General features: G+C 65.5%; 53 protein-coding genes and 2 pseudogenes (1 of these 55 cut by a window edge). 16 read left to right on the top strand and 39 right to left on the bottom strand.

Annotated features, from left to right (window positions below; translation table 11 throughout):
• Positions 1-84: 84 nt before the first annotated feature.
• Entirely contained in the window at positions 85-2037 is a 1953-nt protein-coding gene (locus tag AOA12_RS21750; RefSeq protein WP_054683004.1) for a heavy metal translocating P-type ATPase, read from the bottom strand.
• Positions 2038-2067: 30 nt separating this feature from the next.
• Here AOA12_RS21750 and AOA12_RS24130 point away from each other — a divergent pair, with 30 nt between their 5' ends.
• Positions 2068-2310 (top strand): hypothetical protein, encoded by a 243-nt coding sequence (locus AOA12_RS24130; protein WP_054683002.1) that lies wholly within the window; start codon positions 2068-2070, stop codon positions 2308-2310.
• 217 nt (positions 2311-2527) lie between these two features.
• On the opposite strand, the gene AOA12_RS21740 is transcribed toward AOA12_RS24130, so the two are convergent.
• From AOA12_RS21740 to AOA12_RS21725, 4 genes are all read right to left on the bottom strand, one after another.
• A complete protein-coding gene (locus tag AOA12_RS21740) occupies positions 2528-3433 on the bottom strand; it encodes an NADP-dependent oxidoreductase (protein ID WP_054683000.1) in 906 nt (301 codons plus the stop codon).
• Positions 3434-3509: 76 nt separating this feature from the next.
• Positions 3510-3935: a cupin domain-containing protein gene (locus AOA12_RS21735; RefSeq protein ID WP_054682998.1), complete on the bottom strand. Its 426-nt coding sequence runs from the start codon at positions 3933-3935 to the stop codon at positions 3510-3512.
• A 105-nt stretch (positions 3936-4040) separates the two neighbouring features.
• Positions 4041-6044, bottom strand: a complete 2004-nt coding sequence (locus AOA12_RS21730; protein WP_054682996.1) for a heavy metal translocating P-type ATPase — start codon at positions 6042-6044, stop codon at positions 4041-4043.
• 94 nt (positions 6045-6138) lie between these two features.
• Positions 6139-6384, bottom strand: coding sequence for a heavy-metal-associated domain-containing protein (locus tag AOA12_RS21725; RefSeq protein WP_054682994.1), 246 nt, complete (start codon positions 6382-6384; stop codon positions 6139-6141).
• Between the two features lie 182 nt (positions 6385-6566).
• Here AOA12_RS21725 and AOA12_RS21720 point away from each other — a divergent pair, with 182 nt between their 5' ends.
• Positions 6567-7250, top strand: coding sequence for a Crp/Fnr family transcriptional regulator (locus AOA12_RS21720; RefSeq protein WP_054682993.1), 684 nt, complete (start codon positions 6567-6569; stop codon positions 7248-7250).
• A gap of 84 nt (positions 7251-7334) precedes the next feature.
• Here AOA12_RS21720 and AOA12_RS24125 read toward each other — a convergent pair whose 3' ends face one another.
• Both AOA12_RS24125 and AOA12_RS24120 read right to left on the bottom strand, forming a co-directional pair.
• Positions 7335-8138 (bottom strand): ZIP family metal transporter, encoded by an 804-nt coding sequence (locus AOA12_RS24125; RefSeq protein WP_335337377.1) that lies wholly within the window; start codon positions 8136-8138, stop codon positions 7335-7337.
• Positions 8033-8563 (bottom strand): annotated as a pseudogene (locus AOA12_RS24120) (DDE-type integrase/transposase/recombinase); the annotation flags it as partial. The pseudogene AOA12_RS24120 and the gene AOA12_RS24125, both read right to left, overlap by 106 nt.
• Before the next feature lie 95 nt (positions 8564-8658).
• Between AOA12_RS24120 and AOA12_RS21700 the strand changes: the two are divergent.
• Positions 8659-9740: pseudogene (locus tag AOA12_RS21700) on the top strand (IS3 family transposase); the annotation flags it as partial.
• On the opposite strand, the gene AOA12_RS22850 reads toward AOA12_RS21700, so the two are convergent.
• The 12 genes from AOA12_RS22850 to AOA12_RS21640 form a co-directional block, all read right to left on the bottom strand.
• Positions 9737-10030 carry a hypothetical protein gene (locus AOA12_RS22850; RefSeq protein ID WP_231637072.1) on the bottom strand — a complete coding sequence of 98 codons (294 nt, stop codon included), beginning with the start codon at positions 10028-10030 and terminating at the stop codon, positions 9737-9739. The pseudogene AOA12_RS21700 and the gene AOA12_RS22850 overlap by 4 nt on opposite strands.
• Complete coding sequence (locus AOA12_RS21695) at positions 10030-12048, bottom strand: AAA family ATPase (RefSeq protein WP_054682989.1); 2019 nt, start codon at positions 12046-12048, stop codon at positions 10030-10032. The genes AOA12_RS22850 and AOA12_RS21695 overlap by 1 nt, the downstream gene beginning before the upstream one ends.
• A 68-nt stretch (positions 12049-12116) precedes the next feature.
• Positions 12117-15506, bottom strand: coding sequence for a DUF499 domain-containing protein (locus tag AOA12_RS21690; RefSeq protein ID WP_054682987.1), 3390 nt, complete (start codon positions 15504-15506; stop codon positions 12117-12119).
• 5 nt (positions 15507-15511) lie between these two features.
• Positions 15512-15991 carry a hypothetical protein gene (locus AOA12_RS23400; RefSeq protein WP_197280912.1) on the bottom strand — a complete coding sequence of 160 codons (480 nt, stop codon included), beginning with the start codon at positions 15989-15991 and terminating at the stop codon, positions 15512-15514.
• A 73-nt stretch (positions 15992-16064) separates the two neighbouring features.
• Positions 16065-17212 (bottom strand): IS3 family transposase gene (locus AOA12_RS21680; RefSeq protein WP_143003726.1). Its coding sequence is split into 2 segments (ribosomal slippage): positions 16065-16942 and positions 16942-17212, totalling 1149 coding nucleotides; the frame shifts between segments, so codons are not numbered across the junction.
• 75 nt (positions 17213-17287) lie between these two features.
• A complete protein-coding gene (locus tag AOA12_RS22845; protein ID WP_082406203.1) occupies positions 17288-19552 on the bottom strand; it encodes a DUF1156 domain-containing protein in 2265 nt (754 codons plus the stop codon).
• Between the two features lie 41 nt (positions 19553-19593).
• Positions 19594-23247 (bottom strand): helicase-related protein, encoded by a 3654-nt coding sequence (locus tag AOA12_RS21665; RefSeq protein WP_082406201.1) that lies wholly within the window; start codon positions 23245-23247, stop codon positions 19594-19596.
• A 14-nt stretch (positions 23248-23261) separates the two neighbouring features.
• Positions 23262-23444 carry a helix-turn-helix domain-containing protein gene (locus tag AOA12_RS21660; protein ID WP_054682976.1) on the bottom strand — a complete coding sequence of 61 codons (183 nt, stop codon included), beginning with the start codon at positions 23442-23444 and terminating at the stop codon, positions 23262-23264.
• 48 nt (positions 23445-23492) lie between these two features.
• Positions 23493-24302, bottom strand: a complete 810-nt coding sequence (locus AOA12_RS21655) for a hypothetical protein (protein WP_054682974.1) — start codon at positions 24300-24302, stop codon at positions 23493-23495.
• Positions 24295-24702, bottom strand: coding sequence for a hypothetical protein (locus AOA12_RS21650; RefSeq protein WP_054682972.1), 408 nt, complete (start codon positions 24700-24702; stop codon positions 24295-24297). The genes AOA12_RS21655 and AOA12_RS21650 overlap by 8 nt, the downstream gene beginning before the upstream one ends.
• Before the next feature lie 31 nt (positions 24703-24733).
• Positions 24734-25129: a hypothetical protein gene (locus AOA12_RS21645; protein WP_054682970.1), complete on the bottom strand. Its 396-nt coding sequence runs from the start codon at positions 25127-25129 to the stop codon at positions 24734-24736.
• A 73-nt stretch (positions 25130-25202) separates the two neighbouring features.
• Entirely contained in the window at positions 25203-25484 is a 282-nt protein-coding gene (locus AOA12_RS21640) for a helix-turn-helix domain-containing protein (RefSeq protein ID WP_054682968.1), read from the bottom strand.
• 210 nt (positions 25485-25694) lie between these two features.
• Here AOA12_RS21640 and AOA12_RS21635 point away from each other — a divergent pair, with 210 nt between their 5' ends.
• A complete protein-coding gene (locus tag AOA12_RS21635; RefSeq protein ID WP_054682966.1) occupies positions 25695-26336 on the top strand; it encodes an NYN domain-containing protein in 642 nt (213 codons plus the stop codon).
• An 8-nt stretch (positions 26337-26344) separates the two neighbouring features.
• Here AOA12_RS21635 and AOA12_RS21630 read toward each other — a convergent pair whose 3' ends face one another.
• The 4 genes from AOA12_RS21630 to AOA12_RS21615 are packed head-to-tail and all read right to left on the bottom strand — an operon-like array spanning position 26345 to position 32076.
• Entirely contained in the window at positions 26345-26761 is a 417-nt protein-coding gene (locus tag AOA12_RS21630) for a hypothetical protein (protein ID WP_054682963.1), read from the bottom strand.
• Complete coding sequence (locus AOA12_RS21625; protein ID WP_054682961.1) at positions 26754-28862, bottom strand: hypothetical protein; 2109 nt, start codon at positions 28860-28862, stop codon at positions 26754-26756. The genes AOA12_RS21630 and AOA12_RS21625 overlap by 8 nt, the downstream gene beginning before the upstream one ends.
• Positions 28859-30667 carry a hypothetical protein gene (locus AOA12_RS21620; RefSeq protein ID WP_054682959.1) on the bottom strand — a complete coding sequence of 603 codons (1809 nt, stop codon included), beginning with the start codon at positions 30665-30667 and terminating at the stop codon, positions 28859-28861. Before AOA12_RS21620 ends, AOA12_RS21625 begins: the two co-directional genes overlap by 4 nt.
• On the bottom strand, positions 30664-32076 hold the full coding sequence (locus AOA12_RS21615; protein WP_054682956.1) for a tyrosine-type recombinase/integrase: 1413 nt from the start codon (positions 32074-32076) through the stop codon (positions 30664-30666). Before AOA12_RS21615 ends, AOA12_RS21620 begins: the two co-directional genes overlap by 4 nt.
• A 99-nt stretch (positions 32077-32175) precedes the next feature.
• On the opposite strand from AOA12_RS21615, the gene AOA12_RS21610 reads away from it, so the two are divergent.
• Complete coding sequence (locus tag AOA12_RS21610) at positions 32176-33840, top strand: Eco57I restriction-modification methylase domain-containing protein (protein ID WP_054687436.1); 1665 nt, start codon at positions 32176-32178, stop codon at positions 33838-33840.
• Between the two features lie 458 nt (positions 33841-34298).
• On the opposite strand, the gene AOA12_RS21605 is transcribed toward AOA12_RS21610, so the two are convergent.
• The 4 genes from AOA12_RS21605 to AOA12_RS21590 are packed head-to-tail and all read right to left on the bottom strand — an operon-like array spanning position 34299 to position 36422.
• Positions 34299-34676 carry a VOC family protein gene (locus tag AOA12_RS21605; protein WP_054687434.1) on the bottom strand — a complete coding sequence of 126 codons (378 nt, stop codon included), beginning with the start codon at positions 34674-34676 and terminating at the stop codon, positions 34299-34301.
• Positions 34673-35077: a DUF1801 domain-containing protein gene (locus AOA12_RS21600; protein ID WP_054687431.1), complete on the bottom strand. Its 405-nt coding sequence runs from the start codon at positions 35075-35077 to the stop codon at positions 34673-34675. Before AOA12_RS21600 ends, AOA12_RS21605 begins: the two co-directional genes overlap by 4 nt.
• Positions 35077-35532, bottom strand: a complete 456-nt coding sequence (locus AOA12_RS21595) for an SRPBCC family protein (protein WP_054687429.1) — start codon at positions 35530-35532, stop codon at positions 35077-35079. The genes AOA12_RS21600 and AOA12_RS21595 overlap by 1 nt, the downstream gene beginning before the upstream one ends.
• The gene (locus AOA12_RS21590) at positions 35529-36422 is read right to left on the bottom strand and encodes an AraC family transcriptional regulator (protein ID WP_054687427.1); all 894 of its coding nucleotides are present in this window, start codon (positions 36420-36422) and stop codon (positions 35529-35531) included. The genes AOA12_RS21595 and AOA12_RS21590 overlap by 4 nt, the downstream gene beginning before the upstream one ends.
• Positions 36423-36764: 342 nt before the next feature.
• On the opposite strand from AOA12_RS21590, the gene AOA12_RS21585 reads away from it, so the two are divergent.
• The 5 genes from AOA12_RS21585 to istB are packed head-to-tail and all read left to right on the top strand — an operon-like array spanning position 36765 to position 39795.
• Complete coding sequence (locus AOA12_RS21585) at positions 36765-37322, top strand: hypothetical protein (RefSeq protein ID WP_054687425.1); 558 nt, start codon at positions 36765-36767, stop codon at positions 37320-37322.
• Positions 37319-37543: a hypothetical protein gene (locus AOA12_RS21580; protein WP_054687423.1), complete on the top strand. Its 225-nt coding sequence runs from the start codon at positions 37319-37321 to the stop codon at positions 37541-37543. Before AOA12_RS21585 ends, AOA12_RS21580 begins: the two co-directional genes overlap by 4 nt.
• 7 nt (positions 37544-37550) lie before the next feature.
• On the top strand, positions 37551-37760 hold the full coding sequence (locus AOA12_RS23395) for a hypothetical protein (protein WP_156366701.1): 210 nt from the start codon (positions 37551-37553) through the stop codon (positions 37758-37760).
• 35 nt (positions 37761-37795) lie between these two features.
• Positions 37796-38998, top strand: a complete 1203-nt coding sequence (gene istA / locus AOA12_RS21575) for an IS21 family transposase (protein WP_082405821.1) — start codon at positions 37796-37798, stop codon at positions 38996-38998.
• Positions 38998-39795 carry an IS21-like element helper ATPase IstB gene (istB, locus tag AOA12_RS21570; RefSeq protein ID WP_054678490.1) on the top strand — a complete coding sequence of 266 codons (798 nt, stop codon included), beginning with the start codon at positions 38998-39000 and terminating at the stop codon, positions 39793-39795. The genes istA and istB overlap by 1 nt, the downstream gene beginning before the upstream one ends.
• Before the next feature lie 157 nt (positions 39796-39952).
• On the opposite strand, the gene nrdH is transcribed toward istB, so the two are convergent.
• From nrdH to AOA12_RS21510, 12 genes are all read right to left on the bottom strand, one after another.
• A complete protein-coding gene (gene nrdH / locus AOA12_RS21565) occupies positions 39953-40186 on the bottom strand; it encodes a glutaredoxin-like protein NrdH (protein ID WP_054687421.1) in 234 nt (77 codons plus the stop codon).
• Between the two features lie 43 nt (positions 40187-40229).
• A complete protein-coding gene (locus AOA12_RS21560; protein WP_054687419.1) occupies positions 40230-40511 on the bottom strand; it encodes a hypothetical protein in 282 nt (93 codons plus the stop codon).
• The gene (locus AOA12_RS21555) at positions 40508-40699 is read right to left on the bottom strand and encodes a hypothetical protein (protein WP_054687417.1); all 192 of its coding nucleotides are present in this window, start codon (positions 40697-40699) and stop codon (positions 40508-40510) included. Before AOA12_RS21555 ends, AOA12_RS21560 begins: the two co-directional genes overlap by 4 nt.
• Before the next feature lie 15 nt (positions 40700-40714).
• Positions 40715-42829, bottom strand: a complete 2115-nt coding sequence (locus tag AOA12_RS21550) for an FtsK/SpoIIIE domain-containing protein (protein WP_082406564.1) — start codon at positions 42827-42829, stop codon at positions 40715-40717.
• A gap of 416 nt (positions 42830-43245) precedes the next feature.
• Positions 43246-43827, bottom strand: coding sequence for a hypothetical protein (locus AOA12_RS21545; RefSeq protein ID WP_156366700.1), 582 nt, complete (start codon positions 43825-43827; stop codon positions 43246-43248).
• 98 nt (positions 43828-43925) lie between these two features.
• Positions 43926-45290, bottom strand: a complete 1365-nt coding sequence (locus AOA12_RS21540) for a M23 family metallopeptidase (protein WP_156366699.1) — start codon at positions 45288-45290, stop codon at positions 43926-43928.
• A complete protein-coding gene (locus AOA12_RS21535) occupies positions 45290-47266 on the bottom strand; it encodes a hypothetical protein (protein ID WP_054687411.1) in 1977 nt (658 codons plus the stop codon). The genes AOA12_RS21540 and AOA12_RS21535 overlap by 1 nt, the downstream gene beginning before the upstream one ends.
• Positions 47263-49782 carry an ATP-binding protein gene (locus AOA12_RS21530; RefSeq protein WP_054687410.1) on the bottom strand — a complete coding sequence of 840 codons (2520 nt, stop codon included), beginning with the start codon at positions 49780-49782 and terminating at the stop codon, positions 47263-47265. The genes AOA12_RS21535 and AOA12_RS21530 overlap by 4 nt, the downstream gene beginning before the upstream one ends.
• An 11-nt stretch (positions 49783-49793) precedes the next feature.
• A complete protein-coding gene (locus tag AOA12_RS21525; protein WP_156366698.1) occupies positions 49794-50282 on the bottom strand; it encodes a hypothetical protein in 489 nt (162 codons plus the stop codon).
• 69 nt (positions 50283-50351) lie between these two features.
• Positions 50352-50624, bottom strand: a complete 273-nt coding sequence (locus tag AOA12_RS21520) for a hypothetical protein (RefSeq protein ID WP_054687406.1) — start codon at positions 50622-50624, stop codon at positions 50352-50354.
• Between the two features lie 30 nt (positions 50625-50654).
• Complete coding sequence (locus AOA12_RS21515; protein ID WP_054687404.1) at positions 50655-51632, bottom strand: conjugal transfer protein; 978 nt, start codon at positions 51630-51632, stop codon at positions 50655-50657.
• On the bottom strand, positions 51632-51862 hold the full coding sequence (locus AOA12_RS21510; RefSeq protein WP_054687402.1) for a hypothetical protein: 231 nt from the start codon (positions 51860-51862) through the stop codon (positions 51632-51634). Before AOA12_RS21510 ends, AOA12_RS21515 begins: the two co-directional genes overlap by 1 nt.
• Positions 51863-52157: 295 nt before the next feature.
• Between AOA12_RS21510 and AOA12_RS21505 the strand changes: the two genes are divergently transcribed.
• From AOA12_RS21505 to AOA12_RS21480, 6 genes are all read left to right on the top strand, one after another.
• On the top strand, positions 52158-52928 hold the full coding sequence (locus AOA12_RS21505) for a hypothetical protein (RefSeq protein ID WP_054687399.1): 771 nt from the start codon (positions 52158-52160) through the stop codon (positions 52926-52928).
• Positions 52929-53671: 743 nt separating this feature from the next.
• Entirely contained in the window at positions 53672-54334 is a 663-nt protein-coding gene (locus tag AOA12_RS21500; RefSeq protein ID WP_054687398.1) for a ParA family protein, read from the top strand.
• Positions 54334-54969 carry a hypothetical protein gene (locus tag AOA12_RS21495; RefSeq protein ID WP_054687396.1) on the top strand — a complete coding sequence of 212 codons (636 nt, stop codon included), beginning with the start codon at positions 54334-54336 and terminating at the stop codon, positions 54967-54969. Before AOA12_RS21500 ends, AOA12_RS21495 begins: the two co-directional genes overlap by 1 nt.
• A gap of 3 nt (positions 54970-54972) precedes the next feature.
• The gene (locus tag AOA12_RS21490) at positions 54973-55656 is read left to right on the top strand and encodes an SAF domain-containing protein (RefSeq protein ID WP_054687393.1); all 684 of its coding nucleotides are present in this window, start codon (positions 54973-54975) and stop codon (positions 55654-55656) included.
• 6 nt (positions 55657-55662) lie between these two features.
• Entirely contained in the window at positions 55663-56457 is a 795-nt protein-coding gene (locus tag AOA12_RS21485) for a hypothetical protein (RefSeq protein ID WP_054687391.1), read from the top strand.
• A gap of 2 nt (positions 56458-56459) precedes the next feature.
• On the top strand, positions 56460-57671 hold the 5' portion of the coding sequence (locus AOA12_RS21480) for a CpaF family protein (protein ID WP_082406563.1). 402 nt of this gene lie beyond the right edge of the window; only the first 1212 of its 1614 coding nucleotides appear in the window; its start codon is at positions 56460-56462; its stop codon lies beyond the right edge, outside the window.

The following is a 57671-nucleotide window of genomic DNA, read 5'->3' as shown; positions in this document are numbered from 1 at the left end:
CCAAGCGGTGTTTTGGTCTCGGTGGCCATCCTGTCTGCTCCTGTTTCGTGGCTTGGCGAATCTGATGTCGGTCCGGTCGGGTATTCACCCGGACGTATCGCGGTCGAGGAACCTGGAGGTGCTGTGGGCTGGAGTCAGATCTAGCCGACGCAGCAACTGGGCGTTGAGCGCGACCACCACGGTCGAGGCGGACATGAGGATCGCGCCAACGCTCATCGGCAGTACGAATCCGATCGGTGCGAGCACTCCGGCGGCCAGCGGTACGGAGATGAGGTTGTAGCCGGCGGCCCACCAGAGGTTCTGCTTCATCTTCCGGTACGAGGCCCGAGAGAGGTCGATGACCGACAGCACCGAGCGCGGGTCCGAGCTGGCCAGGATGACACCGGCGGAGGCGATGGCCACGTCGGTGCCTGCGCCGATGGCGATGCCGACATCGGCTTGGGCCAGTGCCGGGGCATCGTTGACTCCATCGCCGACCATGGCCACCTTGCGGCCCTCGCCCTGAAGTTCGGCGACCATGGCGGCCTTGTCCTCCGGCCGGACCCCGGCGAAGACTCGGTCGATGCCCAGCTCGGCGGCGACGGTGTCGGCCACGGCCTGGGCGTCGCCGGTGATCATCACGACCTGCGCACCGGCAGCGTGGAGCGCATCGATGGCGTCGCGGGACTCGGACCGGACCTCATCGGCCAACCGCAGCGCGCCGATCACCTGGCTGTCGGCAAGGATGTGCAGGATGATCGCGCCCTCGGTGCGCCACTCATCGGCGACGGCGAGTTCGTCGAGGCCATGCTGGTCCAGGAGGTGGGGGCCGCCGACCTCGACTACGGTGCCGTCCACCCTGGCCCTCACACCCACAGCGGGCGAGGAGGAGAAGTCGGTCGCCTCGGCCACGGCCAGCTCACGGGCGCGCGCCGCCCCGACCACGGCCCTTGCCAGCGGGTGCTCGCTGTCGCTCTCGGCTGCTGCGGCCAGAGCCAGCACCTCGTCTTCGGTGTGCCCTTCGATCGGTTCGATCCCGGTGACGTTGGGCTCGCCCTTGGTCAGGGTTCCGGTCTTGTCGAACAGGACGGTGTCCACCGTTCGCATCGACTCCAGCGCGAGGCGGTCCTTGACCAGCACTCCGCCGCGGGCGGCGCGTTCGGTGGCGATCGAGACCACCAGCGGGATCGCCAACCCCAGTGCGTGCGGGCAGGCGATCACCAGCACGGTGATCGTCCGTACCACCGCCGTATCCGGCATCCCTAGGAAGCTCCAGATGACGGCGGTGATCGCGGCCGCACCGAGTGCGAACCAGAACAACCAGGCCGCCGCCGTGTCGGCGATGCGCTGAGCGCGCGAGGATGATGTCTGCGCGTCGGTCACCAGCTTCTGGATACCGGCCAGGGCGGTGTCCTCGCCGATCGCGGTGACCTCGATGCGCAAGCCTGAATCGGTGGCCACCGTGCCGGCGACCACCTGCTCGCCGGTCTCGCGTCGGACGGACTTGGATTCGCCGGTGACCATGGATTCGTCCATGCTCGCCGAGCCGTCGGTGATTCTGCCGTCGGCGGGCACGGAGGCGCCGGGGCGCACGATGACGATGTCACCGACCGCGAGGTCGGCCGGAGCGACTGTGACCACGTCGTCGCCGTCGATCTTCTCGGCCTCGTCGGGCAGCAGGGCAGCCAAGGAATCGAGTGCGGAGGTGGTCTGCGCCAGGGAACGCATCTCGATCCAGTGGCCCAGCAGCATGATGACCACCAGCAAGGCCAGTTCCCACCAGAAGTTCAACTCGTGATCCAGAATTCGCAGACTCGCGCCCCAGGAGGCGATGAACGCCACGGTGATCGCCAGGCCGATGAGAAGCATCATGCCGGGTTGGCGGGCGCGGAGCTCGGAAACCGCGCCGGTCAAGAACGGCCGGCCGCCCCAGACATACATCACGGTGCCCAGAATTGGGGAGACCCACCACACCCATCCGGCATCGGGGAGCTGGTAGCCCAGGAGGTCGGCGAACATGTCGTTGAAGCCCACCACTGGCACCGCCAGAACCAGCATGATCCAGAACAGCCGCCTGAACTGCCCGACGTGGTCGCCGTGGCCTGCATGACCGCCGTGGTCCTCGTGCCCGGCGTGGTGCTGGCCGGCCTGACCGTGATCGCCATGGTGGCCGGCGTGCTCGTCACGGTGTGCTGGGTCATGATCTGGACTGCCGTAATGGAAAGGCGCGTGATGATGGTCGTGACCGCCGCCATCGGAGTGCTTGTCGCCGTGATCCGTGGCGCCCGAGTGCGTGTCGGGATGGTCTCCGTGCTGCTCAGGTGTGGGTGATTCTGGCGTTCGGTGATGATCGGGTCGCGTCATCATGCTCCTTTCTTTACCCGGTGTGGGTATGCGGCGGGCGGGCTTAAGGACACCCGGCTCGTCAGCCAATGGAAGCGGCCCAGTGCCGGTGGTCGTTCCCATGGTGGTTATCTGTTGTCATGTGTTCGTCTTCGGATTTGCCGGTTAATCACCCACGCCCCCGGTGGTGTCGGTGGAGCCAGCCTTAGGGCACCACGATGATCTTTCCAGCGGCGTGTCCGGTCTCCACTGCGGCAATCGCCTGATCTGCTTGATCAAGGGCGAACTGAGCGTCCACGTGGGGATCGACCAGTCCGTATTGGATGACCTCGGTGATCTTGGCCATGGCCTCATCCGTGCGTGCCAGGGCCAGGCCGCCCAGCTCGGCGGCGGTGTCTGGGTCCGCTGCGGAGATGATCCGGGTTCGGTCGGGCACCAGGTCCGCAACAGCACGCAGCGCATCGCCACCGACGAGATCAACAATCAGGTCGGGGCCGTCGGCACTCACCTGCCGCACCCGATCGGCCACCCCTGGACCGGATTCGATGAAGGTGGCACCAGTTGACTCGACGAGTTCCCGCTTGGTTGCGCTGGCCACGCCGATGACCGTGAACTCGTGCACGCGACCAATCTGGGTCGCCATCAGTCCCACTCCGCCGCCGGCGCCGAGCAGTAGCAGGGTCTGGCCAGGTTTGAGTTCAATCTGGTGGGTGGCGTCGTAGGCCGTGGCTGCGGCCACCGGGATGGTGGCCGCGTCGGCGAAGGAGATCTCCTCGGGCTTGGCCACAGTCGTGGAGGCGCGCAGCAGTGTGTGCTCGGCCATTCCACCCTGCCCGGGCGCCACCAGGCCGAGCACCTCGTCGCCCACGGCGAAGTCCTCGACCCCGTCGCCGACCTCAGTGACTACGCCGGCGGCTTCACGGCCCATCGGCGCCGGCAGGCTCCAGTGACGGCCCAGCTGGCCTTCCCGGATCTTCCAGTCCGCCGGATTTACACCGGCGGCTCGGACTTCGATGGCCAGTTCCCCGGGCCCGGGCGTTGGAACAGGCCCCTCGATCAGTTGCTGGGTCTCGGGTCCGCCGTAGCCGGTGAAGACATAAACCTTGGACATGAATCGAATCTCCTTCTGATCTGGACTGGGTGGCGCGTCGTCGACGTCCCGGGTGGGTCTTTCGTGGCGGTGGCGGTCAGGACCGGGGCGGTTCGTCCTCACCGGCGGCTTCGGCGGCGTCAGCCTCTTCCCGGGTGGCGAATACGGCGCCGGTAGCGTGCTCGGGTGGGCTGTAGATGGTGTACAGCACCAGCGGCTCGTCGCCGGTGTTGCGGAAGTTGTGCTGGGCACCGGCGGGTACCGCGCACTGGTCACCGGCATCGATGGGGTGGGTGTGGCCATTGAGGTCGGCTTCGCCGGTTCCGGAGACGAAGGTCAGGATCTGATCGGTGTGTTCGTGGACCTCGTCTCCGATCTCGCCACCGGGCGGAATGGTCATCACCACGATCTGGGTGTGTTCTCCGGTCCACAGCACCTTCCGGAAGTCAGGATTGTCCCTGGCCACGTCCTCGATGGTGAAATGCTCGACGTTGTCGCCAAGGGTGAAGTTCTTTTCGCTCATGGTCGGTCTCCTCTGTTTCGTGTGTTGATTTTGGTGTTCGCGTCGTTGTTTTGAGTCTTGGAGGTGCCCGGTGTCCGGGGTGGGTCCATTGCCCCGGGATGGGCGTCAGGCGGCCACCTGCTCCGCAGCTGTCCCGATGGTGCGTTCACTCTTTGGCATCGTCGTGGAGTCTCGGGTGTTTCGCAGCAGCCGCATCGCGTTGGCGATCACCACGAGCACGGAGGCTTCGTGGACGAGCATGCCGATCGACATGGTCACTCCGCCGGCGAAGACTCCGGCCAGTAGCAGCACCACGGTGATCAGGGCGATCGCGATGTTCTGCTTCATCACGTTCACGGTTCGCTTGGCCAGGCCGATGGCCTCGGGCAGCTTGAGCAGGTTGTCGCCCATCAGGGCGATGTCCGCGGTCTCCACGGCCACGGCCGAGCCTGCCGCACCCATCGCCACGCCGATGTTCGCGGTGGCGAGAGCCGGAGCGTCATTGACGCCGTCACCGACCATCGCGATCGTGTGGCCCTGGCGCTGTAGCTCGGTGACAGCGTCCAGCTTGTCCTCAGGGAGCAGGGAGGCGTGGATCTCGTCGATCCCGGTGGCTTTGCCGACGGCCTCGGCCACCAGTCGGGTGTCACCGGTGAGCATGACGACCTTCTCGACGCCGGCCCGGTGCAGTCGCGCGACCATCTCCGGTGCGTCCTGGCGGATCTGGTCCGCGACGGCGACGACGCCGATCACCCTCCCGTCAACAGCGACGATCATAGGTGTTTTCCCGGCGGCGGCCAGGTCCTGGGCGGCCTGCGCAGCCTCGGCGATGCCCGAGGCAATGCCGTACTGCTCCAGTAGCGGCGGGTTGCCGATCAGCACCTGGCGGCCATTGACGTTCGCCACGATGCCCTTGCCGGGGACCGGGGTGACGGCGCCGGGGATGCCCTGCGGGGCAACGCCCTCCTCGCGGGCGGTCTCCAGGATGGGGCGGGCCAGTGGGTGTTCGGAGCCGGCCTCAGCTGCCGCGGCCCAGCGCAACACCTCCGTACGGTCGAGCGTGGAATCCAGGATGATGACGTCGGTCAGCTGCGGTTTGCCCTCGGTGAGGGTGCCGGTCTTGTCCACGGCGACCGCCGTGATCTTCGCGGAGGTCTCCAGGAACTCGCCGCCCTTGATGAGGATGCCGTTGCGCGCGGCGCGGCCGATGCCCGCCACGATGGCGACCGGGATGGAGATCACCAGGGCGCCCGGGCAGCCGATGACCAACAGGGTCAGGGCCAGCACCACGTCTCCGCTGATAAGTCCGGCCACCAGGGCCAGGACCATGACGGCGGGGGTGTACCACGTGGAGAACCGGTCGATGAAGGCCTGGGTCTTGGCCTTGGCGTCCTGAGCCTCTTCCACACGGTGGATGATGCGGGCCAAGGTGGTATCTGCGCCGATGCCAGTGGCCAGGACCTGTAGGAAGCCGCCGCGGGAGACGGTGCCGGCGAAGACCTGCCCGCCTTTAGTTTTCTCCACCGGGATGGACTCGCCGGTGATGGAGGCCTCGTCGATGGCACCGGTGCCGGAGACGACCTGGCCGTCCACGGGGACCTTCGCACCGTTCTTGACCAGGACGATCTCGCCCATTCTCACTTGCCCGGCAGGGATCTCCTGTTGCTCGCCATCGCGCACAACGATCGCGGAATCCGGGGCGACGGCGACGAGTTCGGCCAGTGCCGAGCGGGTCTTGTTCAGGGTCGCAGCTTCCAGCGCGTGGCCGATCGCGAACAGGAACGTGACCGCCGCGGCCTCCCAGAAGTTGCCGATGATGACCGCACCGATAGCCGCAACCGACACGAGCAGGTCGATGCCGACGACCTTGGCGATCAGCGCGCGCACCGCCTTCACCACGATCCCGTAGCCGGCAACCACGGCCGCGGCGATCATGAAGACATCCCCGAGGGTGAAAGCCGCGCTGGCGTGGGTGGCGTGGGCCCCGGCGTCGAGCCACCACTGGGGGCTGACGGTGAGGTTGGCGACACCCCCGGCCAGCCACTGGATGGCGAAGGAGATGATGATGAGCACGCCGGACACGACGGGGACTGACCAGTTCCCATAGACCCATTTTTGGAGCCTGTTCACTTTCGGGTACGACCTTTCTGGGTCTCGTGCCAGCAGACCGGCAGAGTGGAATGTCGGAAGGATGTCCGCAGGCGGCCCGCGGGGGCCGTTGGCCTCAGAAGGCAGACGGTGCGGCCCTGTAGCCGGCTTTGGCGATAGCGGCGACGAGGTCATCCACGGAGATGCGCTCGGCGTCATGGTCGACCTCGATGCGGGCGGAGGCGAAGTGGACCTTCACGTTCTCGACACCCTTGAGTCGCCCGACCTGCTTCTCGATCTTCGCCACGCACGACGGGCAGGAGAATCCCTCCGCTCTCAGGACGGTGTGAGTGGTGGTGGGGGTGGAGGTGGAGGTGGCCATTGTGGACCCCTTTCGTGATGTGTTCCTTATTGGTACCTTCACGATAGGTTTGCGGCGCCCGGAACTCCTTGACATAGATCATGTTCGGTGCGCGCCTGCTACCGAGGCGTCGCTGCCGCTGCCGCTGCCGCTGCCGCTGTCCGGTCCCGCGGCGCCGATGCCGACTCCGGTAGACTTGCCACATGCCTGTGGATGATTTGTGCGTCAGCCGCGTGCCGATCTTCCAAGGACTCACCCGCGAGGAGCAGTTGCGGGTCGCGGAGTTCGTCCGCCCGGTGCATGTTGCCAAGGGAGAGACGGTCTATTCGCCAGGACAGTCGGTGTCGCGTCTGTTGGTGATGCACAGCGGACAGCTCAAGGTCAGCCATGCGGCGGCCAATGGCCAGGAACAAATCCTGCGCACGGTGACCGACGGTGATGTCGTGGGCGAACGGGCCTTCCTGACCGGCCACCTGCCCAATGACCTCGTCGTCGCGCTGGAAGACAGCCGGATGTGCGTCTTCGACCACACCGACCTCTCGGCCCTGCTGCGCGACTACCCTGATGTCGGTCTGCGGATGCTGCGGACTCTGTCCGACAGGCTCGCCTCCGTCGAGCGATTGCTGGCCGCCATCACCTCCAGCGATGTCAGTGCCCGCATCGCGGCCTACTTGCTGGATCTGCCCGGCAGCATCCGAGATGGCGTGCCCACAGTGTGGCTGCCGTTGGCGAAGTACGAAATCGCCTCCTATCTGGGCACCACGCCAGAAACTCTGAGCCGACGCCTTGCCGCGCTCTCCGCCTCCGGTGTCATCGAACTCCACGGGCGTCGTGATGTCACGATTCTCGACATTGATGGGCTCGAACGCGTAGCCACACCTCGATAGACCGGTATCGCCATGGCTTGGCTAAAGGTGGCGTGCGACCGGGCCCGTATGCGGCTTGCCCCGTCCTCGGGTGCGTAAGCATGGTCACATCAGCATCATGAGGATGAGAAATAGCAGGAAGCCGCCGGCTGCCATCGCGATGGTGCCGGTGCTCTCTTTGATTTCGTAGGCTTCGACCAACAGCTCTGCGACGGCGGTGAAAAGCAGGGCGGCGGCACCAAAGCCGAGGCCTGCGATCAGCACGGGGGCTGAGACACCGGCGAAGACGACAGCGCCGAGCACCGCGCCGATAGGCATCATGACCGCAACGAAGGCGCCGACACCGATCGCGGTGCCGAGGGAGCCGCCGCCCGCGCGCGCGGATCCCGCTGTGGAGGCGGCGACGAACAGAAGCTCGATCGACAGCGCGATCGCGATCAAGAGGGCTGCCGCCCCGCCGGCGGACAAGGCGATGCCGATGATGGCGCCGTCGATCAAGACAACGACCGCGAGGGCGACGACGAGGCGAGCAGCCCGTCGAGTTCTTGAAGGCTGTCGGGCATACGGGGCAGCCACCCGTCGGCGACCCATGCGTTCCGCGGCGAGGTCCCTAACTCGCTGTGGGTCCGGTCGTTGTAGGTGCCGATGAATTCGCCGATCGCACGATCGAGCCCTGCGAGGTCGAGGACAGGCGTTGGTGTCCGGCTGCCGGGTCCGAGGTGGCCGGGTAGCGTGGCCAGGAGTTCGGTGTTGATGGTGCCGAAGAACCTCTCGATCTTTCCTCGCCCTTGGGGTCGACCGACGGTCGAGTGGATGATCCGGGTGTGCAGGGCGAGAGCGGTCCGCTCGAGGTGGTGGCTGATGAAGTCGGAGCCGTGATCGACGTGCAGGATGTCGGGGATGCCGCACATCGCCCACGCTGGGTCTGTCTTTCGCCAGATCGCCTGCCGAAGAGCGAGGGCAGTGTTGATGGCTGAGGGGGCGCCGGTGAAGACCATGTATCCGCAGATGGCGCGGGAGTAGTCGTCCATCACCGTGGTCAGCCAGGGGCGGTCGGGTTTTCCGTCGGCGCCGACGATGAGGATGTCGAGTTCGGTGTGATCGGATTGCCAGGTTTGGTTGGGCTGTCCCGCGCGGCGGCGGAAGACGAGCTCGTGCTTGTCCCGATACGAGACCGGCCCTTCAAGTGCCAGGGTGACAAGGGCAGGATCGAGTGCTTGGACAATTTGCCGTACGGTCGCATAGGTCGGTGACGGCAGCTCGTGCGCTTGCGCATCCGCGATGGCAAGACGATGCAGCGTGGCGACACTGGGCCGTGGCCGAGTGAGCGCCAACCGCTCGACGAAAGCGACCGTCTCGGCCGAGGTTCGGCGGACACCCTTGTCTGTGCGCGCATGAGGGTCGAGGGCTGCGACGCCGCCTACTCGGTATGCTCGCCGACGGCGCCGACATCGCGGCGGTGTGCCGGGACCTCGGAGTCTCCGAGCAGACGTATTACCGGTGGCGGAACCAGTACGGCGGGCTCAAGGCCGACGACGCGAAACGGCTCAAGGAGCTCGAGAAGCAGAACGCAACCTTGAAGCGGCTGCTCGCGGAGGCGGAGCTGGAGAAGGCGGCGCTCAAGGAGCTGGCTGAGGGAAACTTCTAAGCCCGGACAGACGCCGCGCCGCCGTCGCTCACCTCAAGCGCAAGCTGCAGGTGAGCGAACGGATGGCGTGCCGTCTGGTCGGGCTCTCACGCTCCGCCTACCGGCGCCCGCGCAAGGGCGACACCGTCGCGGACCCGGACCGGGCGCTCAGGGACTGGCTGCGCGCCTGGGCGAAGAGCCACCCCCGCTACGGGTACCGACGCGCGTACCACGACGCCCGCGCCGAGGGCTGGGCCGTGAACCACAAGAAGATCCAACGCCTCTGGCGCGACGAAGGGCTCCGGGTCCCGCAACGCCGTCGCCGCAAACGCGTCGGGTCCTCCACCGTCGGCCCGCCTACAGCAGACGCACCGAACGTGGTGTGGGCCGTCGACTTCCAGTTCGACGCGGACGAGCAGGGCCGCCCGATCAAGATCTGCTCGATCGTCGACGAGCACACCCGTGAGTGCATCGGCGGGCTCACCGAACGGTCGATCACCGCCGACCGCCTCACCGCCCACCTCGAGGACCTCGTCGCCGTGCGCGGCGCCCCGGCTGTGCTCAGATCGGACAACGGACCGGAGTTCATCAGCGAAGCGATGGCCGACTGGGCCGGCACCCGCACCGGGCTGTCCTACATCCCGCCCGGCTCTCCGTGGCGCAACGGGTACGTCGAGTCGTTCAACAGCCGGATCCGCGACGAGTGCCTCAACATCAACAGCTTCTACTCACTCCTGCACGCCCAGGTCGTGATCGGCGACTGGAAGAACGAGTACAACCATCACCGCCGGCACTCCTCGCTCGGCTATATCGCCCCCGCCGACTACGCTCGGGAGTGCACCCATCGAATGGAAACCGACGACTCACAGATCGCCTGGACCTAACGAAGGGGGCGGCCCAGCACGACACCGAGTCCGAACGGAACGATGTGCGCCACCTGCAACGGATTCTCGGCCGATCCGTCTTCGCCGCAGACAGAGCACGAATTGGAGGCGGCGATCACCTTTCGAACGTAGCGAACTGGCCGTCGGCGCAGGTACGTCTGATGCTCCGCATCTGTGAGAAAGACTCGTCCATCGAAGCCGACGTTTCCACGCCTACCCATGGGCACCGCCGCAGGATCGAGTGCGCCATCGGTCGCATCATCTTCGGAACCGTCCGCACTGTCGGACATTAGGCGAGCGCCTTGTTGACCGCCGTTGACAGCGAACGCCACGCCTCACGCTCCGAATCATCGAGCGCTGCCGTCCCGTTCGCGCTCAACCACTTTGCGAAGGCGCGAGACAGCTTCCACTTGGACGCTCCAGGATGCTCGGCGACGAGAACCTCCATGAGAGGTCGAGTGGGCTGGCTCTGCACGGTCTCGACGCTGTCCCACCCGAGCTCGTCTCGAGCAATCTGAGCAAGTGTCTGACGCAGGAGATCCTCGATTTCGGCATGTTGCACGACGCTGATGTGATCACCAGTTCGGAGGATCCTCTTCGTGCTCAGAAGTTGCCACAGCGCCTCCTGTTCGGCGGCCAGATCGCCGGCAGAATCCGAGTCCAGAAGAGCCGCCACTTTGAGGCTCTGGCTGGTGAGAATCGTGCTGTAGTAGACGACCTTGCTTGCACTTCCGGCGGGAACAATTGCGATGTCGCCATCCAGCGCTGGTCCGCCGTCCGAGGAGAAGGCGGCGTTCAGTGCCTCGATGATGAGGAGGTCGGTGATGCCCTCAACCACCAGGTTCCGCTGGTGAGTGAACATGCTCTGCGCGAGGTCGTACCCGAGCGCCGCCTGGAGCGGGTAGATCGACTTTGGATCGTCGACGGCCAGGCGAGTATGGACTTTCGTCCCGACCTTGCGGTCCACCATCTCGACCACCCGAACGAGATCCAGCTCGTCCGCTCCCACCATGAAGGGGGAATGCGTCGTGTAGATGATCTGATTCCCCTCCGCCAGGGCGGACACAGTCTTGCGGAACTCTTGCTGTTTGAGCGCGTGGAGGCTGAGACCGGGCTCATCGAGTAGCAAGACTGCGTTTCGGAGATCATCCTTTGCCTGCGCATGGAAAACGACGAAAAATGAGACGAGCCAGCGGAAGCCCTCGCTTCGTTGGTCGAGTTCGACTGGAATCCCGAGTTCATCCTCGACGAGCGTCTGAAGGTATTGTCCGTCGACATCGAGCCGAAGCGTGAGGGAGTCATCGTTCCATACGCGACGAATCTCAGCCGTCAAGCGCGCACCAGCCGTCTGCAGCGCGCGCTTGCGTTCTGTGAGCCTGCGTTCGTGCGCGGCAAGAGCAGCCTTGTATCGTTCCTGCTCCTGGACATCGGTGTCATAGTTGACGCCCTTTGTAGGAGCCTCCGAGTCCATATTCGACAGCTCGCGGGCCGTGAATCCGAGAAACTTCAGCAACTGCAGGTTGCCGAAATCGTAGTCCAGGTCAATCTCGCCTGATTCCTCCCGTTCCGCGAGGCGGTTCAGGTGGATTCGTGGGCGCACCGAGAAGTAAGAGGAGAAGTAGACGAACGGTGGCAATTTCGACAGGAGGTGCTTGCCAACCTCGTCTTGTCCCTTCGCCTCTTTGACGACGGAATCCAGCGCATCCCAATAGCCTTCGGCGGCAGAACCGTCGGCGAACAGCGGCAATAGCGAATCCAGGTGGTCGCGAAGTTCATCCGCGGTTTCGCCACTGATCGGATCACTTTGGCCGCGGCTTGCCCTCCAGGCAGTCAGCCCCTGAGCGGCGGCCTTCGCGTCTTCGCTCGACTGCTTCGACATCGCACTCGTGAGGCGAACGATGCTCTTATCGACGTCTCCGAGCGAGACCGAAGGTTGCAGTCCCGTAACGCGGTAGGTGCGCTTGCCACTGAGCCAAGCCGTCATCTCAAGCCGGATGTCAGAGTCGTTCGCGAGACCAAGTCCCTCAACATCATTTGCGTCGGGCGTCAGGACGACCTTCGCAACGGCCATCCGCTCGCGATCCAGATTCCCGCGACGGATGTCATCAACCATCGGCGCGGGCGCGTCAAAAAGCCAGTCAATCTTGGGCGTGTCGGGCGTCGGACTAACGAGCTGGATCGCCTTCAGCAGCGCTGTCTTTCCTGCTTCGTTGATCCCAACCAGGATCGTCTTGTCAGCTTCAACGCCGAACTCTCCACTATCGACGATGCAGCGATAGTTGGTCACAACTGCTGATTCGATCCTCATCCCTGAGGCTCCTTCCGATTTGATTTCTTGGTCTGCGCACGCTCGGCGCAGTCGCCGCTTGCCCCTCGCTAGTTTTCAAAGCCGGAGCTCGGGTCGAACTTGAGGACGCGCGCGTTCTCGGAGATCGTGCGCACCTCGCCCTCGTCGAAGCCATCGCCCTTGCTCGCCTGGATGTCGATGGTGATCTCGAGCTTCGCGCCGGCGCCCGCAAGGCGATCGATGATCTCGCGGGTCACGTTTCCGATATCCCGTGAATAGCGATCGGGGTCGACCTTCACCGACCCGAAGTAGCGGCTCGGGCTTCGCTGTGCGGCGATGTCTTCGACCGCCGTTGTCGACTCCTCCGCTTCATCATCGACCATGACAATGTCGATCGGGCCCAGCTCTGCGGCACCCTCCTCAGATGCGCGCCGGGCGGCTTCCCGAGCGGCGGCTGCGCGGTCTGCAGATGCCTGCTCGTCTGCAATGTTCCAGTCCACGAGGAGCGTGCTATCGGTGACCTGGATCGCCACGTTGTGAGCCGGGGGCACGATCAGTCCGCGATAGCGTCTTGCGTCAGTGTCCTTCGTTGCCGCGATTGCGAACTTCTCGCCGTCGACGAGCACGGAGTTCACTGAGCGTTCGATGGCGGCGTCCAGAGTCTCTCGCCGCACGAGACGTGGCAGGTACACGTACCGTGCGAAGTAGCCCCAAAGTTCGCCGACGGTGATCTCTCCCTTGTCGCGCCACAGCTGACCGAGTTCCTGATGCAGTGTCGCGCCGAGAATTGGTGCGCCGAACTCGGTCACGAGCTGATCGTCACGGGAGAGCTTCGCGGCGACGCGCTCCGCGAGGGAGCGGCCGCTCGAGTCGGGCACTTTGTCCGTGATCAACTCGAACGGCTTGGTGGCGTCAAATTGCTCGGGGTAGACCGCCCACACGAAGGTGTCGCGGATCCGATCTGAGACGGTCCGGTCGAGACGCGTGACCCAGTCGTCTGTCTGCCTGCGCTGTTGCACCGATAGGTTGAGGCTCTCGCTGGTCGCCTGCACACGTCTCCACGCGAGGAAGCTACGAGCAGCGGCCTCGAGGCTCTCCAGTTCGCTCTTGTCGGCGACGAGGAAAACGAGCGTGTTGCGGTACACGCGCTGGCTGCCACCCTTGGCTTCGACCGCGTCACGCACCCACTGGTGGGCCGATGAGTCGGCACCGTCCGACTTGCGCCGCGAGTGGCGCGGGTGGACGATGACCAGTCGCGCGTCTTCGAGGTCGGGGATGTCAGCGCTGGATGCCGGGGCGACGTGCACTCGGTCGAATACACCGCGCGCGCGTTCCTCGATGCGGAGGCGCTCCGTGATTTCGTTCCAGACAGTCTCGACGTCTTCACGGAGCCGCTCGGCATAGTCGTTCGCGGTTTTCGTCACCGACGGCTGGGTGTCGAACCAGTAGTGACCCTGCTCCTCGTAGAAGTACGTCGAACGTTGCGCGAGCTGTTCGATCGCGCTGCCGAAGTTACCCAGCGTGTCACCGGGTGCGGCCGTGCCCAACCAGACGTACTGCTTGTCGAGGCCTTTTCGCGACGCCTTGATTCGAGGTGCCGCGCCCATGAAGATCGTGCGAGCGATGCGCTGTGTGACGAATCGCTGACCAAGGTTCGGACGATCCAGGTCGATCTGCTGCGCCATCGATCCAGGCCCGTCGATGTCGGAGTCGATGATTGGCTTCCATTGATCCTCGAGGTACTGGGTCAGATCCGTGTTGACGGTCGTGGCCTCGAGTGGCACGTTGCCGGGGAGGATCAGCGGTGAGGTGTCGTTGGATGCCCAGAGTTCGTGCACGATCGACGACACAAGCTTGAGCACGCCTCGTGTGCGCTGGAAGCGCTCGAGCGTTGACCAGTCCTCGTACAGACGGTCGAGCAACTCGGGATGCAACGGATAGGACGCACGGATGCGCTGCTCGTAGTCATCACTCGGAGCCGCGGCATCCCGCGGGAAAAGCGCCGTATTGCTCCGATAGAGCGTGACGAAGCTTCGGGCAACAGCGGAGATCGTGGTGAGGCCTTCAGCGTTGGGTGCCTGGAAGAGACGGCGTCGAACGATCTCAAAGGATTCGTCTTTGCTCGACGGACGCCACTGATCGGCGACACGGCGGATCACGTTCTGCAGACGCTCCAACGCAAGCTGACCGTTGGCGCCACCGATCTCGATGTCGCTTCCGCTCCCCGCCTCGCCGGTATCGGATGCCGGAATCGAAACGACCAGCATCGCTCCCGGCACTGACCGGACCACCTCGGTCAGCGACTGAGCGAACGTGAACTGCGTTTCGAACGATCCGGCCGGAAGCTCCTTGTCCGTCACAAGCTGCCGGGCGTATGCGACCCACTCGTCGATCAGGATCAGCGCGGGCGAGTACTTTGCGATCAGCGTGTGCAGCGCTTCGCCCGGGTTCGTGCCGGCACGGTCATCTGCCGCAATCAGGTCGTGCGCCTCGCGTCCGCCTAGCTGCCAGGCGAGCTCACCCCAGAGCGTGCGCACTTCGGTCCCGTCATCCTTGATGAGCGGCGAGCCTGCTTTCAGGTACGTTCCGACAAGCGCCACCCGCTTGGCCCCCAGCGCTACGAGATCGGGGTTGCCGTTCTCTGCGATGAGTTCTTGGAGCTCCTGCGGGAAGTCCTTCGCGGGGGTGTCACTGAAGAGGTGGTATAGCGCAAGCATCGAGTGTGTCTTGCCGCCACCGAAGTTTGTCTGCAGGTTGACGACGGGGCTCGCGTTGCCGTCACCGCTAACGCGCCGTAGCGCGCGGGACAGCAAATCTCGCAGACCCGAAGTGAGGTAGGTGCGGGTGAAGAACTCGACGGGGTCGCCGTACTCGGGGCTCGTCGCCTGACCGGTTCGGACCAAGTGCAGGTCGGCGGCGAACTCGGATGCGGTGAACTCGCCTCGCGCGACGTCGTCGTGAGGGCGAATGACCTCACGCCAGGGCCGCAACCCCGAGCCTGGGTCGAGGGAGACGATAGTGCGCTTGACCTGTTTACGAGTTTGGTCCTCGAAGACCGTGCGCTGAAGATCGATGCGGAGCTTGCGGACGTCCTCGGCGGAGTCAACCGCGCCGACCGCGTGAAGCAGGCGCTCGATCGTGTCGAGTGCCCGCGCGGCATCATCTGAACCGAACGGTTCGTTGTGAGCCCACAGATTGCGCGTCTCACGGAGCTCGGAACCGAACCCCTGCTGCGCGCGGGACAGCACGTCCTTAAACCGATAGCCCTGCTCCGTAATCGCGCGAAGCTGTACCTGAACGTCGTGCTTCGTCAGCGTTCGCGCCGGCCCACCCCGACGTTGGGCATCCTCTTGAGCCCAGGCGGCTGGCCAGTCCTGTGTGCCATAGGCCGCGGTCATCACTTCATCAACGGAGTCGAGTAGTCCTTCCGACAACAGGTCGAAAGCCTTGCCCACGCGGTCACGGTTGTTCATCGCCATCGAGCTCAGTCCCCATCCTCATCGAAGTCAAACGCTTGCTGCACTGCACGCGGCGCCCCCCCGTGCTTGCGCGCCTGCTCGTTCACGTCACCCCATGCGCTCACGAGGCCGTTGAAGAGAATGGCGTCCTTGGCGTCGTGCTTCTTCTCCGCCTCATGGAAAAGGAGAAAGCCGAGCTCCTTCACTGCGTCGAGATTCAACCGAGCCTGCACTGCCGGGAGCAACGAAGCGACCTGGTCAGCGCCGTGCTTGGCCATCACCGCAGCCAGACGTATGGTGGCCTCCCAGACGCTGACGCGCTCGTCGGTTTCAATATCCCACGAGTCCTCCAGTTGGCCGGGCGCAAGTAGTCGTGCCTTTCCGCCTTTGGTTTCGAATATTCCGCCGCGCTCGAGGGTTCCAATCGAAGTGTCTGAGGCGCGCGCCAACTGATCAGCGATGCCTGAGCTTTCCCGATCCCAGCCATACTGGCGATACCACTTCACCGCGAAGCGCGTGTCGGGGTCAAAGTCACTCTCTTGCTCGCCTAGGACCTCGTCCAGTGGGCCGCCCCCTTCGTTAGGTCCAGGCGATCTGTGAGTCGTCGGTTTCCATTCGATGGGTGCACTCCCGAGCGTAGTCGGCGGGGGCGATATAGCCGAGCGAGGAGTGCCGGCGGTGATGGTTGTACTCGTTCTTCCAGTCGCCGATCACGACCTGGGCGTGCAGGAGTGAGTAGAAGCTGTTGATGTTGAGGCACTCGTCGCGGATCCGGCTGTTGAACGACTCGACGTACCCGTTGCGCCACGGAGAGCCGGGCGGGATGTAGGACAGCCCGGTGCGGGTGCCGGCCCAGTCGGCCATCGCTTCGCTGATGAACTCCGGTCCGTTGTCCGATCTGAGCACAGCCGGGGCGCCGCGCACGGCGACGAGGTCCTCGAGGTGGGCGGTGAGGCGGTCGGCGGTGATCGACCGTTCGGTGAGCCCGCCGATGCACTCACGGGTGTGCTCGTCGACGATCGAGCAGATCTTGATCGGGCGGCCCTGCTCGTCCGCGTCGAACTGGAAGTCGACGGCCCACACCACGTTCGGTGCGTCTGCTGTAGGCGGGCCGACGGTGGAGGACCCGACGCGTTTGCGGCGACGGCGTTGCGGGACCCGGAGCCCTTCGTCGCGCCAGAGGCGTTGGATCTTCTTGTGGTTCACGGCCCAGCCCTCGGCGCGGGCGTCGTGGTACGCGCGTCGGTACCCGTAGCGGGGGTGGCTCTTCGCCCAGGCGCGCAGCCAGTCCCTGAGCGCCCGGTCCGGGTCCGCGACGGTGTCGCCCTTGCGCGGGCGCCGGTAGGCGGAGCGTGAGAGCCCGACCAGACGGCACGCCATCCGTTCGCTCACCTGCAGCTTGCGCTTGAGGTGAGCGACGGCGGCGCGGCGTCTGTCCGGGCTTAGAAGTTTCCCTCAGCCAGCTCCTTGAGCGCCGCCTTCTCCAGCTCCGCCTCCGCGAGCAGCCGCTTCAAGGTTGCGTTCTGCTTCTCGAGCTCCTTGAGCCGTTTCGCGTCGTCGGCCTTGAGCCCGCCGTACTGGTTCCGCCACCGGTAATACGTCTGCTCGGAGACTCCGAGGTCCCGGCACACCGCCGCGATGTCGGCGCCGTCGGCGAGCATCCTGTCGGCCTGCCCGAGCTTGCGGACGACCTGCTCCGGGGTGTGCCGCTTCCTGCTGTTCGTCATGATCTGACCAGTCTCCCTGCCCGCGACCGCGGACGACAGGACGACTCACATAACAACCGGACCTACGAAACGGGGTCAGCCCACCAGCGTCGCGTTGATCAAGAGCAGCGCGTCGCGAACACTCATGTCTGAGCCGTCCGACTCGCGAACTCGCGAGTAACGAGAAAACACCGCTATTCCGGGTCCGATCGCGGCTTGTGCGAGGTCAACGGGGGCAATGTCCCCTGACAGAAGGTCTCGGAGGGCGCCCGGGAGCTCGGACTTGAGAGCAGCGACGAATGCGCGGCGTGTCGTCGCCTGCGCGTCGAGCGGACGGGGCCGACACGCGAGGACAATCGAGGATGCAAGCGCGTTAGTACCTACACTCAGCATGCGTCCGCTGCGCTCGCTCCGCATCGGCCACGTTGCCGAGATTTCCCAACCCGCGCCGATCAGACCATCCAGCAGGGTGTGCCAGCCGGTCGACGATGTCCCGGCACCACGCGTGTCCTGCTGCTTGTATGCGTAGTACACGGTCATCGGCACGTCTGGGTTCGCTCCGTGTCGAATTCGCGAGAACACGCGGTTAAAGCCATCAACGAAGAACGCCGCTGCGTTGCTCTTACCATCATGACGATATTGGCTCGCGACCAATTCTTCTGACTTCGGCGTGAGAACGGTGCCGAGCGTCTTGCGATGAATGTCACCGATCGAACGCCTGAGCCAAACATAGAAGAAGTCCGAGAGATCGGCGTAGGAGATGTTGTCGTAGTAGGGCGGATCGGTGGACACGACGAGACCCTCATAAGACCTTGTCGACGCGTCGGCCTGAAGCGAGGTTCCGGGAAGGTTAGCGGAGGCCGGCATCGCCGCAACGCCAGCTGCCACCCACATCACATGAGAGAGGAAATTGCCGACAGAGTCCGAAAAAGGATTAATCTCTGCGTAGTCCCAGGCCATCGGGATCGACTGCCGAGCGAAAGTGTCGCGGACACCTTCTATGGTGTTGATCCAACTACAGGAAGTGGATGACCAGTCGGCCAACTTGCTTATCGCAAACGACAGATAGGTTGCAACTGCATCCCCATATGCAATTGCGCCGCGTCCGCCGTCTTCCAAGCGATCCCCGCGCTCCAACCCAGACGCCACTGCATCTCCGATGGCAGATGAGCGAGCCTCAGTGATGAGGTCGCTGAGGGTCGTGAGAATCGTCAACTGTCTGTTCGTGAATAGATCTGAGAAGCGGGTGAGGCCGTAGGGCGGCGTCCAAATGTTTCTCGGGTCGTACGGAAGTTCCTGGTCGGGCACGTCGGCGGGCCTCGCTACATTCGCGGCCAGGACATGCTCGGTGGTGGGGGGCAGATAGAGGCGTCCCCTCGTGCCGTCGGCGACGATCGCGATCAAATGCGCACCGAGCCGGCCAGCGGACCCTTCGGACTTGATGTAGTCGGCGGAGATGGGGGTGCCATCTGCGATGCTGACGGCACCGCGTCCGACGCGTGTGCCGTCGTCCGAACCAGTCGGCCCATGTGCATCCCGTCGGATGTCATACACCACACGGCCATCCCGGATTGAGGGGACAATGTACGCTTCTTTCCCCTTCTTCTTGCTAAGCCACCACGTAGCTACGATCGGCACCTCGATAGGGTTCGCAGGGTTGGGGTTCTGGACGGTGCGAGCCCAGATCCAGGCAATTACCTTGTGCTCCGTCCCACCGGGTGCTGTAACGGTGGGATAAGTGTCCGCCAGCCGCCGCTTCGCTTCGTCGCGAACGACTCTGCCGTATGCGCGGACGTCTTCAGCTAACCCTTCGGCGCGTTCCCATGGTGTGGCGCGGCCTTCTGCGTTCGGGCTTACGGGCGCGAGTCCCTCGAATCTGGGAGGGATCTCGATGAGCCCTTTGGTTCGGAGAACGGCCACCGGGTTCAAATCCGACGCGGAGGCATTCAGTCCGAGCCGCTGTGCTTCCAGCGGGATCGCACCACCGCCGGAGAAAGGGTCGAGAAAGGATAGCGGACTGCCAGGGTTGGACCGCTGAATCTCCTCCTTCGCCTGCGCCAGTAACTCACGGTTGTTCGAGTTCTCCCACCGAACGAGTTCTGCGAGCAGGGCGTGTAGTCGAGCACGTTCGGCATTCTGGGCTTGCTCGGTGGGGAACTCCTCCGGATGAGAGGACGGATCGTCAACGAGTTGCGAGAAGAGCACCGCTCGAGCCGTCGCGAGGGGTCGGGGAGCCCAATAGAGGTGCATCGTCGACGGGTGTCCCCGCCGAGGTACAGACTTCTCATGTTGAGCTGCATCGTTGATCGCCTTTAGGGGCAACGAGACCTCGATGAGCTTTCGCTTTGGTGCTGGTGACATTGTGTCGTTTCCGTTCCTGCCTCGAGTTCGTGCAAGTCCACTCACCGGGGGACATCTCCGCGATCCCAGTAGTCGCGCCAATCCTCGTTGTACGAGCGCGTGGTTACCGAGGGCTCGATATGAGTAAACGCGTCGAGCACGTAGCGCAACGTGTCATGCTCGGCGCCCTCTGGCGACACGCGCACGAGTGCGAGTCGGTGGCGGTCACCCTGGGTCTGGGCGAAGGTGACTTCATTCGTTGTGATGGTGAAGGTGTCCGATCCCGCGATCCGGCCTTTCACTTCGATGTAGTGGATGCGGCCCTCGGGGTCGAACGACTGGATGTCGTAGCCGGGATTGTTCCGAGGCATCTCGCGGGGACTGCGCCCGAGCGCGCGCTCAGCAGCAAGGGCAGCCTCGACCGCTCGACGTTCGACCATCTCGGTCTCGCGCGCGAAAGTGTGAGGAGCGGCATCCTTGCCCTCCGATGAGAGCTGCTGACTCGGCACGACGAGCGCTGATCCACGGACGACCGCCGGTAGCGCGACGAGTTGTGTGCTCTCGTCGAGCGCACGGAGCCGCCGATCCAGTCTCTCGTCGAGCTGCCTTGACCGCTGGAGCGCAGTCTCGGCGCGGACTCGTCCGATCGTTCCGCCGCGTTCGAGAGCTTCGAGGCGATTGTGCTCGCGATCCCAGTGGTTGATCTCAGCGAGGAGCCGATCCTTGACCTGCACGCGCGTACGGTTGACCTCCACCGCGATCCGAGCGCCGAGTTCGTCCATGCGGGGTGCAAGTCCGTCTCGGTAGGCCCACGCGCGGATGGAACGTTCGTGATCGCTCTTAACCCACTCGTCCGCGAGCACGGTGGCGATCGCCGCGGCTTCGTCCGCCTGCGGGGCGTCGTAGTCGAGGTAGGGAGGAGCCGAGGCAAGCGTTACTGTGCCAGCCGTGTCGAGGACGGGGTAATCGAAGTGGTGAGAGACAGTGTCGGCGTCAGGGGTGGCGTTCTGGATGCGCTGCTCAACCGCGTACAGCAGAGCGGTCTGGTCGGATTGCTGCTCACGACGGTCGACGAACACGGTTCCACGTTTGAGCACGGGGCCAAGGTCCTCGATGGTGAGTTCGATGACTGCTTGCAGCAGGGCATGACCGGGCGCGAGAAGCGCGGCCTGCGTCTGATGCTCGGGGCGAACGTGCGCGGTCTCGAAGGTGACCCGTTCGTATCGTTCGGATACGGGTGCCCAGCGGTTGAGCCTGCGGGCGGTGTCAATGATTCGCTGGGGCACGCGAGTGATCTCATAGCGACCCTTCTCGCGCCGACGAATGCGGCCGCCGAGGCGCTCGAAGGCCGGGATGAAGAACGCCGCGATGTACCCCGGTTGTAGCCGTCGCTCGCGGGCTTTCTCCATGCGTCCACGGATCTCCTCAAGATTCAGCGAGGAGTACATCTCTGGGTGGAGCGCGCGCTCGGCGACCATCGCGTCAAGACCGTGGGAGACGCTCGCATCGATAACGCGGTCGAGTTCGGCTTTGCGTTCAGGCTCGTCGCCATAGCGGATCGCTTCGATCAGTAGTTCGCGAAGCGACTTCTCCTGGAAGGCGTCCGCGTCGCCGAGGACGTTGAAGAGGTTGCCGTTGTATGCGATCGACATCTGATCGATCTTCGAGAGGAGTCGCGTGAACACATCGCCCTCACGCGTGTCCTTCGCGACCATGTTCCACAGGTGGCACACTTCGCGTTGACCGATGCGGTGGATGCGTCCGAATCGCTGCTCGATTCGGTTCGGGTTCCACGGCAGGTCGTAATTGACCATCAGGTGTGCGCGCTGCAGGTTGAGGCCTTCGCCGGCCGCGTCCGTCGCCAGGAGGACGACGGTGGTGTGATCGTAGGTGAACTTCTCGCGCGCTGCTTTGCGGTCTTCGCGGCGCGTCCCGCCATGGATTGTGATGACCGACTCCGGGCGGCCCAGTTGCGTTGTTATCTTCTGGCGGAGGTAGTCGAGGGTGTCTTTGTGCTCGGTGAAGATGATGATCTTGCGCGGTTCACCCGAGTCATCGTGGACCAGGAGCTGTTCGTCGAGGATGGTGCGGAGTTGCACCCACTTCTTGTCGTCGTCGAGGATTCGGACCCGGCGGGCGACTCTGATGAGGTCTTCGAGGATCGCGATCTCTGCGCGGAGCTCGCCAATCGACGCCGCAGCTGTGGCGAGATCGACGACTTCGTCGACGCGCGCCTCGAACTGGGCGCGTTCTTCTTCCGCGACCTCTTCGTCGAGGTCGTCGAATAGGTCTGGATCGAAGCTCGGTGTCGAGCCGGTCGAGTCCTCAAAGTCGAGAGCCACTCGGCCGGTCGACCACTCGTCAATCGTCGCCGTCATCGAGCTGGTGTAGCGCGCAGCGTCAGTCGCGCGCTGCCACTCGCGGAGTCGTGTCTCAAGTCGCGCTTGGCGGCGCTCAAGCGATCGGAGGATGGCTTCGGGGCTCGAGGCGAGGCGTCGCTGCAACACGGTGAGAGCGAAGCCGACGTTATTGCCGCGCTTCTTGTCGCCAGCTTGCGCGAGGCGTTCGGCGCGGCCCATCTCTGTGCGTACATAGCTGGTGACGAGCTCGTAAAGTTCGCGCTCCGGGTCACTGAGGTCGTATTCGACTGTGTAAGCGCGACGTTCCGGGAAAAGCGGCTTGCCTTCAAAGGTGAGGAGATCCTCTTTCACCATGCGCCGCATCAGACCGCGCGTGTCTGTGCGGTGCACGCCGGCCCGGAACTGGCCCTCGAAGCGGTCGCGGTCCAGCAGTGACATGAACAGCTGAAAGTCCTCTTCCTTGCCCGCGTGCGGTGTCGCTGTCATGAGGAGGAAGTTATGCGCGGTCTCGGCGAGCAGTCGACCCAGACGGAAACGCTTTGTCTCGTCGACCTGACCCGCCCACGACGAGTAGTGCGCCGACATGCGGTGCGCCTCATCAACGACGACAGCATCCCAGGTGACGTCGGAGAGCTGCTCGATCAGGTCGTCGCTGCGCGAGAGCTGGTCCATCCGCGCGATGAGGAATGGGTGCTCGGCGAACACATTTCGACCTTGCGCGTCGTCGACCATCAGGCGGTTGAAGATCTCGAACGAGAGGTCGAACTTCTGGGAGAGCTCTTCCCGCCACTGCTCTACCAGTCCGCCGGGCGCAACGATCAGTGCTCGTTCGCAGTCGGCGCGGAGGACGAGCTCCTTTAGGTACAAGCCCGCCATGATCGTCTTGCCGGCACCGGGATCGTCAGCGAGCAGGAAACGCAGCGGGATCCGCGGAAGGAGCTCCTCGTACACCGCGCGGATCTGGTGTGGCAGTGGGTCGACGTCGGAGCTGTTGACGGCAGCCATCGGGTCGTAGAGCGCGGCGTATTTGATGCGGAGCGCCTCGGCCGCGAGCCGAAACTCGTCAGGGTCGCCGTCGAACGCGGGGGCGTTGCCGAGCTCGGTGACCAGTTCGAGCTTGCCGGCATCCGCGTCGGTGATCATGCGTTCGCCAGTGCGGCCAGAGTCGTCGCGGAAGAAGATCTCGACAAGCGCATCATCCAGCGTGGTCACGCCGACAAGCGTCACCGGCTGCCCGGGCAAGACGCCGCGCAGGCGCTGCCCGGCGCGCAGTGAAGCGAGCGTCACTGTGGTTGTTTGCACGTGGTTCCTCCCGGAAAATGGCAAGTCGATCAGGATACGTCGGGCCGTCGACATCGCGGCTGGCTGAGTCAGTCCGGTGATCCAGCGTCCCCTCTACGCACCCAGGCATCAACCTCGCTCGCCTGGAACTTCCACAGACGTCCGACCTTGTGGGCCGGCATCCCCTTCTCGGCTATCCAGGCGTAGATCGTGTCTTTGGTGACGCCCAGGTGCTCGGCGATGTCGTCGGCAGAAAGCCATGGCTCGGACATTCACGCCCCCATGCGGATTGAGTCGGATTTATCCGGGTATGGCCGATCCTATCGGGACCCTGCGTCCGCGTCGCCCTTGGCGTGCCCTGTCTCGTCAACGGCCGTCAGCAGTTCCTCGAGGTGCATGTGGAGATCGTCGTACGCCTGCATGTAGAACATCGAGTCCATTTGGGATGGAGATGTGTTGTCCAGGTCGGCGAGGACTCCTCGAGCTTCGCGTATCGCTGTCTGGAGCCGGGTTTCGATCCCCGGCAGGCTCTGGATCCAGGTGTCGATCACGCTGAACGGGATCGGTGCGAAGTCATGGGCGTCGACGCCGACATGGAACTGGTGGCCGTTGGGGCCGCGGTCGCGAGCATGCGTGTGTCCGTGGAGCAGTGGGATGCCGTCGTCCCAGCGCGGGCGATGCGACGTGTGTCGATCCTGTTCCTGGCTATCGCCGCCGTAGGGATAGTGCGAGGCAATGATCCTGTACCCGTGGCGGGTTCCCTCGATGACCTCTGGGAGGATCTCCCAGCCCGCCGCTTCGTACACGGGCAGGAATCGTTCGATTGCCCGCTTCGACTGAGTCGCGGGTGAGACGCGATCGTGGTTGCCGGGTACGAGCAGCCGGCGCCCGTTGAGCTGCGCGGTGAGCGCGATAGATTCTTCGATCGGGCCGAGCGCCAAGTCACCAAGGTGGAGGACGACGCTGGCGGGCGCGACTATGTCGTTCCACCGGCGCACAAGGTCGTCGTTCATCTCGTCGACGGTGGAGTACGGACGATCGGCGAGTTCGCTGATGCGGGCGTGGCTGAAGTGGGTGTCGGAAGTCACGAAGTCGACTTGATCGAAGTCGAACCACGGGTACTCACGCACGGGGAGATTCCTCCGCTCCGGCATCGATGCCGAACGCGCTGAGCAGCGTTCGCTCGATGTCGGTCACGGGCTCTGGTGGCAGCCCGGCGATCTCGTCAGCGAGGGTCTGCATAGCGGTGTCAATCGAGTGCCGGTTTTCGTCGCGCCACGCGCGGATCGCAGGATCTCGCAGTAGTCCTGAATCTGCGCTGCCGTCGTGCCCGCGGAGGAGTTCGGTGTCGACGACAGATCCCACCACGCGGGCATCAACTGTGCTGCTAGATCTCAGAATGGTGAGGTACGTCGTGGCATCTGAGTCCGACACCTCCGCGAGGTAGCGCTGAATATCGCCGTAGTCGCTATGAGTCGTCTTCACGTGCGAGACCGTGATCGTGCGGCCGGCGATGGAGATCTCGCGCATCTTTCCTCCTCGATCACAACCGGACAACGCATCAGGTGTCGGCGTTTCGTTCAGTCTCGGGTTCGCGATGAATCCGTCCGGGCCGAACAACATCGTCGTGGCCGGGAATGAAGGCGATCGCACCGATCCGCGCCCAGTAGCTGATCAGCCAGCGCTGCAACAGCTCGACCTGCGCGCGGCGTTCGGGGAGCGTGCGAGCCGGGTCCTCGATAACCTCGTCCCACGCGATGCCCGCGAACATCGCATCCAGTAGCTCGGCGCACGAGGGACCTGTCCCGTGTCGATCCCACCACGCGATCGTCAGTCGTCCCGCCTCCGCCGCGTTGCGAGACCCAGCGGGCTCCTCGATCGTTCCTATCAGGGCGTCGAGGTACGGGTCTTCCACCGCCAAGACGAATGACTCTTGGTTCAGCTCCGCAGTGCCCATACAGTGCACAATGCCATACGCACTAGGCCTCAACTGGTAGATCGCGGCCAGTCATTTGAAGTAGGCGACCTGGTCAGCGGAAGGTGAGGTCGGGAGGCGCGGCCGGCAACAGGTCGGTGATCTGCACATCGAGCACCTGAGCCACGGCCAAGAGTGTCTTGACTGTTGGGTTCGCGGGAGTGCCCGGCCGCGATTCGCCCTTCTCAAGCTTCTGGTACGTATAACGGCTCAGGTTGGACTCGTACGCAACACGGTCCTGGCTGTAGCCAACGCGCGCTCGCTCCCGCTGGATATTCTGACCGAGTTCGCGGGCATAGCTATCCCATGTGTCGGACGAAGCTGCATGGGAGGGCACTCATCCAGAGTCGCGATCTGGCCTCCACGGAAAGGCCTAATCCGTATGGCTTTCTTCGTCATCGATGAGGAATCTGGAAACAAAGACGCCCTCCCGAGGGAGGGCGTCGGGCCACGGTTGGGATGAACAACCGGGCGGGGTGTATCCACACTATACACACGATCGCTGGTAGGAAGGTGAGCACCTCGCGTATCGATTTGGAGTCGTCTGTTGCCAGCTTTACCCGTACCTGGACCACCGCACGAGCGCCTCATCGTCTACATCGACGGCTTCAACTTCTATCACGGCATGCACGACAAGTTCGGCCGCTCGACGCTCTGGATAGACTTCGTCGCACTCGCGCAGAGCCTCCGCCCGCGCAGCCACATTGTCGCGGTGAAATACTTCACCGCGCCTGTGTTGGGCGATGCGGGGGCGGCGAGTCGCCAGGCCTACCATCAGGCTGCGGTCGCCGCGCGTCACCCCAACGTATTCAGCGTCACGCAGGGCAGGTACCAGGCGAAGACGGTGACGTGCTTCAACTGTCGCGCTACGCGTATTGCGCACGAGGAGAAAGAAACCGACGTCAACATCGCGGTTGCCCTCGTCGGCGACGCTGCCTCGAGCGCTATGGACTCGGCGCTGATCATCAGCGCCGACAGCGATCTTGCTCCCGCAGTCAGAGCGGCCAAGCAGTTCCGCCCGCACATGTTCATCGGCGCTGCTTTCCCGCCCAAGCGATTCTCGAGCGAGCTCAAGCAGCTGATGCCTGCGTCGTCACAGATCGGGCGTGACAAGATCCGCCAGGCACTCCTTCCCGAGACCTTCAGCGTCGCAGCGAGCACCTATACGCGCCCTCCGAAATGGTGCTGAAGCAGGAATCACCGGCTGCCGACTGAACCCGCCGGGCGCTTCATCGGGGTGACGTTACGGGTCGGGTCGTCGCCCCGCAGGAGTTGATTCTCTACGTGCAGCTCGGCGACGGTGGTGGCGGCGATCGTCAGATGTGCTTCGAGGTCGCTCAGTCGCTCACGGAGCTTCTTGATCTCGGCGGTACGGGCAGCAAGCGAACTTCGCAACGACTCGATCTCGCGATCACGGGGCTGGGTCCCGTCGACGCGCCGAGCCCACTCGTCCATGACTGCGGTCGCACGGTTCATGGTGGCGCGGCTGACGCCGGCTTCGCGATAAAGGTTCTCCTTGTTGATGCGGCCGTCGGTTCGGACTGCCACCCCACTGAGCAGCCGCTCCATCGCGTCGCGTAGCTTGCGTTCTGTCCCGGCAGTGATCTCAGGCATCCGTGAACTTCCTCGTGACTCGGCGAACATCCTCGAGCTCGGCTTCGAGCTGTTCGCGATTGTGTGCCGCCATCTTTCGGTCGCGAAGCTTCGCGACAAGGTCGCGTTCCTCCGCGATCCAGATCGACGCGTGCTCCTCCGTGACGACGGAGTTGCCACACGTGGTGGGCTGGCACCGATTGGGCATGACTGCACCTCCGGCGATTGCGTCGGCTGGCAGACCTTTCAAGCACGCTGCCTGGTCGGGGATGCCGAGGCAGTGATTGACGGTTCCCCACCGGAGCGTGCTGAACCGATCGCGGAGGAGCGTGCGCAGCGTGCGTTCGTCGCCGACTTTGACCGCGTTGCTCGCGACTGCATCAATCTTCTTGAGTTCGTCTCGGAACCGCTGAGCGCCCGCGCCCGCGAGCTTCATCTCGTGGTCACGGTGAGAAGACCAGGCGCCGACCAACCGCGACGCGACGGCTTCTTGGAGCTCATGCTCGAACTCCGCGGCCCATTCAGGTGTCTCGCTCGCGTACCCGGAGGTCGTGCCGTTCGCGACAGCGCGCCGAGCAGCGTGCTTGAGCTGGATGCCGAGGGCAATCTCGCCGTCTGGCTGTTGCGCGGTGATCACGGCCATCGTCCGCCGGAACATGTGCGGAGCGAGATGAAATGCGGGGATCATGTCGAGACCGGCGTCGAGGTCCTGACCATTGAGTTGCGAGATGAACTGTTTCAGCTCACTATGTCGATCGAACCTACCGGCTCCGTCTTGCGCTCGGTGTTCACGGCGAACAGAGCCGAAAACGTCGTCACCGAGAGCGAGTTTTTCGGCGACGACGATTGCCTGCGCGACGGGTTCGATGATCCACCAGTTGCGTCGCTGTGTTCCGCGTCGACCTTTTCGGAGCTGGGATGTGACAGCAGGTGCGCCGTACGACGTCGTGAGCGCCCCCTTCTTGATGCTCAGCAGCTCCGAGTCGCGCATCATCGTGAGAGCCGCGCAGAAGACGTAGCACGCGTTGCGGAGGAGCTTCAGCTGAGCGCGAATCGTCGCCGGGTCGAATCCGTCGATCCATGGTCCGACGGATCCATCGGAGCGTTCGACCGCTGTTGCCGGTGTCGTGAGACCCCCGCGGACGGTCGAGAGCGTGCCAGCGGCGATCGCCTCAATGACGTCCTGACGTCGGCGCACGATGTCAGGCCGGTCCAGTTCGGCGAAGAACTGCTTGCTGTGACCGTCTGACACGAGCAGGGACAAGAGCGTCCAATGAATCTCGCCCTCGCGGAATCGCCCATACGTCATGCGGTGCATCGGCACTGCACTCCCTGGCCTCGAGATCCACCTCGCGAGAGCCTCTTCGGGATGTTGAACTCTCGTGCGCTGGCCTCTGGGTCGGTCGAGCGCCGACCACTCTGCTGCGGCCGCGAAGATGTCGTGCGAGAACACATCGATGTACTGCCAGCACGCCCGAAGCAACGGCCACCAAACCTGCGGCGGGATCACCGGCGTGCTCAGCTCGGTGCTCGACTTGCGTCCGCTGAGCGCGATCGTCGTGATCTCACCCCACGGGCGAAACAGAACGCCGCCGCCGGTGAGGACTGTCGCGTATGTGTGGAGTTCGCGGACCGCATCGACTGATTGCCTCGTCCGCGAATGGATCCCCATCTTCTTGACATCGGTGAGGAAGCTGTCGAGGTGCGACTGGTCGAGATCGCGGAGTGGATGGCCCGGGAGGTTCTCGGCGTGCCACGCGGCGAACCTTTTCAAGCCTTCGAGCTTCGAGCGAATCGTCTTCACGTGAGCAGGCGTTGCTCGCAGGTAGATCATCTGATCGCGCAGCACGGGGTGTACAGGGTTGAGAAGTGCCATCGCGAGTTCGCGAGCACGAAGGTTCCACGCGCCGCTGAACGAGTCGAACAGCAGAACGGAGGAGTGTCGGCCGGCCGCCGGGTTCCACCCCAGCGCACCGAGCTCCCAACGATCCTCATTTCCGAACAATGGGATCGGGTAGTCATGTTCGAGTTTGCGATCAGAGACGACCGCCGTATCGCCTGCCCAGTACTCGCTCGCTGAAGGCGACAACCGTTCGGCGGAGTGCCCGCGGTCGACGGTCATAAGTGGATTCCTCTCTGGCTGAGTGGCACATGGACCGCGGCGGTCTCGTGCGCAGCCCGCGCATTCTCGAGCTCCGTCGTGGAGAACTCGTGGAGAATGCGCTCGACGTTGACCAGCTGTTGGCCGTGTACCGCCGCGAACTGGGCTGGAGGCATCTCGTTCTCGTGATTGCGGAGTATCTCTCGGTACGCGAGGACTCGCGGGAGGTGGTCGGCGAACACGATGGCATTCGGGCACGCAAAGCACATGGACGGCCGGTGCTCGCAGAGCCGGCCCGCTGGCGTGAAGGGTGATTCGTACGGTGACGTGCACTGAGTCACATTGATTCCGTGCTCGGTGGTGCTCGAGGCCAGCTCGGCTGCGGCGGCAGCAGCGAGGTCGCCCGCAGCATCGTCGACTGTGCTGGCTGCCGCATGGACGAAGAGTGGCCCTCGTGCTCGATCGAAGACCTGGTGCTGCGCCGCGTTGACGGCGATGCCTGCCAGAACGTGCACCGTCGTCGACTGCGCGTAGTGGCGTTGGTAAACGGCGATGCTGTGGTCGTTTCCCGCCGCGGCGTCTGCGCTGCGGAGCACTGCTGCCCGAACACTCTTCACTGTCTTGCGCAGCCGACGGGAGTCGTATGGCCTGGATATCTCAGGAGAGATCGACGTCAAGAGCGACGTGAACGGACGACGAGAGAATGACTCCTGGCGCGCGACGAGATGTCTGGACGTGGTTCGGTGCACAGTCAGGAACAAGGAGTCTGCGTCCGGGGCTCCCACCTCATTCGCTTCCTCCCGAGCTGCTTCGGTCACGGCGATCAGTCGAAGGATGAGATCCCCAGCTCGCCATCCGTTGCCCGACTCGGTGATGGTGCAGCGCACGGTTCGAGTCCGGTGCGCCCGTGCCTTGCGGAGTCTCACGCCGAGGGAATCGGTTGTGCGCTCGATATCCGAGAGCCGCACGCCCGACCACTCTTCCGGCGCCGCACCGCTTTCTAACTGCAGCAACGTGCGGAACGCAACGAGGTCCTCACTAGTCGGATAGAGGTGCGTCAGCAGGTGGCGCGTGATCGGACCAGCATCAGAGTGGGTCATGGACTTCTCACCTGCGAAGTCCGCGTGGAAGTCGCTGAGCACGCCAGCACCGCACGCACGGACGAGATCAGCCTCTATCGATGTACCCGGAAGTCGGCCGAGATGGCGGACGCCCCAGAGCACATCGGCGCCACGGTTCCATCCTGCGACTCGGGGGTCCTCGCCGGTGAAAAGGATCCGACGTCCGACCGCAAGACGCGTCTCCAGGTCGCGGATTCGGGCACGGCAGGCGTCACGTATGGCGAGGCGCTCCGCGTTCGAGAACTCATCCAGCGGCGTGGAGTCTCCGCCCTGGTGTAAAACGCGCGCCTGGGCCCAACGAAGCGTGGCCTCGCTAACCTCATGACCGTTGGCTGCGTGGACGCGGACGAGAGCGCGGATCTGCCTGCCGTACCTGTTCGGGATCGCGCTCTCGGGCGCGTAACTGCCAGCCAACGCAGACTCCCATAAGTGGAACGCGTCGGTGATGGCGAGACCTGGCGACGCCAAACTCGCAGTGCGCGGACACACATCAGGCATGCCGCGCAGAAGACTCATGAGAGCCCGCCGGTATTGATACGCGGTGCCATCGGACTGACCAATCGTTCGACGCATTTCGATCAAAGCATCGGAGAGCTCCGCGGCAAGTATCGGGTGCGCGAAGTCGAGCGGGGCAACCGTTCCGTCGAGCTTCGTGGTCGGCAGAACGAACGACATCCGACGCGGGGCGAGGTCGACGTTGCTCACGCGGCGTTCCGATCAGCGAGGACCGCGTCTGCGAACGTCATGGCCTCGTCGCTCCAGCTCTCGAACACGTCCTGAATGAGCGCATCAGTGTCCTCCACATACCGCAGGTAGACCATCGTCGTCGCAGGATTCGAGTGCCCGAGCAGCCGCTGGACAGTGAGTCGCGGGTTGATACTGATGTGCTCGGAGAGCGTGGACGGTCCGACGTTGCCGGCTCGTCGCTCAGCCTCGCGGGCGAGGGCGACCTCGGTCAGAGACTTCAAGAGAACGACAGCGAATGTGTGGCGCAAATCGTGCGGGGTGATCCGGACACGCCGACCGCCCATCTCTGCCTGTGCGAGATCCAGCGTGCGACGGCTCGCTGCCTCGAACGTGGCATGCCATTGCCGCCTACTGATCGGCAAACCGCCTCGGCCGACGAACAGGCCCAGCGCTTCCAGTCCCTCGTTCCGCTCCGTGACGGCAATTCGTCGCAGGCGCGGAGGGAGCTGGTGCAGCCGCCATCTCGACCGTCGGCCATCCACTCGTCCCCGCACGACGCCTGCCGACATGTCTATCTCATCAACGATGAAGAGTTCCGCGCGACGACGCCAGAGTGAGGCAGCCGACGCGCGGACGACGGCGCGGCGCTCTGTCTGGCGGTACAGGTCGACGGCACGGAGGGTCGTGAGGGGAATATGGACACGGCGGCGCTTCTGATACTTCGCGCATGCCTCGAGCAAGAGGGAGCCTCCGCTGTCGATTGACGACGGAATTTCGACATCGAGCAAAGTTGAGAACTCTCCGAGGCGCATCCCAGTTGTCACCGCAAGTTGGGCGCCCGCTTGTGAGCGCAAGCTGGTGCTACCGCGCCAGCTTTCGTCCAGGTCGCCGCTCGCAGTTCGTCCGCCGAGCCCGACCTCACGGAACGTCCGCCACTGCGATTGCGTCAGCGGTCGTATGTCCGGCTCACTCGTCCAACGCGTTCGGAGTGGCGACGACTTCCCGATGGTGATCCACGGCTCACGCTGGATCTGCCCGGTTTGCGTGAGCAGCTGGTAGATCCCACGAATGACGACGACGTCGCGCTGCCACGTCGTATGCGCAACCGGTCGCTCGGAGCCGTTCAGCCGCCATTCGCGATATGCGACGATGTCGTCACTCGTTGCATGGATCACGTCCGTTCGCCGTGCGTCGAGGAAAGCGGCGAACCGCCGTGCGTCGTATGCGTAGGCGCGAAGTGTTGCTCGGTCTGCCGACGCTGCGACGATTCGGAAGTACGTCAGCCACGGCTCAACCGGGCGCCAACCATCGTCGAGAAGGATCGGCATCCCCTCGGGTAGTGGGCGGCCGCGCGAGTAGAGGTCGCCTATGCGCTCGTCGAGGTCGGCTGTGGCGGTGAGGCGGTGGTCTACGAAACGCAGGTGCATCGTGCTCCAGGGGTGCGATCGGGTGAGTGGTTGAGACACTGACCGAACGTACACATAACGACCTGCGGCTCGGGAGCCTTCCTGTTCGCCGGGTTGCGGGTGCTGCAGCCGCTCTACGACGCCACGCTTGACGCTCTGGACCGTCACGTCCGATCGACGTCATTCCCCGAGGGCATGGCCCTACTCGAGACCGTCTCCAAACACGCCAACACCGAGTACTTCGTCCTCAAGCACGCCACCCTCAGCAATCTCTACGGCGTCGACATCATGCGCGAAGCGGTCGAGGTTGCCCGGCTCCGACTTTTCCTGAAACTCGTAGCATCCATCGACGACCGCAAGGATCTCGAACCGCTCCCCGACCTCGATTTCAACATCAAGGCGGGAAACACCCTCGTAGGTGCCCTCACCCTGGACTCGCTCGAGGAGGACAGCGGCACCCTGTTTACCAGCGACCGAATCATCGAGGTCAAGAAGTCTGCGGCGCGGATCTCGGAGCGCTACTCCGCGTTCCGGGAGCGTCAAGAGACCAACGAATCATCCGTCGACGTTCGGCGCGAGCTCGTAGCTCTCCTCGACGAGGTCCGCCGAGATGTCGATGACCTCTACCACTCAGCGACAATGGTGCCCCAGCCGCTTACGGCGTGGGTCGAGACGCACCACCCCTTCCACTGGTTCGTCGAGTTCCCCGAGGTCTTCGAGCAGGGCGGATTTGACGTCGTGATCGGGAACCCGCCCTATGTAAACCGTCGCGAGCTCAGCTATCGCATCACCGGCTTCAGGACCGACGACGTAGACGACATCTACGCATCGTGCTGTGAGAGATCCGCGCAGATCACTCGCCACGATGGGCGCCTGAGCCTGATCGTCCCGATCCGCAGCCAGTTCGGCGATCGCGACGAGTCGCTGCGGAAGTACTACACCGAGCGATTCGGCGCGATCTGGGTGAGCACCTTCCAGGAGCGGCCTGCTGCACTGTTCCAGGTCAAGGTCCGCAGCACCATAATCACCGCTGCCGGGCAGGGGAAAGCGTCAGAGATCCACACCACAATCACCCACAGCTGGATCGAGCCGTTCCGCCCCCACCTGATGGCTACGCTCCGATATGCATTGCGACCGAACACCACGAAGACGCCCAATTGGATGCGATCGAGTGGCGACGCTATGTACGAGCTCATGGACACACTGCTGGCGAAGGGATCACTGCAGGCATCGCTGGTTCGTGTGAGCGACTTCTCGGTCGGCTTCAAGAAGACCGCAACCTACTTCCTCAGCACGTATACGGTGCCGCCGGTGACCTACGAAAAGTCCACCCATGCCACCGTGCCACTGAACGAAGGGAAGCTGTTCACCCAGCACCGCGACGACCAGCTGGCTGCCAGCGCCGTCGCGGCGTCACGACTGGCCTTCCTGTGGTGGACCTTCACCGGCGACTGCTTCAACGTCACCAAGGGCACCATGTCCGCGATCCCGTTCTCGCTGCGCAGCTGCGACCAGACCACCCGCGACGCACTGATCGACTTGGGGAAGCGGATCGAGAAGGCGCTGCCCGATGTTCGGTCATGGGATCTCAACTCCGGCAAGTACGTCGGCGGCTACGCGGTCCCCGAGTTGCGCCACCTTACCGACGAAGCTGACGAAATCATTCTGACCTCGATCGGCCGGATGGATCTGCTGCCAGAGATCCAGTACGCGCACGCTCGCATGTTCAAGAGCACCGGCATGTCGGCGACGACCCTTCGGCGGCTACCTTTCGCGATCAGCTGAGGCAGCACCCCACCGAGGGACCGCGGGATTACGGTACTGCGAGGGGGCATGGCAACCCCCTAACCCGTCAACGCCCTTCTAGACGCCGTATCGCCTGCCTCACCTGCTGCTGCTCAGCGCGCAGCTTGGCCACATAGTTCCCCCGCGCATACGCACCCGCGATTTGACGATGAAGGGTGTTCTCTCGTCCTCGCAACAGGGCGAGGCGGATGCGGTCAGACAGGCTCCTCTGAGCACCGTATCCCCTAGACAGTCGGGTGCGTAGGCAGACCGATCGTTGAGGCGCCCGCGCCCGACCTGTAGGGATCGCTCAGACTTGTTCCTGTTGGGGCGGAGAAGCCACGGCGCCAGGGGATGAAATGTCCACGGCTGCCGTCACCGCGCACAGCTCGAAGTGTCCGACCAATGCGCGCATAGCTCCATCGACCTCGGAAAACTCGCATAGCCAGGCTCGCCTTTCAAAGCTTCCGGTCTCGAAACTCGACAAGCCCTACCGTGTTTCCCTCGGGGTCGCGTATGAACGACTGCCACTCCTCTTGCCCGATCGGGCCGAGGGTATTCGTATCGTGGGTGAAGATACGGTGCGCCGTCGAGAGAATCTCCACGTCGCCGACGCGCGCGACCGCGGATTCCAAGTCGTCGACACGGAGATAGAGCAGCGCAGACGGCGCTTCCCGCTCGAGGAGCAACCGGACGCCTGCCAGATTGAAGAACACAAGCCCTGGGGGATCAAACGTGGCCACAGGGGGCGAACCGATGAGCGCGGAGTAGAAGGCCGCTGCCCGCTCGAGGTCTTGGACTCTCTGCGCCACCTGGACAAGGGCCGATCCGGTCATCTGTCTGCCTCGCGTCCGTCGCGGACGGTTGCGAGCGATCGCTCAAGGATCTCCCTCAGCACATCCCGATCCACTGCCGACAGCCGGGTGAGGTAGAGGCAGGCGGTGCTCGTGCGATGGGGACCGAGTCGATCGAGCAGATCGGGCCACCTCTCGGCGAATCCCTCCACCAGGTAGAGCGTGTGCTTAGCGCCGGACGCGAAGGCGATCTCGGGTGCGATGCCCTCGCGCCCGCTGTCGTAGGTGTACTCGTATTGGCCGAAGCCGACGATCCGATCAGCCCACACCACGGGGGGCCGTTGCGCCACTTCCTCGAAGAGGTCGAGGAGTTCAGTGACCTCTTCGCGTCGCGGCCCCGTGGCACGGTCAAGCGCCTCTTCGACCCTGGTGTCGGAGGGCATCACGATGCGGCCCCAGCGTTGTGCTGCGACTCGACGTACGCCTTGAGGCGGACCAGGTGGTCGCCGTCTTCTTTCTTCGAGATCGCGGCAACGAGGGGAAGCATCACCCGGCGCAATCCCGTCGCTTCGAGCTCGCATGTCCACTCGATCCGAGTTCCAGCAGCTTCGGGGTGAAGGCGGTATCGGTAGGTAGCAGTGATGCCCTCCGCCTCGCTGGTGATCGCGAATGTCGACGGTGGGTCAAGGGTGACGATCCGCAGCCGACCTGTCGATTCCTTGCCTTTCACGAGACGGGTTTCCTCGATCATGGATCCCTCGGCAAGGGGCTCGTCTGCCACTTTCACGCTCCTCACCACTCCCTCGACGTAGTCGACCGATCGAGTGGGATCTGCCAGGACGGCGAACACGTCCCGCGGGGGTCTGTCGATGTGCTCGGTGAACTGAAATCCGATCATGGCGCTCCTTCTGGATGAGTATGTTGCCGGTGCTCAAGAGGGACATAGGCGTGGGTGTGGCTGATGCGGGCAGCGCCGGCGACAGGTCGGTCGACGTGATGAACCTCGAAGGATGATGCGCAGCGGAGACGCCACCCTTCTGAGGGCATCCACTGCACACCGATAGCGGCGAAGGTCTTCGCTATCTCCTCAGCACCGCCCGTATGTCGATGCACGACGCACAGCTGAGCCGGCATCGTGCGGTATGTAAAGGGGCGAGGCGGGTCTACCGGCGCCGGGATCAACAGCGCGGCGTCGAAACGGATCTGTTCTTCATCAACGACATAGGGGTCGTCGCGTGTGATCCCTACCAGACGATCAGATTCGTGTGGGATGCCGCTCGCGGTCGCGAATTCGCGCAGCTGCTTCCAGGGCTCGAGCGAAGGATGTCCGATGCCGAAGCCACCGTACCCGCGATGCCGCAGCACGAGCAGGTGCCATTCGGGGGTGCGCTCCATCCACACGGGTGCCGCGTCGAGATCGAAACGTAGAGTGAGCGGCGTTTCCGCCGCGAAACCCTCAAATGTCTTGCTCTGCTGCGCCACGTCCACATACTCGCGATACGCCCGCACCATCCCCCGGTACTCCGAGGGGCTGAGCTCGAAGCGTCTGACGAAAGCTCGGGTGAAAGTCTCGGGTGTAGCGAACCCGGACTCCAACGCGATGTCCAGCACCGTATCGCTGCTCACCTTGAGTCGATAGACCGCTCGCTCGAGCCGCAATCTCCGCAGATGCGCCTTCGGGCTCTCGCCCACAACAGCACGAAATACCCGATGGAAATGATGCGGGGAGAGACCGGCGACCGCCGCGATATCGGCAAGCGTCACCGGCTCCTCGAGTCGCTCTTCCACCCACTGAAGCGCTCGACTCACGCACTCCTCATGCCGCCGAGTGGTCGACGGGAGTAGAGGTGCAGACACGCATCGAATCTACGAGCGAGGGTGCTCGACGTCTCGACATTTCTTGCGAATCGACTTCCCCGCCGGGGGTCACTGAGCCCTCCACGCGACCCGTGCCCCGTTTCGCTATCGACAAACCAAACCGGCCGAAATGTCCAGACGGACACACCGTGGACATTTCCTCTGCGAAATGGACAACTCCAAACGGAACCTACACGACCTCTTGACACATCTTAACCTCCGCAATATTGTTGTGCATGTCAGATACACAACTTAGAGTTGGAGGTAATTGCCATGCGCGCGCTTCCCGTTCCCCAGGACGTCGTCGACCTGTTGGTCACAGCGATCCTGATCAGCAGCACCGACATCACCCAGTCACCCGCACGGGCGCCCATCGTCACCCCCGGCCGCTCCCCCGCCGCAGTCCTCGCCGACGCCGATCACCTCGGGCAGCAGCTGTGGGACGAGAACTACGCCAGCGTCAGCTTCACGAACCGTTGCAACCTGCCGGCGCCCCGCTACGATTGGCGGCCTGTCGCGGAGCTCATGGGCGACCGCGTCGACATCGAACAGATCCTGCAGATCGAACGCAGCCGGCTGTACATGGAGGAGGTCTCCTGCCATCACGCCGGGTGGGACGACTCCGAAGCGAACCGGCAGCTGAGCCGCCTCGAGCAGAGCATCGAGGCGCGCCTGTACTTCCACCCCCGCGAGGCATCCCCGCAGGAGCCCGGCGTCGTGGAGTACGTCGGCCTCAGTCGCGCCGTCGACGAGTGGACGCGCGAGATCGGGTTCCGGTCGTCGCTGACCGTGGCCGCGGCCGCGAAAGCCCTGGACGTGGGTGACCGATGAGCCTGGCGACTCCGCGCAAGCACGCGGACATCCCCGACGAGATCCTCACCCGGCTGCGCCGGATCATCATCGGCTTGCTCACGATCGGCCTCGCGGTCGGCGCCGGCTGGCTCGGCATCATCCTCGGGCCGCACATCGGCAAGATCCTGCTGACCGCGGTCGCGATCGTGCTGCTCTGGGCGCTCGTGATCAGCGTGATCGACTTCTTCCGCAGCAGCTGAGACCGCCATGCCGGCCTACAAGGTCACCTGGACCCAGCAGGCGATCGCCACCGCAACCGTCGACGTCGAACTCGACGAGCTAGCACGGTGGGCGATCTCTGCCGGCGTCGTGCGCGCCGGCCCCGACCCACGACCCGCCGATGGGGTGGCGCTGCGGCGATCGCTCGAGCACAACACCCATCTGCGCTGTCGACGGCGCTTGAGAACTGATCGATAGCGGCGCTCGAAAAGTGGACACTCAACGATTGGAGAGTGATCACTTTGGAAGACTGGGCGCTGATCAGGAGGCTGGCTTCGGACGGGGTTCCGAAAGCGCAGATCGCGGCGCGGTTGGGGATCTCGCGGACGACCGTGATCAAGGCGGTGAACTCCGACGGGCCGCCGAAGTATGAGCGGTCGCCGCGGCCGACGTCGTTCACGCCGTTCGAGGTGCGGGTGCGGGCGTTGCTCGCCGAGCATCCGCGGATGCCGGCGACGGTGCTCGCGGAGCGGGTTGGTTGGGAGGGCTCGATCCGCTGGTTCCGGGACAATGTCGTGAGACTGCGACCTGAGCATCACCCGGTCGACCCGGCGGATCGGCTCTCGTGGGCGGCGGGCGATGCGGCTCAATGTGATCTCTGGTTCCCGCCGCGGAAGATCCCGCTCGAGGACGGCACGACGGCGCTGTTGCCGGTGTTGGTGATCGTCGCGGCGCATTCGCGGTTCGTGACTGCGCGGATGATCCCGACCAGGAAGACGGAGGATCTGCTGCTCGGGCACTGGGATCTCATCCAACGGCTCGGCGCGGTCCCGCGGCGGCTGATCTGGGACAACGAGTCCGGCATCGGGCAGCGCGGCCGCCTCGCGCAAGGTGTTGCGGCGTTCGCGGGGACCCTCGCGACGAAGGTCGTGCAGCTGAGGCCCTACGACCCGGAATCGAAAGGGATCGTGGAGCGCCGCAACGGCTGGCTCGAGACCTCGTTCATGCCCGGCCGCACGTTCACTTCCCCGGCGGACTTCAACGCCCAGCTGGAGGGCTGGCTGGAGAGAGCGAACGCGAGGGTGGTGCGGACGATCAAGGCACGCCCGGTCGATCTGATCGGCCACGACCGTTCACGGATGCTCCCGTTGCCGCCGATCCCGCTGCAACTGGGCTGGCGAGAACGAGTCCGCCTCGGGCGGGACTACTACGTCCGCCTCGACGCGAGCGACTACTCCGTCGATCCCGCCGCGATAGGCCGGTTTGTCGACGTAATCGCCGATCTCGACCGTGTTCGGGTGCGCCTGGAGGACAGGCTGGTCGCTGACCACGCGCGGGTCTGGGCGCGCGGCTCCACGATCACCGATCCCGCACATCTGGAGGCCGCGAAACGGCTGCGGCAACAGTTCCAGACCCCACGTCCTGATCCCGTTGATGACCTGGCGCGTGATCTCGCGGACTACGACCGGGCGTTCGGGATCGAAGGAGTCGCCTGATGGCTACCTCGAAGACCAGCGAGTCGGTGAAGCAGATCACCTACCTCGCCGGCGCACTCAAGGCACCCCGGATCACGGAGGCCGCAGCCCGGATGGCGGACCAAGCACGCGACGCCGGGTGGTCGTTCGAGGACTACCTCGCCGCCGTCCTCGAACGCGAAGTGAGCGCTCGCAACGCTTCCGGCGCGGAGCTGCGGATCAAAGCGGCCGGGTTCCCGAGCCGGAAGACGCTCGAGGACTTCGACTGGGACGCGCAACCAGCCACTCGGCAGCAGATCGCGGCGCTCGCTTCGGGAGGGTTCCTCCTCGAAGCGCAGAACGTGGTCCTGCTCGGCCCTCCCGGAACCGGGAAGACCCACCTCGCGACCGCGCTCGGAATCGTCGCCGCCCGCCACGGGCACCGAGTGCTGTTCGCGACCGCGACCGACTGGGTCACCCGCCTCACCGACGCCCACCGGCAAGGCAACCTCCCGAAAGAGCTCGCCCGGCTGCGGCGTTACGGGCTGATCATCGTCGACGAAGTCGGCTACCTCCCGTTCGAACAAGACGCAGCGAACCTGTTCTTCCAACTCGTCTCCAGCCGCTACGAGCACGCGTCACTGATCCTGACCTCGAACCTGCCGTTCTCCAGCTGGGGAGGGGTCTTCGGCGACCAGGCCGTTGCCGCCGCGATGATCGACCGCATCGTTCACCACGCCGACGTCCTCACCCTCAAAGGCGCCAGCTACCGACTCCGCGGCCGCGGCATCGACAGCCTCCCCAGCATCCGCACCACCACCGACGAAACACCTAGCTAGACTGCCCGCAACCGTTCACTTTTCGAGCGCCGAAAGCGTCCAGAGTTCGAGCGCCGCCGACATGCGCGACGCGGTGCTGCGGCTCTACGCCACCCGGCAGCAGACCTGACACGACTGAGGGGCGCCCCATCCGGGACGCCCCTCAGTCACTTTTCGCTCACACCAGGCGTGCGGCGAGCTCGTCGATCTTGTCGGGCCGGAACCCGGACCAGTGATCCTGATCCGTGATCACAACCGGCGCCTGCAGGTAGCCGAGCGACTTCACCTGCTCGAGCGCATGCGCGTCTTCCGACAGGTCGTGGATCTCGTATTCGATCCCCTTGGAATCCAGCGCGCGATAGGTCGCCGTGCACTGGACGCACGACGGCTTCGTGTACACCGTGACAGCCATGTGACTCATCCTCCTCTCTTGGTCTCGTAGTTTGGGGGTCGGGTCAGACACGCTCGCGCGCGCGGCGGCGCAGCCAGACGACGGTGGCGACCAGGGCGATGATCAGGCCGCCGGCCACGACGATCTGAGGCCACCCGAACCCGATGTCGTCGACGAACGGGATGACGACCTCGGCGCCGTGAGCGAGCAGGTGGTACTGCACCATCCAGTCACGCACCGGGTTGAACAGCACCCCGAACGAGAACATGCCGGTGGCCATGCCGCCGCACAGCATGAACATCAGCGTCAGCAGGTCGTCCTCGTTCTCGGCAGCCGACTGCGTCATGAGATCCACACCTCCTCCGGCGTCGGCGCCGGCGCGTCCGGGTATGGGATCTCGCCGGCGCGATCCTCGAGCACGTTGACGTACTCGCCGGCGAACTCCTCCGCCCGCTCGCGCTCGGCACCCTGGGCGAGTGCGAACGCGAAGGCCTGCTCATGCGCGAGCTCGGCCCGGTTCTGAGTGATCTGCATGGTTGCTCCTTTCGTTCACGCCGCGGCGGGACGCCGGTAGGTGAGCACTTCGTTGTCCGACACGGTCATCAGGCCCTCGTCACCTGAGTCGAGCTCGCGATACTCGATCGCCATCGCGTCCTCGTCGACGATGTCCGGTTCCACCGACTCCACGACCACCCAGACCCCGAGGGTGGAATCGGACAGCACCAGGTCACCGACTTCGAGGTCGCCGGCCAGGCCCTCGGAGATCTCCCCGTAGCCTTCGTCGTCGTCCGCGGCCGCGGCGGCGGCATCGTCGTCCTCGACGTCGACCGGCTCGGGCACGAACCGGACGTTGCCGGGCTTGCGGGCGCCGAGCGCGACGACGTTGCTGGGCAGCGCTGCAGGAGGCTCGACCGCCGGCTGCTCGATCCCGTCGAACAGGGTGATGCGGGTGGTCGACCAGTCGTTGTAGGTCGGCGGGATCTCCTCATCGCCGTCGATGAGCGAGGACGGTTCGGCAATCGTCTTACGGGGGTGATCCGTCTCGAGCGGGGTGAGGGTGCGCAGGTGCTCCCAGTCCCGCGTGTCGGACTTGTCGAGCTTTGCCGGGTCGGGCGTGTAGAAGGTCTGCACTTCCACCGGGAGCGACTCGGCACTGAGGGTGACGCCGCGGCCGCGCTTGTTGCGGGGCAGCGCGACGCCGATCGCCGGGGAGTCCCACATCATCATCGCGCCCTGGGGGGAGAGTCGGCCGAGGGAAAGGCGGGCTCCGAAGTTGTCACGCATCTCACCGCCGAGGAACTCGACATCGGGGCGCTGGATGCCCAGCAGCATGTGGATCTTCGCGCTTCGAGCCAGGCGGGCGAGATCCGACAGGAGCTCGAGCACCGGCGCCTGAGTGGGCGCGCCCTTCGGCTTGACCGTCTTGTACCAGCGCTGCACGCGAGCCTTGAATGTCGCGTACTCGTCGATGATCAGCGCGAGCGGCTCGAAGTCCTCGAGGCGGGCGGTGCCCTGCTCGAGTTGGGTGTACCGCTGCTCCATGAGCTCGTGGGCCGCGTGCAGCATCCGCACCTGGTGCTCGACACGAGCCGCGACGAGCTCGACGTTCGGCCAGGTGCGGAACCCCGCGAACTCGATCCGCTTCCCGTCCAGCACCCATACCCGCCAGCGGGCCTGAGCCAGGTGGGTGAGCACCGTGTGCTGGAACGACGTCTTACCCGAGCCGGTGCCACCGATGACGAGCATGTGAGGCGAGACCGAGGGCTGCCAGTACTGGCACTTGCCGTCCTCGTCGATGCCGATCGGGATCATGAACGCCTTGTATTCGGCGTGCGTCAGCTGCTTCGTCGACGGGGCTGGCTCGTGGAGAACCAGGTCCGGCATCGGCGGACGGATCTCGAAGGTGACCTCATCGCCCTCGAGATCCCAGTGCGCCCGCCACCGACCGGGCAACATCGACGACAGCAGCTTCTCGATCTGCATCCGGCGCGCGGGGATCGCCAGCCGCGGCCCCATGTCGTACTTCACCTTCATCCGTTGGACCTCGCCGCTGTCGGGGTCCGCGGTGATGTCGACGGTGGAGCTCTCCCCCAACAGCACCTTCGCCACCTGCTCGGCGCGCTGGTATTCACGAGAGACCGGCGTGGTCGGAGGCGCGAGCTCGAGCACGAGGAGGCAGCGGCGGGGGACGTGCTTGAGCACGCGGTACTCCTCACCGATGCGTCGCGAGAGCGAAGTGACGATCTGGTCGACGAACCGCACATCACGGTCGTCGACGTGGGAGGCGTAACGGATCGTCACCTTGCGAGGGACGCCCACCCAACCGCGGGTCCACTTCACCGCCCGGACCAGGTCGCGCGACGGACGCTGCGCGCCCAGCGAGGGCAGCACCGCCTCGATGCCCGGATCAAGCCGGCTCTGTCTCTGGTAGGTGCGGATGCCGGACGCGATCGACGCGGTCGCGATCACCACAGCCGCAACCCATACCCACGCGATCGCGTCGGTGAAGCGGGCCTGCATGTTCACCCCGGTCAACACCACCGCGGCAGCCATCACCACCAGTGCGGGGAAGATCCCTGTCACCTGGCGGCGCGGCAACACCCCCAGCGGCGTGATCGGCGCCGACGACGGGCGGGCCGGCGGGCGAGCAAGTCGAGTCGCCATCGGATGCCTCCTGACCAGGCCGCGCCGATCGCGGCCCTCTGCGTCATATAGGCCCCCTGAACCTGGCTTCGCGGACACGGGGATCTGGATCTACTCGCCGCGACCACCCCGTCGCTCACCCTTTCGGGATGTGTCCGGAGGTATTGCGGGCGTACTTCTGCAGCACTTTCCCGCACATCGGCGCAATAACGTCGCCACCATGGCGCTTGACACCAGTGGTAGGCTTGCCCCGCGTAGCTGAAGCGAAGTCGGAAGCGGAGCGGGGCAAACCCCCACCGCCGTAAGAAATATCCAGCCCGCAATATCCCCGCAGCATCACCGCATCAGCTGCACTCTCTCGGCGGCGACCCGGGCCGCACATCCCCGCCATACGCTCGCGCGGACCTGGCTGCAGCCATCGACAGCCGGGTGACGCCTCAGCCCTGAGCGGAGCTCTCGCCGCGACGGTTCTCCCACTCGCGCCGCATCCACTCCCCCTGCCGCACTGCGGCGGCCCGGTTGACGCCACGCGCAGAGTCCGGTGCCAGCGGGAACGGGGCGTCGTGGTTGTGCCGCTGCTCGAGGGTCGCGGCCGAGTCGACGAACAGCGTCTCGACTACCGATGACAGTGCCGGCGTGCGGGCGTCGCGCAGCGCCCACCAGGTGGCCTTGAGTCGCGCATGCAGGTCAGCAGGGAGGTAGTACGCCACGAGCCTGTGCCCCTCCGACGCGGTACCCCGCGGCCCCTGCGCACCCCGGGGTGCTGGCGGGAACGGCTGGCCGTCGTTGTGCTCGAGCTCAGCCCTCGTGACGTACTCGAGGAAGATCCCCTCCACGAGCGCCGAGAGCGTCGGCGCTCCGTCCGGGCAGTCGCGGGTAGCCCACCAGGCGGCCTTGAGTCGCGCATGCAGCGCTGCCGGGAGGTAGTACGAAACAGATCGGTATCCGGTTGCTGTAGTGCGCGCAGCGGGACCGGATACTGCCTGATCGTCGACGTGGGGAGCGTCTCGATCGGTCACACATCACCGTCTGGAAATGGTCGGGCAGAGCCCGCGGGTGTTCGGGTAGTCGGTAGCCTACCCGCCGGTTATCCAGACGTCAGGGCCTCAGCCGCCTGCTACTGGCACGACCCGACCGGGCAGAGGTCTACGCCCCAGAGTTCGAAGAAGTCCTCCGGGTTGACGAAGTTCTGGTGCTCGGGAAGCGTCGCCGGCCGCGGCAGGCGGGTGTCGTTCTGGGAGAGGATCAGCTTCGCGACCTCGGGGTTGGTGTTGTTGGCGACGTTGATCCGCAGATCAAGGTGGCAGCCGCCGGAAGGGGGGACGTTGCCCACGACGCCGATCTGCTGGCCGGCTTCGACGATGTCGCCGACGTCGACCAGGCGCTGCGACTTGTACATGTGCAGGTAGGAGACCACGTACCCGTCTGCGTGCTCGATCGACAGCCACAGGGCGCTCGAGAGGACGACCTTGCCGGGCAGGATCGCGTAGACAGGGTCGCCGCAGGGGTTGGGCCACCGCTGCAGGTCGATGGCGGCGTGCCAGGTGGAGGCGCCGGGGACGCCGGCGCTGCGGGGTCCGTAACCGCTGGTCATGTTGTAGTCGGAGCGCAGGGGCAGCTGGATCTCGCCGTCGATGCTGCCGCTGCAGCCTCCGCCGATGACGCCCTCGCCAAGGGTGGTGATCAGCTGCTCGGCCGCGGGCTCCCACTTGTCGTAGGCGTCGGGGAAGGCGCTGACCTGCACCCGCTGAGCCGCAACGCCTGGCGCCATGTTCTCCCAGCCGCTGATGTCGAGCAGGCCGCGCGGGGAGCCCCCGTTGGGGCCGGTGGGGCCACCGAAGAACGCCTTGATGGAGTGGTCGAGATTCATGAGCTCCGCGACGGTCCCCCACCCCGACACGCGCTGCTGGAACGGGTTGACGCTGTCGTGGTCGCTGCCGACCGCATCGTGGGGGTAGTTGAGGGACTCGGGGACGGAGGAGTTCGCGTACATCCGCAGCACGGACTCCTGCAACGCCGTCATCAGAGCGATCTTGAGACCCTTGTCGGAGACGCCGAGGTCACGCCCGACCGTGATGATGCGGGTGGCGATCGCGATCTGCTTCTCGTTCAGCGTGATCTTGCCGCCGCGGCCATTGGGGATCTCCATCGACTGGGGCGCGGCCGCGGCCGCTGGCGCCGCCTCACCCGACGAGCTCCCCCAGCCCGTCGACGAGGCGGGCGGCTTCGAGCTCGACGACGCCGGCGGGGTCGGCCGCGTCGACGTCGCCTCACCCCACGACGCCGAGGAGGCCGTCGACGCAGGGACGCACCCGGCGCCATCCGATCCCACAGCGCCGGCGGATGAAGCGATGACGCCCATGAACACCGCGAGGAGCCCGCCGACGACCATGGCGAAGATCAGGCCGACGACGCAGAGGATCGCGACGATCCGCTTCCACGGCGACCGGGCCTCGTCCTCGTCCACTGTCAGATCCGTCATCAGCGCGTGAGCTCCCGGGGACGGTAGGCCTCAAGCTGGCGGCGCCGCTCGAGCGAACGGGCGGAGGGCCGCTGGGCCGGGCGGGGTGGGAGCGAGGAGATGTCCTGCACCCCGGTTGCGGACTTGCGGTGCGCGGTGGCCACCCCTTGCGCGTCGACCTCGATGCGGCTGGCGCGGGTTTCGGCGACCTTCACGACCTTGAGCTCGCCGGCGTCGACGACCTGGGGCGCCACCCGGCGTGCGGCGGCGTTGGTGACGGCCGACGTTGCCTTGTTCGCGGTCTTCTGGGCGACGCTCTTGCCGACGACCACGGCGCCGGCTGCGGCCGCGCCTGCGACTCCGCCGCTGGCGGCACCCTTCGCGACGGTGGCGGCTCCCTTCGCGACGGAGGTCGCCGTGGATGCTGCGCCGAGGGCCTTACGAGCCGCACCGGGACCGACCGAGGGCCCGCGAGTACCAGAGGGGCCTCTGCCGCCTCCTGCGCCTCCCTGGGAGCCGGGGCCGGGGTCGCGGACCTGCGTGAGCGTCACAGGCTCGGGCTCGGGGGCAGCGGGCTTCTCCGGCAGTGCCGCGGCGCTCGGTTTTGCCGGACGTCGCTTGATCAGGTCCTTCGCGGTGTTGGCCATGCTGGCGATCGCGCTCATCTTGAGCAGGGCGTTGGAGTCCTTCGGGCCGGGCTTCATGCCCAGGCCGAGCTTGTTCAGGTGGCCCGCGACGCCGCGGCCGGCGCGCAGGGTGGCCCGACGTGCACGCCACACCAGGACGATGACGATGATCAGGAAAATGATCAGGAGAACCATCCGCAGCTGGTGCGGGAGGAAGCCGGTCTGCCCCATGATCCAGGTCGTCATCTTGAGGTACAGCGCCATCACGACGGTCATCACCGCGAGGCTGATCGCTCCCATGTAGGTGTCGGAGATCGCCTTCCACAGCGGCTCGCGGTTGACCGGGAGGATGCACAGGTACACCAGCAGCATCGACTTGACCGCGGCGACCAGGAAGAACACCACCGACACCATCAGCAGCGCCGCGATCACCATCCCGAACACGAACATGACGGAGACCCCGCCGCCGGCGACCATGGCGTTGAGGATGTTCATGCCGCCGGGGTTGTCGTGCGCGAACCTCGCCGCCTCGGGCGCGCAGTCTCGCAGCGCCGACTGGGGCTCGCCGGACTGGATGAAGGTGTCGAAGATGCCCTGGCAGTTGTCGGGCAGCACCTGGGCGTAGGAGATCACCTGGTACGGGATGCGCACGAAGATGTCCATCAGCGTCGCGTTGACCGCGGTCGCAAGCGTCCCGTCGCTGCTCTGCGCGTCTGGATCGACGACGATCGAGTTGGCCAGCTGGCTGCCGAACTCCTGCGCGTTATCCAGAACACCGCCGCTGGCGGTGAGTGTGGCGACCGGGTTGGCGAGCACCCCCACGGCCAGCACGGCCAGGACGGCGGAGACGAGCATTTCCCAGAGCCCGCCGGACACGCGCCCGACGTAGAGGGCGATTCCTCCCACAAGGGCGCTGATCACCAGCGCGAACGGAATCCAGTTGACCGTGCCCAGCTGCTCCTGCACCCACACCGCGAGGGTGTTGAACGGGGTGGCCAGCCACGCGACCCACTCGAAGCTGAGGAGGAAGTCGAACAGCCAGAGGATCACGCCGGTCGCGAAGTACTGCATCGACCACAGCAGCTGCACGATGAAGTTGACGACGACCGTGCCCGGCGTCCACACGTCGCCGGCGTTGATGTCGATGACCCCGTACTTGGAGAACGGGTTGCCGTGGCTGTCGATGTAGTCGACGCCGTCCGGGAGGAAGCTCACCGCGTGCGCGGTCTGGCCCTGGATGAAGGTGAAGTACCCGATGAGCGCGACGGTGGCGATGGTTCTCGCCCACCGAGGGTGCTGGTGCGCCCAGACCCGGGCGCGCCAGGCCCACCCGCTCATCGAGCGGAAGGCGTCGACGTAGAACGTGATCATGAGATCTCCACGGGGGCGGAGGGAGTGGACAGCACCGCCTGGCGACGGTCGGGGCGAGCAGGCAGCGTCTTGCGGAACTTGCCGTAGCGGCCGCGGATGTCGCGCATGATTCCCTCACCGCGGCGCTCGATCGGCACCTTCCGGTCGGGGCCGATGGGGCTCAGGTTGGTCATGACCTCGCGGACGAGCTCGGGGGAGACGGGCAGGCCCAGCCAGTCGACGGCGCGCTTGGCGAGCGTCTCGTCGCGCTGGCGCATGACGAACCGGATGGGGATCAGGCCTCGGGTGACCTCGTCGCCGAAGTCGTGGGGGTCGTGGGAGCCGACTGCGGCCGCGGCGGCGTGCTTGCGGCCGTCTCGGAAGAACGTCTGCAGTTCGGCCTGGCCGTCACGGGAGGCGCTGATGTGGTGGGTCTCGTCGAAGATCGCCAGCGCGAAGCGGTGGCGGTCCATGAAGCAGACCTCGCGGGTCAGCTGGGCGAGCATCGCGTACATGGCTCGGCCGACGATCTTCTCGATGGGCATCTGCTTGAACAGGTGCTCGTTCTCGACCTCGGCGCGGTCGGGCAGGCTCAGCCCGTGAGTGGTGAACACGACGGCGTCGACGGACTTGAGATCCAGCGGCGGCAGGGACTCGTCGAAGAGAACCGCGCCGAAGTCTTTGGTGGCCACGACGCGGATCAGGCCGAGCAGTTCCGCCGCCACCGTGTTCTGCTGCCCCAGCTGGCGCAGGTGCTCGATGAGCGCGCCGAGGCTGGTGATCTGGTGCGTCTCCATGTACTCCGCCTCGAGCAGCCCTGACAGCTGCACGCCGCGGGTGTCCATGGTCTGGATGCCGAGCATCAGCGAGAACAGCGACTGCACCATGCGGGCGCCCTTGCGCGGGCCGAGCACCCGCAGCGGGTCCAGCGACCACTGCGGCTCGAGCATGTCAATGACGCGGGTGGAGGTTCCGGGCAGCGACTCGGCAAACGTGGCGTACTCACGGGCCACGGTGCGGTCCAGCGCCACAATCAGCCCGCCGCGATCGAGCACGTCGCCGGCGACGCTCTTGAGCAGGACGCTCTTGCCAGCGCCGAGCTCGGCGACGACTCCGAAGCTGCCGGAGGAGTCCGCCTGGATGTTGCCGAACAGGTCGACCAGGATCGGGGTGTGCCGGCCGGTGGTGATGTTGTCGCCGAGACGGATGCCGCGGTCATCGCCGAGGGCGCTGCTGACGACGGGCAGCCCGGACGCGAACTCGCGGCCGGTGGTGATCTGGGACAGGTCGCGCACGATGCGGGAGGTCGGCACACCCGGCTGCATCGCCCACCAGAGCTCTTCCTGGCCGCCGAGGGGCGCTTCCAGGAGGAAGTCGGAGGCCTTGTAGTCGGCAGCGATGTAGCGGGCGCGAGCCTGCGCTGTGGCGGGGTCGGGGCCGCCGACCGCGTAGATCACGGTCGCTTGGACCTCGACCTCTTTGTCGCTGGCGTTGAGAGAGGCGTGGTACGCCGAGAGGGTCTCAGCGACCTGCGCGAGATCTGATCCGCTGCCGGTGATGGCGAGGGTGCCCGACTGCTGGTCGACCTGATCCAGCAGCTGCTCCTCGGCGCGCTTGTTGCGGCGCTTGACTGCGTCGGCGCTGGTGACGGTCAGCCGGATCGCCCAGTCGACGTCGAGCTCGTACTGCTCGACGCGGGAGATCCACTCGACGCCGGGCATCAGCCATCCGCCCTTCGGGCCGCCCACGACGGCCTGCATGATCTGGTAGCTGGGGGCGTCGGCGTGCGGGCTCTGCACCTTGAGGTAGCGGCGGTTGAACGGCAGGAACCGCTTGAGCTCGGCCGGGGAGAGGTCGGACTGGCCGCCTTCGTCGATCCACGGGTTCGGCATCGCGGTAGGCAGCTGAGTCGCGGGGACTTCCGCGATGCCGACGTCGCCGGTCTCGGGGACGGAGCCGTCGATGTCCAGGCCGCGGTGCTGGGAGTGCAGCGCCATCCAGACGTATTCCGCGACGGTGGCAGGGCGGGCGTAGAAGTCGGCGGGGATGCGGTTCTCGATCTCCTGCGCGGCGGCCATCGCCGCGGCGATCTCGGATTCGGCGGGTGCGGTGCGAGGAAGTGCAAGCTGCTCGCGGAACTGCTCGAGGCCGGCACGCCAGGTCGCCTGCGAGCGGGTGCGCCAGTTGCCGGCGGACAGAGGGATGGAGAGCCAGTAGGCGCGCTCCCCCAGTGCGATCTCCTCGAGGGAGTCGAGGGTGAGTGCGCATTCCTCGGCCCACTCGGGGTGCTGGCGGATGTCGACGCCGGCGAGCATCTTGTCGACGATGTCGACGGGATCGCTCGTCGCGCACAGCCCGATCAGCAGCGCCTCTCCACGGAGGGACTGGAAGAGCGCCTGGTGCTGACCGAGCACCAGCTGACGGAGCTCGTCGGTGCCATACCCGTGCGGGAGGCCCTGCAGGCGCCAGGTGGCCCAGATGGTGCCGGTGCGGGTCCACATCAGGTGTCCGGCGAAAGAGGCTGCGGGAATGCGCATGAGACGTGCTCCTAGTTGGTGTTCTTGGCCTGCTGCAGCAGACGCTCGACGGCGCTGACCGCGGCGCGCGGCTCGGCTGCGGGGTTGGCGACAGGGCGCTGAGGGCGGCGCTCGGGAAGAGTCGAGGGCTGCGCGGGCGCTGCGTCCTCGAGCTCGGCGTCCGGGGTGTCCGTCACGGGGGGCGGCATCCGGGTCGACCCGATCGCCTGGTGCGGACGCGCAAGGCGAATCGGGCGGGCCTGATACCTCCCCCCGTGCGGCTTGAACATCGCCGCGACCGCGCCGACGAAGGCGAGGACGAGGTTGCGGCGCGTCATCGGGATGAGCCCGACGAGCCAGGTCACGCCCCAGGCGACACCGACCGTGATAGCCAGATCGAGGAGAGTCGCTCCCGTGCTCCACAGGGTCCGCGTCATCAGCAGCCCCATGAGGGCCACGCCACCGAAGCCGACCTGGGTGAGCGTGTACGGCCCACCCGGGATGCGAGACCCATCGGTCATCCGACCGATCATCTTCGGGAATCGGCGCGACCGCGTGTAGAAGCGGGCGATCTCCTCGTTAGCCATGGGTCAGGCAGCCAGGCTGTAGTCGACGATCTCGGTGATCGCCGGGGCGGCGTTGGTCTCGTTGTTGATGGTCTGCGAGAACCAGCCGAGGCCGTTCAGCGTGACCGCCCAAACCACGAACCCGGCGACCAACGTGGTGACGAGGATCTTGCCCCAGGCCAGTCGACTGATGATCGCCACGGCGATGATCAGTGCGATCGAGGCCAGGAGCGCGAACGCCTGGAAGACGCCGGTCCACGTCGAGAAGAGGTTGTTGAGGTATTCGGAGAGTGCCATTGCAGTGCTGTCCTTTCGGTGCGTCCCGGGCTATCGAGACGGGTTGGGTGTGGGGTCGGCGCCGGGCTCGACGCTTTCCAGTGGGGCGAGATCGACAGATGTCGTCTCCCAGCGCCCGTCGCGCGCAGTGAGCGTGAGGGCGTAGGTCGTGGTCAGCCGCTGGTCGCTGGCGCTCGAGACCTCAGCTGTCGCGAGGACGTGCACCACCGATCCCGTGCTGGGGGTGTCACTGGGCTCGACGTCGCTCTTGACGTCGGTGACCGTGATGGTCATGTACGGAGCCGGGGTGATCGCGGAGATCTCCGAGCCGGGCGAGACGTAACGGCTGATCTCGCCGGAGCCAGCCAGATATGCGGAGAGGAACGCTTCGACCGTCTGCCGGGCGCTCGAGGTCTGCAGCACCGTCTGTCCATACGCCAGACGCACGGCGTCGTCTTCCTTCGCCGGCGCAGCGATCGGAGCGGGCAGGCCCACCACCGACAGGCCTGCGTCCGTGACGCGGACGGTGACTGCGAAGTAGCGGCGCGGCCAGACGGTGGCGCCGCTCTCGCTCTCCATGTCGAACTCCTCGACGTTGGCGGCGACGACCACGCTCACCAGATCCGACTCATCCGTCTTCTCCACCGACACCACGGCGAGGTCGCGGTACTTCCATTCGGTGGCCGACAGCTGCCCGACCGCGGCCGGGTTGATGTACGTGGCGAGGGTGCCTTCGTTCTCGCGCGTTGCTCCCAGCCATGCCGCGACGAACGCTGCACCGTACTCCCCTGCCGACTGCTCCTTGGCGGTCAGCGGTGCGTCGACGGCGACCTGCGCGACTGCTTGAGGCTGCCGACCGTTGATGGTCGCGTTGACCAGCGCGAGCGGGCCACACGCGACCGCGACAATCAGCGCACCGGTGACGGCCTTCTGACCGAACCCGCGTCCGGCCGTCCACTCGCTGCCCTTCGCCGGTGACGTCTTCGACCCCTTCGCGGGCTTCGGTTCCTTCGGCTTGCGCAGAGCCATCACACACCCCCGCTCAGCTGAATCCCGGCCACCCGCATCGCCGCCGGCGCGGCTGCGCGCAGTTCCGCGAGGGCCGCTTCGACACCCCCGTAGGTGCCCGTGTCGAACGGTCGATCCAGGGTTCGAGCTACCGCATCCTCGAATCCCTGAGTCGCACGGATGGCGCGCGCGGCGTCGGGCTTGAAGCTGTCCCAGGTCGGGTCGCTGAGGTTGTCATCCGCCACGGCCACGTTCCCTTCTCGTCGTCGTCTTCACTCCCCCGCACCGGGGGCTCTACGTCATATAGGCCCCCCTTCCGCCGCTTCGCGGACACCGGACGACGAGATTTCTTGCAGGAATATTGCGCCCTTGTGGCCCTTCGCTTTTCGTGCCTGTGATCTGGCTTTTTCTAGGTCTGATCCAGGCGCACGCGTGCCAGTACGCGCGTGCGTGCGCCGATCGCGCGCGCCCTTATCCAGACGTTGACCCTGGGGTGCTGAGGAACGTGGCCGCCGTCAACCGACGTAGCGACGAAGGGCCATTTCCATGCACGTCTACAACGCAGCCACCACCCTCGAGCGGGCACTACTGAATGAGTGGAACAGCACGCTCGCGACCTTGCGCCACGACTACGGCGCCCTCGGGGAGCTCACCGGCGACGAGGCGATCGAGCTCATCCGCCGCCCCCAGCTGGCCGAGGACCGCGACCAGATCCTCAGCCAGCTGCTCGAGCTCGAGCACGGCGGAGACGTCGTCGCCGGCAAGGTGATCCTCAAGTCCTTCCTGCCCCTGGCGTTCCGCCTGGCACGCACCTGCAGCAGCGTCCGCGCCATCTGGCGCAACTCCCCCACCGACGCCACCGCGACGACGATCGGCGCACTGTGGGAGGTCATTCGCACCTACCCGCTGCACCGCACGAGCTCGGTCGCCGGCAACATCCGACTCGAGTGCATCAAGCTCCTCGAGCGAGGCTTCGGCGCCTCCCCCGACATCGAGCTCGCCGTCGACGACGAGACCCTGGAGCACCTCGTGAACGCGGACGCCGACACCGAGACCGACGACCCGCTGCGCGACCTCGTCACTCTGTTCACCTGGGCCATCGACAACGGCACCCTCACGGCCGACGAGGTCCGCCTGCTCGCCCGGATCGAGCTCACCGAGGGCAACCCGGGCGAGGAGCGCCAGCAGGCAGCCGACGAGCTCGGCATCAGCCGCGACACTCTCAACCGCCGTGTGCACCGCATCCGCACCAAGCTCATGACCGCTGTGTGCGGTGACGTGCAGGAGCGGGTGTCCTACGCCCCCCGCCGCAGCTGACACACCCCCGCGCCGACGAAGCCCCTGGATGGCCCCCAGGGGCTTTGTCACGTCCGGCGATGCCCTCACACCCGGGCGTAGGGCCGTTCGGCGCTCAGAATGACCCTGACGGCCCGTGAGGGCATGATCGTCACCGGCCTCCCCCGCCGAACCGGCCCGCTGGCCGATCAACCCCGCCCTCCGGGCTACACCACCGCCTGACCGTTGCTCCATCGAGACCACACCTGGCCGCAACATCGCCGCACGGCGGTAGCCTCATCGGTGCAACACCCTCCGCTGATCGTTCGCTCCACCGGCGCAATACGACGCGGAGGTCTGGCGGATGATCCCCGCATGCACCGCGCTCTACCGTGGCAAGAACCTCGGGCTGATGCTCGCAATATCCGTCGCAATACATGCGCCATATATTGCGCAGTTATAGCGCGTCTGTTGCGCTTGTCTTCCGGGATGCATCCGCCTACGTGGTTACAACCGAGCGGCATACATCCGGCTTACCTCCTGTGAGCATGCGCTAGTAGGCAACAGATATGCCGGGTGTTTATCGCTTTAGTTGCTACGTTATGCCGGGTGTACGCCCGCACTATTGCGGCTTTATTGCGGGGACCATCCGCTGATATGTCGGCGGTCGATCGCTAGACTGCCGCTATGGATCTGCACATGTGCTTACAGTCGAGCGTGGCAATTGCGCCACGTCATCGCAGCCACACCGCCACATCGGCGCTTATGAGGAACGGGAGGGACGGATGAAGGTCATCGCGGTCGCCGGTCAGAAGGGCGGGGTCGGTAAGACGACCAACGTCATGAACCTGGCAGCATGCCTGACGCGCGGAAACCGCGTCCTCGTAGTCGACGTCGACCCGCAGGAGTCGACGACCTGGTGGGCAGAGAACGCAGGGGACGAGTTGCCCTTCGACTTCACCGCAGACGTCGACCCGGGCAACCTCTCGCTGATCCGCAACGCCGACGACTACGACTACGTGCTGATTGACACCCCCGGCAGCCTTGACAACACCGCCGTCCTGTCCGCCGTTCTCGACGTGGCGGACTTCGTCATCCTCCCGCTGAACCCTGAGCCCCTCGTCGTCCCAGCGCTGCGGCGCACTGTCGCCCAGCACATCGCACCGCGAGGCCTTGACTACCGGGTGCTGCTCAACAGGATCGACCGACGAGTGTTCGGGCAACTCGAGGACTGGCAGGAACTCGTGGATGACGGCCTCAAGATGCCCCGGTTCGAGGGGTACATCCGGGCAAGCAAAAGCATCGCGGACGGGCCACTAGACGGGAAGGTCGTCACCCAGTACAGCGACACCCGCGCCACGCAGAACGCGATCTTCGACTTCACCACCGTCGCCCGCGAACTACAGACCGCACTAGAGGCCACGCCCGCCATGAAGGGAGCGAACTGATGGCACGCAAGAGCCTGGGATCACTGGTCGCCAAGGACGTCGACACGCCCGCACCGACCGCGGGGGAGCAGGCGGCGCCTGCTCCGGTTGTCCCACCGACCCCACCGACGCAGACTGAGCCCGCACCGACTGCGGAGTCCGAGGCGATCGAGAAGGCGACGACGCCTCCCGCCGAAGAGGAGCCCAGCACGCCGGCCCGCAAGACGCGCGGTGCCCGCCGCACCGCCGCGGCCGCGGACGGCGACAGCGACCGTGAGACGGCCTCCAAGGGCGTTCCGGTGCACTTGACCGAGGAGCTCAACGAGCGACTGCAGGCGTACATGGCCACCACCCGGTGGAGCCATCACAACGTGCTCCTCGACGCGATCGAGACGACGTATGAGCGCCTGCCTGAACTCATCGCCGAAGCAACCGCCGCCGCCAGCCGCAAAGCCGAGCGCACGGTCCTGTTCGCCCGCCCCAACCCCACCGCGCCCAAGGCGTCGGGGGAGGCCCGGGTCAAGCACACCGTGAAGATGAGCGACACCAACCGGAACATCCTCGACCGCGTCACCGCCGAGGTCGGAGCCCCTAGCCGCAACTTCCTCATCACCGTGGCCTACGAGGCCTATCTGCCCACCATCGAGAAGAGCTAACCCATGACCACAACCGCCCCTGAGAAGACCAGCAAGCGTGCCCGGAACACCGAGAAGGCCCCGACCCGACCCGCCGCGGTCGGGCAGCCGACGAAGTCACGTCGCCGCGTGTGGATGATCGCCCTCGGCATCACCATCGTCCTCATCGGCGCGTTGGCCACCTGGTACGTGACCACCACCACGTCGCGCACCGTCTCGGTGCTGACTGTCAGTGACACCGTCCAGCGCGGCGAGGCGATCACTCAAAACGACCTCACGACGATCTCGATCGCGGGCGGGCAGAACGTCGACGCGATCCCCGCGTCGGAGGCATCCGACGTCGTCGGGCAGGTCGCGGCCGTCGACCTGCCCGCTGGCTCACTGCTGACCACCAGCAACACCCTCGACACGCTGCCAGTCCCGGACGGCTCCTCGATCGTCGGCATCGCCGTGAACGCGAGCCAGCTGCCCTCCTACCGTCTCGCCGCCGGCGACGCCGTCCGCCTGGTCGACACCCCGGTCGCGCAGGGAGAGCCGCCGACATCGGACCCGCAGACCTTCGACGCCACCGTGTTCACCACCACCTACGACGAGGCCAACCAGACCTGGATCGTCGACGTCGTGGTCCCCGAACGTGAAGCCGCGTCGATCGCAGCGCGCGCCGCTACGCAGCGTGTGTCCATCGTCCTCGACGGCGTGGGGGAGTAAGCCCCAATGTCGATCGTCTACCTCACCAGCACATCGGGCGCGCCGGGAGTGTCCACCCTGGCAACCGCCCTCACCCTCAACTGGCCACGGCCGACGCTCCTGCTCGAGGCCGACATCGCCAAGACCAGCCACATCCTCTCCGGCTACCTGCAAGGCCAGTACCAGCACGTACAGAGCCTCACCGAAGCGGCGATCGCCAACCTCCGCGGTGGCCTGGACGGCGAGATCCTCTTCGCGCAGACCATCAGCCTCGGCGAAGGCCGCTACGTCATCCCGGGGTTCAACGACCTCGGCGGAGCACGCGGAACGACCAGCGCGTTCTGGGCGAACCTGCTGCGCGCACTCGAGCAGCTGCCGCGCACCGCTAACGCCCCCGACCTGGACATCATCGTCGACGCCGGACGGTTCGCTCCCGGAGACCCCCGCAGCCCGCTGATCGCCGCAGCAGACGCGGTGCTCGTGGTCACCGGGAACACGCTCCCGGACATCCACGCCCTGTACGCGAGCTCGAGTGCCTTCGCGACCACGCTCGAGGCATCCGGCCACCGCGACTACCTCGGGCTCACAATCACCACCACCCCGCTGCGAGGCCAGGGATACAGCGCCAACGAGATCTCCACCAAGACCGGCCTGCCCTTCGTCGGCGCACTGCCCTGGGACCCCGCCACCGCCGCTCACTACTCCCACGGCGCTCCCGCCCCCGCCAGGCGCCTGCCATACACCAGGGCACTGGCAGAGATCATCACCGCCCTCGACGGTGATCTCGCCGGCCGCCGCTACACGCCGACAGCACAGGACTGACCATGGCTAAGTACGACACCCCAGACCCCGCAGACCTCTCCTCGCTGCCCCTGTTCAACCAGCCGCCGCGGCCTGCAGCGAATCCCGCAGCGAGCCACCTGTTGCGCGCGGCCGCTCGGGCCGAGCAGCAGGTGCCCGCGCAGGCGGCGGCGACCCCGACCATCGACCCGTTCGCGGTCGCTGACACCGCCGCATCCATCCCTCCGACGACCCGAGCGGTCGTGCCGCCGAGCCGCCGAAGCGCTGCGGCGATGTTCGAGGATCAGGGTCGCATCCCGTGGGACGCGGTATCGGAGTTCCGCGACGCTGTCTCAGTGATCCTCGCCGATGCCGGCCAGTCCGACCCCACCCTCACCGACGAAGCTCGCGAGACCATGGCCCGCCAGCACACGGCCGAGCTCATCCGCGCACGGGTGGACGATCTCACGCGGCACGGCCGAGAGCAGTGGAGCCCGACGCTGCAGGAAGACATCGCTCAAGCTGTCTTCGATGCGATGTTCCGCCTCGGCCGGCTGCAGCCGTTGGTCGACATCGAAGGCGTCGAGAACATCGACATCGTCGGCTATGACAACGTGTGGCTGACCTTCGCCGGCGGCAACCGGCAGAAGTACCCGCACCCGGTGTCGATCAGCGACGACGAGCTCGAGCGCGAGATCAACTTCATCGCCACCCGTCGCGGTGAGGGAGCGCGATCGTTCAACGCCTCCCGCCCGTCCCTGCACCTTGACCTTCCCGGCGGCGCGCGTCTGGCGGCTCTTGCCCGGCCGGTCGCCGAACGACCTTCGGTGACCATCCGTATCCACCGTCACGTCGACATCTCGCTCGCCGACCTGGTCGCGACCCACACCCTCACAGCCCTCGCGGCCAAGTTCCTAGAAGCCTCGGTGCTGGCAGGGCTCAGCCTCGTGACCAACGGCTTCCAGTCCAGCGGCAAGACAACGCTGCTGCGCGCGCTGGCCGACTGCATCCCCCCGGACGAGAAGCTCGCAACGATCGAAATGGAACGCGAGCTCTACCTCCACAAAAACCCCGCGAAGCACCCCCTCGTGATCGCCTTCGAGTACCGGCCCGGCGAGGGCGAGCCCGGAGCGTCGGGGGAGCGGGCAGGAGAGTTCCCCCTGATCCGCGGCCTCGAGGATTCGCTGCGACACACCACCGACAGACTGATCGTGGGGGAGGTTCGCGGATCGGAGATCAACGCGATGCTGCAGGCC

The sequence above is a fragment of the Microbacterium sp. No. 7 genome (assembly GCF_001314225.1).
GTDB lineage: Bacteria > Actinomycetota > Actinomycetes > Actinomycetales > Microbacteriaceae > Microbacterium.
Note: the sequence above shows the minus strand (reverse complement) of the source record. Positions and strands in the feature narration are given on the sequence as shown.

Excerpts from the sequence above, each read along its gene's own strand:
- AOA12_RS21750 (WP_054683004.1), bottom strand. The coding sequence starts at position 2,037 with ATGCTGGTTCTGGCGGTGCCAGTGGTGGGCTTCAACGACATGTTCGCC.
- AOA12_RS21740 (WP_054683000.1), bottom strand. The coding sequence starts at position 3,433 with ATGTCCAAGGTTTATGTCTTCACCGGCTACGGCGGACCCGAGACCCAG.
- AOA12_RS21735 (WP_054682998.1), bottom strand. The coding sequence starts at position 3,935 with ATGAGCGAAAAGAACTTCACCCTTGGCGACAACGTCGAGCATTTCACC.
- AOA12_RS21725 (WP_054682994.1), bottom strand. The coding sequence starts at position 6,384 with ATGGCCACCTCCACCTCCACCCCCACCACCACTCACACCGTCCTGAGA.
- AOA12_RS21720 (WP_054682993.1), top strand. The coding sequence starts at position 6,567 with ATGCCTGTGGATGATTTGTGCGTCAGCCGCGTGCCGATCTTCCAAGGA.
- AOA12_RS22850 (WP_231637072.1), bottom strand. The coding sequence starts at position 10,030 with ATGTCCGACAGTGCGGACGGTTCCGAAGATGATGCGACCGATGGCGCA.
- AOA12_RS21695 (WP_054682989.1), bottom strand. The coding sequence starts at position 12,048 with ATGAGGATCGAATCAGCAGTTGTGACCAACTATCGCTGCATCGTCGAT.
- AOA12_RS21690 (WP_054682987.1), bottom strand. The coding sequence starts at position 15,506 with ATGGCGATGAACAACCGTGACCGCGTGGGCAAGGCTTTCGACCTGTTG.
- AOA12_RS22845 (WP_082406203.1), bottom strand. The coding sequence starts at position 19,552 with ATGTCACCAGCACCAAAGCGAAAGCTCATCGAGGTCTCGTTGCCCCTA.
- AOA12_RS21665 (WP_082406201.1), bottom strand. The coding sequence starts at position 23,247 with ATGTCGACGGCCCGACGTATCCTGATCGACTTGCCATTTTCCGGGAGG.
- AOA12_RS21660 (WP_054682976.1), bottom strand. The coding sequence starts at position 23,444 with ATGTCCGAGCCATGGCTTTCTGCCGACGACATCGCCGAGCACCTGGGC.
- AOA12_RS21650 (WP_054682972.1), bottom strand. The coding sequence starts at position 24,702 with ATGCGCGAGATCTCCATCGCCGGCCGCACGATCACGGTCTCGCACGTG.
- AOA12_RS21645 (WP_054682970.1), bottom strand. The coding sequence starts at position 25,129 with ATGGGCACTGCGGAGCTGAACCAAGAGTCATTCGTCTTGGCGGTGGAA.
- AOA12_RS21630 (WP_054682963.1), bottom strand. The coding sequence starts at position 26,761 with ATGCCTGAGATCACTGCCGGGACAGAACGCAAGCTACGCGACGCGATG.
- AOA12_RS21625 (WP_054682961.1), bottom strand. The coding sequence starts at position 28,862 with ATGACCGTCGACCGCGGGCACTCCGCCGAACGGTTGTCGCCTTCAGCG.
- AOA12_RS21615 (WP_054682956.1), bottom strand. The coding sequence starts at position 32,076 with ATGCACCTGCGTTTCGTAGACCACCGCCTCACCGCCACAGCCGACCTC.
- AOA12_RS21605 (WP_054687434.1), bottom strand. The coding sequence starts at position 34,676 with ATGACCGGATCGGCCCTTGTCCAGGTGGCGCAGAGAGTCCAAGACCTC.
- AOA12_RS21600 (WP_054687431.1), bottom strand. The coding sequence starts at position 35,077 with ATGCCCTCCGACACCAGGGTCGAAGAGGCGCTTGACCGTGCCACGGGG.
- AOA12_RS21595 (WP_054687429.1), bottom strand. The coding sequence starts at position 35,532 with ATGATCGGATTTCAGTTCACCGAGCACATCGACAGACCCCCGCGGGAC.
- AOA12_RS21585 (WP_054687425.1), top strand. The coding sequence starts at position 36,765 with ATGCGCGCGCTTCCCGTTCCCCAGGACGTCGTCGACCTGTTGGTCACA.
- AOA12_RS21580 (WP_054687423.1), top strand. The coding sequence starts at position 37,319 with ATGAGCCTGGCGACTCCGCGCAAGCACGCGGACATCCCCGACGAGATC.
- AOA12_RS23395 (WP_156366701.1), top strand. The coding sequence starts at position 37,551 with ATGCCGGCCTACAAGGTCACCTGGACCCAGCAGGCGATCGCCACCGCA.
- istB (WP_054678490.1), top strand. The coding sequence starts at position 38,998 with ATGGCTACCTCGAAGACCAGCGAGTCGGTGAAGCAGATCACCTACCTC.
- nrdH (WP_054687421.1), bottom strand. The coding sequence starts at position 40,186 with ATGGCTGTCACGGTGTACACGAAGCCGTCGTGCGTCCAGTGCACGGCG.
- AOA12_RS21560 (WP_054687419.1), bottom strand. The coding sequence starts at position 40,511 with ATGACGCAGTCGGCTGCCGAGAACGAGGACGACCTGCTGACGCTGATG.
- AOA12_RS21555 (WP_054687417.1), bottom strand. The coding sequence starts at position 40,699 with ATGCAGATCACTCAGAACCGGGCCGAGCTCGCGCATGAGCAGGCCTTC.
- AOA12_RS21550 (WP_082406564.1), bottom strand. The coding sequence starts at position 42,829 with ATGGCGACTCGACTTGCTCGCCCGCCGGCCCGCCCGTCGTCGGCGCCG.
- AOA12_RS21540 (WP_156366699.1), bottom strand. The coding sequence starts at position 45,290 with ATGACGGATCTGACAGTGGACGAGGACGAGGCCCGGTCGCCGTGGAAG.
- AOA12_RS21535 (WP_054687411.1), bottom strand. The coding sequence starts at position 47,266 with ATGATCACGTTCTACGTCGACGCCTTCCGCTCGATGAGCGGGTGGGCC.
- AOA12_RS21530 (WP_054687410.1), bottom strand. The coding sequence starts at position 49,782 with ATGCGCATTCCCGCAGCCTCTTTCGCCGGACACCTGATGTGGACCCGC.
- AOA12_RS21525 (WP_156366698.1), bottom strand. The coding sequence starts at position 50,282 with ATGACCGATGGGTCTCGCATCCCGGGTGGGCCGTACACGCTCACCCAG.
- AOA12_RS21520 (WP_054687406.1), bottom strand. The coding sequence starts at position 50,624 with ATGGCACTCTCCGAATACCTCAACAACCTCTTCTCGACGTGGACCGGC.
- AOA12_RS21515 (WP_054687404.1), bottom strand. The coding sequence starts at position 51,632 with ATGGCTCTGCGCAAGCCGAAGGAACCGAAGCCCGCGAAGGGGTCGAAG.
- AOA12_RS21505 (WP_054687399.1), top strand. The coding sequence starts at position 52,158 with ATGCACGTCTACAACGCAGCCACCACCCTCGAGCGGGCACTACTGAAT.
- AOA12_RS21500 (WP_054687398.1), top strand. The coding sequence starts at position 53,672 with ATGAAGGTCATCGCGGTCGCCGGTCAGAAGGGCGGGGTCGGTAAGACG.
- AOA12_RS21495 (WP_054687396.1), top strand. The coding sequence starts at position 54,334 with ATGGCACGCAAGAGCCTGGGATCACTGGTCGCCAAGGACGTCGACACG.
- AOA12_RS21490 (WP_054687393.1), top strand. The coding sequence starts at position 54,973 with ATGACCACAACCGCCCCTGAGAAGACCAGCAAGCGTGCCCGGAACACC.
- AOA12_RS21485 (WP_054687391.1), top strand. The coding sequence starts at position 55,663 with ATGTCGATCGTCTACCTCACCAGCACATCGGGCGCGCCGGGAGTGTCC.